General features: G+C 70.3%; 46 protein-coding genes. 30 read left to right on the top strand and 16 right to left on the bottom strand.

Annotation, left to right across the window (positions count from 1 at the left end; genetic code table 11):
• Positions 1 to 858 precede the first annotated feature (858 nt).
• From WN71_RS25915 to WN71_RS25905, 3 genes are all read left to right on the top strand, one after another.
• Complete coding sequence (locus tag WN71_RS25915) at positions 859 to 2976, top strand: glucose PTS transporter subunit IIA (protein WP_046593038.1); 2118 nt, start codon at positions 859 to 861, stop codon at positions 2974 to 2976.
• Positions 2977 to 3082: 106 nt separating this feature from the next.
• The gene (locus tag WN71_RS25910; protein WP_046585705.1) at positions 3083 to 3952 is read left to right on the top strand and encodes a PRD domain-containing protein; all 870 of its coding nucleotides are present in this window, start codon (positions 3083 to 3085) and stop codon (positions 3950 to 3952) included.
• 51 nt (positions 3953 to 4003) lie between these two features.
• Positions 4004 to 4408 carry a hypothetical protein gene (locus WN71_RS25905; RefSeq protein ID WP_143074878.1) on the top strand — a complete coding sequence of 135 codons (405 nt, stop codon included), beginning with the start codon at positions 4004 to 4006 and terminating at the stop codon, positions 4406 to 4408.
• A 35-nt stretch (positions 4409 to 4443) separates the two neighbouring features.
• On the opposite strand, the gene WN71_RS25900 is transcribed toward WN71_RS25905, so the two are convergent.
• The 3 genes from WN71_RS25900 to WN71_RS25890 all read right to left on the bottom strand — a co-directional run bounded on the left by WN71_RS25900 (position 4444) and on the right by WN71_RS25890 (position 6147).
• Positions 4444 to 4851, bottom strand: coding sequence for an FKBP-type peptidyl-prolyl cis-trans isomerase (locus WN71_RS25900; protein WP_046585702.1), 408 nt, complete (start codon positions 4849 to 4851; stop codon positions 4444 to 4446).
• 78 nt (positions 4852 to 4929) lie between these two features.
• Positions 4930 to 5337 (bottom strand): VOC family protein, encoded by a 408-nt coding sequence (locus tag WN71_RS25895; protein WP_046585700.1) that lies wholly within the window; start codon positions 5335 to 5337, stop codon positions 4930 to 4932.
• A gap of 90 nt (positions 5338 to 5427) precedes the next feature.
• Positions 5428 to 6147 (bottom strand): SDR family NAD(P)-dependent oxidoreductase, encoded by a 720-nt coding sequence (locus WN71_RS25890; protein WP_046585698.1) that lies wholly within the window; start codon positions 6145 to 6147, stop codon positions 5428 to 5430.
• 117 nt (positions 6148 to 6264) lie between these two features.
• Between WN71_RS25890 and WN71_RS25885 the strand changes: the two genes are divergently transcribed.
• The 15 genes from WN71_RS25885 (at position 6265) to WN71_RS25815 (ending at position 22051) form a co-directional block, all read left to right on the top strand.
• Positions 6265 to 6936: a GntR family transcriptional regulator gene (locus tag WN71_RS25885; RefSeq protein WP_046585695.1), complete on the top strand. Its 672-nt coding sequence runs from the start codon at positions 6265 to 6267 to the stop codon at positions 6934 to 6936.
• Between the two features lie 183 nt (positions 6937 to 7119).
• Positions 7120 to 7989: a fumarylacetoacetate hydrolase family protein gene (locus tag WN71_RS25880; protein WP_046585694.1), complete on the top strand. Its 870-nt coding sequence runs from the start codon at positions 7120 to 7122 to the stop codon at positions 7987 to 7989.
• A gap of 11 nt (positions 7990 to 8000) precedes the next feature.
• Positions 8001 to 8936: a VOC family protein gene (locus tag WN71_RS25875; RefSeq protein WP_046585692.1), complete on the top strand. Its 936-nt coding sequence runs from the start codon at positions 8001 to 8003 to the stop codon at positions 8934 to 8936.
• Positions 8937 to 9070: 134 nt separating this feature from the next.
• On the top strand, positions 9071 to 10663 hold the full coding sequence (locus WN71_RS25870) for an ABC transporter substrate-binding protein (RefSeq protein ID WP_046585690.1): 1593 nt from the start codon (positions 9071 to 9073) through the stop codon (positions 10661 to 10663).
• A gap of 41 nt (positions 10664 to 10704) precedes the next feature.
• Positions 10705 to 11736: an ABC transporter permease gene (locus WN71_RS25865; RefSeq protein WP_167382958.1), complete on the top strand. Its 1032-nt coding sequence runs from the start codon at positions 10705 to 10707 to the stop codon at positions 11734 to 11736.
• Positions 11733 to 12656 (top strand): ABC transporter permease, encoded by a 924-nt coding sequence (locus tag WN71_RS25860; RefSeq protein WP_079178109.1) that lies wholly within the window; start codon positions 11733 to 11735, stop codon positions 12654 to 12656. Before WN71_RS25865 ends, WN71_RS25860 begins: the two co-directional genes overlap by 4 nt.
• Complete coding sequence (locus WN71_RS25855) at positions 12653 to 13756, top strand: ABC transporter ATP-binding protein (protein ID WP_063777706.1); 1104 nt, start codon at positions 12653 to 12655, stop codon at positions 13754 to 13756. Before WN71_RS25860 ends, WN71_RS25855 begins: the two co-directional genes overlap by 4 nt.
• Positions 13743 to 14720 (top strand): ABC transporter ATP-binding protein, encoded by a 978-nt coding sequence (locus tag WN71_RS25850; protein WP_046585688.1) that lies wholly within the window; start codon positions 13743 to 13745, stop codon positions 14718 to 14720. Before WN71_RS25855 ends, WN71_RS25850 begins: the two co-directional genes overlap by 14 nt.
• A 12-nt stretch (positions 14721 to 14732) precedes the next feature.
• Positions 14733 to 15542 (top strand): crotonase/enoyl-CoA hydratase family protein, encoded by an 810-nt coding sequence (locus WN71_RS25845; protein ID WP_240529762.1) that lies wholly within the window; start codon positions 14733 to 14735, stop codon positions 15540 to 15542.
• On the top strand, positions 15539 to 17491 hold the full coding sequence (locus WN71_RS25840) for an acetoacetate--CoA ligase (protein WP_046585686.1): 1953 nt from the start codon (positions 15539 to 15541) through the stop codon (positions 17489 to 17491). The genes WN71_RS25845 and WN71_RS25840 overlap by 4 nt, the downstream gene beginning before the upstream one ends.
• Positions 17488 to 18432: a 3-hydroxyacyl-CoA dehydrogenase NAD-binding domain-containing protein gene (locus tag WN71_RS25835; RefSeq protein WP_046585683.1), complete on the top strand. Its 945-nt coding sequence runs from the start codon at positions 17488 to 17490 to the stop codon at positions 18430 to 18432. The genes WN71_RS25840 and WN71_RS25835 overlap by 4 nt, the downstream gene beginning before the upstream one ends.
• 58 nt (positions 18433 to 18490) lie before the next feature.
• Positions 18491 to 19363 (top strand): amidohydrolase family protein, encoded by an 873-nt coding sequence (locus WN71_RS25830; protein WP_046585736.1) that lies wholly within the window; start codon positions 18491 to 18493, stop codon positions 19361 to 19363.
• Between the two features lie 28 nt (positions 19364 to 19391).
• Positions 19392 to 19682, top strand: a complete 291-nt coding sequence (locus WN71_RS25825; protein WP_046585681.1) for a putative quinol monooxygenase — start codon at positions 19392 to 19394, stop codon at positions 19680 to 19682.
• Positions 19683 to 19691: 9 nt separating this feature from the next.
• Positions 19692 to 20678: a fumarylacetoacetate hydrolase family protein gene (locus WN71_RS25820; RefSeq protein ID WP_046585679.1), complete on the top strand. Its 987-nt coding sequence runs from the start codon at positions 19692 to 19694 to the stop codon at positions 20676 to 20678.
• Positions 20675 to 22051 carry an aldehyde dehydrogenase family protein gene (locus WN71_RS25815; protein ID WP_046585678.1) on the top strand — a complete coding sequence of 459 codons (1377 nt, stop codon included), beginning with the start codon at positions 20675 to 20677 and terminating at the stop codon, positions 22049 to 22051. Before WN71_RS25820 ends, WN71_RS25815 begins: the two co-directional genes overlap by 4 nt.
• A 48-nt stretch (positions 22052 to 22099) precedes the next feature.
• Here WN71_RS25815 and WN71_RS43495 read toward each other — a convergent pair whose 3' ends face one another.
• Positions 22100 to 22249 (bottom strand): CbrC family protein, encoded by a 150-nt coding sequence (locus WN71_RS43495; protein WP_107469761.1) that lies wholly within the window; start codon positions 22247 to 22249, stop codon positions 22100 to 22102.
• A gap of 143 nt (positions 22250 to 22392) precedes the next feature.
• Here WN71_RS43495 and WN71_RS25810 point away from each other — a divergent pair, with 143 nt between their 5' ends.
• The gene (locus WN71_RS25810; protein ID WP_046585676.1) at positions 22393 to 23631 is read left to right on the top strand and encodes an IS256 family transposase; all 1239 of its coding nucleotides are present in this window, start codon (positions 22393 to 22395) and stop codon (positions 23629 to 23631) included.
• A gap of 2 nt (positions 23632 to 23633) precedes the next feature.
• Here the strand turns inward: WN71_RS25810 and WN71_RS40135 are convergent, their stop codons facing one another.
• From WN71_RS40135 to WN71_RS25790, 4 genes are all read right to left on the bottom strand, one after another.
• Positions 23634 to 24098, bottom strand: a complete 465-nt coding sequence (locus WN71_RS40135) for a CbrC family protein (RefSeq protein WP_167382957.1) — start codon at positions 24096 to 24098, stop codon at positions 23634 to 23636.
• A 121-nt stretch (positions 24099 to 24219) separates the two neighbouring features.
• Positions 24220 to 24825 (bottom strand): TetR/AcrR family transcriptional regulator, encoded by a 606-nt coding sequence (locus WN71_RS25800; RefSeq protein ID WP_046585674.1) that lies wholly within the window; start codon positions 24823 to 24825, stop codon positions 24220 to 24222.
• Between the two features lie 146 nt (positions 24826 to 24971).
• Positions 24972 to 25607: an NADPH-dependent FMN reductase gene (locus tag WN71_RS25795; protein WP_046585672.1), complete on the bottom strand. Its 636-nt coding sequence runs from the start codon at positions 25605 to 25607 to the stop codon at positions 24972 to 24974.
• Between the two features lie 68 nt (positions 25608 to 25675).
• The gene (locus WN71_RS25790) at positions 25676 to 26239 is read right to left on the bottom strand and encodes a flavin reductase family protein (RefSeq protein WP_046585670.1); all 564 of its coding nucleotides are present in this window, start codon (positions 26237 to 26239) and stop codon (positions 25676 to 25678) included.
• Positions 26240 to 26479: 240 nt separating this feature from the next.
• Here WN71_RS25790 and WN71_RS25785 point away from each other — a divergent pair, with 240 nt between their 5' ends.
• The 4 genes from WN71_RS25785 to WN71_RS25770 are packed head-to-tail and all read left to right on the top strand — an operon-like array spanning position 26480 to position 30213.
• The gene (locus WN71_RS25785) at positions 26480 to 27004 is read left to right on the top strand and encodes a hypothetical protein (RefSeq protein WP_046585668.1); all 525 of its coding nucleotides are present in this window, start codon (positions 26480 to 26482) and stop codon (positions 27002 to 27004) included.
• Between the two features lie 21 nt (positions 27005 to 27025).
• Positions 27026 to 28318: an acyl-CoA dehydrogenase family protein gene (locus WN71_RS25780; protein WP_052743048.1), complete on the top strand. Its 1293-nt coding sequence runs from the start codon at positions 27026 to 27028 to the stop codon at positions 28316 to 28318.
• A 45-nt stretch (positions 28319 to 28363) separates the two neighbouring features.
• A complete protein-coding gene (locus WN71_RS25775; protein ID WP_046585666.1) occupies positions 28364 to 29548 on the top strand; it encodes an acyl-CoA dehydrogenase family protein in 1185 nt (394 codons plus the stop codon).
• Between the two features lie 23 nt (positions 29549 to 29571).
• On the top strand, positions 29572 to 30213 hold the full coding sequence (locus tag WN71_RS25770; RefSeq protein WP_052743047.1) for a nuclear transport factor 2 family protein: 642 nt from the start codon (positions 29572 to 29574) through the stop codon (positions 30211 to 30213).
• Between the two features lie 64 nt (positions 30214 to 30277).
• Here WN71_RS25770 and WN71_RS25765 read toward each other — a convergent pair whose 3' ends face one another.
• The 4 genes from WN71_RS25765 to WN71_RS25750 form a co-directional block, all read right to left on the bottom strand.
• Positions 30278 to 30847, bottom strand: a complete 570-nt coding sequence (locus tag WN71_RS25765) for a COG4315 family predicted lipoprotein (RefSeq protein WP_079178106.1) — start codon at positions 30845 to 30847, stop codon at positions 30278 to 30280.
• 62 nt (positions 30848 to 30909) lie between these two features.
• A complete protein-coding gene (locus WN71_RS25760; RefSeq protein ID WP_143074877.1) occupies positions 30910 to 31926 on the bottom strand; it encodes a DUF5050 domain-containing protein in 1017 nt (338 codons plus the stop codon).
• Positions 31923 to 32351 (bottom strand): DoxX family membrane protein, encoded by a 429-nt coding sequence (locus tag WN71_RS25755; protein ID WP_052743045.1) that lies wholly within the window; start codon positions 32349 to 32351, stop codon positions 31923 to 31925. Before WN71_RS25755 ends, WN71_RS25760 begins: the two co-directional genes overlap by 4 nt.
• Before the next feature lie 106 nt (positions 32352 to 32457).
• Positions 32458 to 33378: a virginiamycin B lyase family protein gene (locus WN71_RS25750; protein ID WP_046585661.1), complete on the bottom strand. Its 921-nt coding sequence runs from the start codon at positions 33376 to 33378 to the stop codon at positions 32458 to 32460.
• 197 nt (positions 33379 to 33575) lie between these two features.
• Here WN71_RS25750 and WN71_RS25745 point away from each other — a divergent pair, with 197 nt between their 5' ends.
• From WN71_RS25745 to WN71_RS25730, 4 genes are all read left to right on the top strand, one after another.
• Positions 33576 to 35360 carry a peroxidase family protein gene (locus WN71_RS25745; RefSeq protein ID WP_143074876.1) on the top strand — a complete coding sequence of 595 codons (1785 nt, stop codon included), beginning with the start codon at positions 33576 to 33578 and terminating at the stop codon, positions 35358 to 35360.
• A 47-nt stretch (positions 35361 to 35407) separates the two neighbouring features.
• Entirely contained in the window at positions 35408 to 36133 is a 726-nt protein-coding gene (locus WN71_RS25740; protein ID WP_046585721.1) for a TetR/AcrR family transcriptional regulator, read from the top strand.
• A 144-nt stretch (positions 36134 to 36277) separates the two neighbouring features.
• Positions 36278 to 37531, top strand: a complete 1254-nt coding sequence (locus WN71_RS25735; protein ID WP_046585659.1) for an acyl-CoA dehydrogenase family protein — start codon at positions 36278 to 36280, stop codon at positions 37529 to 37531.
• A gap of 1 nt (position 37532) precedes the next feature.
• The gene (locus WN71_RS25730) at positions 37533 to 38396 is read left to right on the top strand and encodes a nuclear transport factor 2 family protein (RefSeq protein WP_206300142.1); all 864 of its coding nucleotides are present in this window, start codon (positions 37533 to 37535) and stop codon (positions 38394 to 38396) included.
• Between the two features lie 30 nt (positions 38397 to 38426).
• Here the strand turns inward: WN71_RS25730 and WN71_RS25725 are convergent, their stop codons facing one another.
• Together WN71_RS25725 and WN71_RS25720 are read right to left on the bottom strand one after the other, a co-directional pair.
• Entirely contained in the window at positions 38427 to 39161 is a 735-nt protein-coding gene (locus tag WN71_RS25725) for a TetR/AcrR family transcriptional regulator (protein ID WP_046585658.1), read from the bottom strand.
• 53 nt (positions 39162 to 39214) lie between these two features.
• Positions 39215 to 40387 carry an acyl-CoA dehydrogenase family protein gene (locus WN71_RS25720; RefSeq protein ID WP_046585655.1) on the bottom strand — a complete coding sequence of 391 codons (1173 nt, stop codon included), beginning with the start codon at positions 40385 to 40387 and terminating at the stop codon, positions 39215 to 39217.
• Between the two features lie 120 nt (positions 40388 to 40507).
• Between WN71_RS25720 and WN71_RS41070 the strand changes: the two genes are divergently transcribed.
• Entirely contained in the window at positions 40508 to 41368 is an 861-nt protein-coding gene (locus tag WN71_RS41070) for an NAD(P)H-binding protein (protein ID WP_046585652.1), read from the top strand.
• Positions 41369 to 41370: 2 nt separating this feature from the next.
• On the opposite strand, the gene WN71_RS25710 is transcribed toward WN71_RS41070, so the two are convergent.
• Positions 41371 to 42606 carry an ROK family transcriptional regulator gene (locus tag WN71_RS25710; protein ID WP_046585650.1) on the bottom strand — a complete coding sequence of 412 codons (1236 nt, stop codon included), beginning with the start codon at positions 42604 to 42606 and terminating at the stop codon, positions 41371 to 41373.
• Entirely contained in the window at positions 42603 to 43109 is a 507-nt protein-coding gene (locus WN71_RS25705; RefSeq protein ID WP_046585648.1) for a carbohydrate-binding protein, read from the bottom strand. Before WN71_RS25705 ends, WN71_RS25710 begins: the two co-directional genes overlap by 4 nt.
• Positions 43110 to 43441: 332 nt before the next feature.
• Between WN71_RS25705 and panD the strand changes: the two genes are divergently transcribed.
• Positions 43442 to 43867: an aspartate 1-decarboxylase gene (panD, locus tag WN71_RS25700; protein ID WP_046585647.1), complete on the top strand. Its 426-nt coding sequence runs from the start codon at positions 43442 to 43444 to the stop codon at positions 43865 to 43867.
• A 56-nt stretch (positions 43868 to 43923) separates the two neighbouring features.
• On the top strand, positions 43924 to 44271 hold the full coding sequence (locus WN71_RS25695) for a GNAT family N-acetyltransferase (RefSeq protein ID WP_046585645.1): 348 nt from the start codon (positions 43924 to 43926) through the stop codon (positions 44269 to 44271).
• Positions 44272 to 44628 lie beyond the last annotated feature (357 nt).

The following is a 44628-nucleotide window of genomic DNA, read 5'->3' as shown; positions in this document are numbered from 1 at the left end:
GGGCGGGGCGGGGCGGGGGGAGGCGGGGGCGGAGCCGCGGGGCCTCCAGCCGGGCACGGCACGGGAGCAGCCGTCGATGCGCTGCGATCGGGCAGCGGTCGGCGCGGTTGCGGTGCGGTGGGAAGGAGAGGCGGGGCGAAGGCCGGAGCGCGGCGTCAGCTCACGGCGGAACAACCGGTGGTGGTGACACGCACGTAGTCCACGTGGCGGCGCATCACGAGCACGGTCATGGCTTCAGGTAACCACACGGGGACGGTGCGCACCAGCATTTTGCGGGGGCCGGACGGGGTGCCGTACCGCCGAGCGGTCCGGGCGGGGCCGTACGGCGGTGCGGTCCGGGCGAGGGCCGTACGGCGGTGCGGAGGCCGGTAAGGTGGTGCGGTCCGGGCCGGGGCCTTATCGCCCGGTGGATCGGCGCCCGAGCCCCGGTCGGCAGGCCCGTTCCCCCTGAGCGGCCCGCCCCAAACCCGTCCCCCGTCGCGCCGAACCCCCTTGCTGCCCCCGGAAGGCTCGCGTCAAACCTGTGTCTCCGGTCACGCTCGGCCCTCCCGGCCCGGCGAACTTCCCATCACCCGGGCGGTGTTGACCGGCCCGCGATCCGGTCGTCCCAGGGGCCCCGCCGACCCCCTCCCCACGGCCACGCCCCGCTGCTATAGTCAATTCCGATCGATCTCGATCGCAGGATTGTTACTCCCTATGGATCCGATCGTCGCTCCCAGCGGCGTGGCATCCGCTCGAGGGAGGCAAGGCCTGGGTGGCGCCCCGTGCGCTACCTGGGCCTTTTTTCATGCCTCGGTCCTTGCGTGCGAGATCACGGACCGAAGCAAGATCGCAAGAACAGGGATGCAAGGACGCACCATGAGTACATCCAAGCCCCAGACGCTCGCGGAGAAGATCCTCCGCGGTGTCGGCGGACCCGAGAACATCGAGAGCCTCACGCACTGCGCGACCCGACTGCGTTTTCAGCTCCACGACGCCAAGAAGGTCGACCAGCCTGCGCTCGACGCCCTCGACGGGGTCATGGGCACGGTTCCGCAGTCCGGCGACCGCTTCCAGATCGTCATCGGCGGAGCCGTCGCGGGAGTCTACAGCGACATCATGAACCTCCCCGCGATGCGCGGCGCCGCGCCCGCCCCGAAGAGCAACGCCGACGTCAAGGCCGAGGCCCGCTCGAAGGGCCGCGGCCGCTACGCCTGGCTCGACAACTTCTTCGAGTACCTCTCGGACTCGTTCCGCCCGCTCCTCGGTGTGCTGCTCGGCGCCTCGCTGATCATCGCGATCGCCTCCATGCTCGACGCCTTCGGGCTGGTCGACTTCCGCGCCGCGAACAAGTCCGCCAGCTGGGTCTTCGTCGACGCCATGTGGCGCTCGGTGCTGTACTTCCTGCCGATCATGGTCGCGTACAACGCGGCCAAGAAGCTGAAGATCGACCCCTGGGTCGGCGCCACGGTCATGGCCGCGGTGATGACCCCGAACTTCACCGGCATGATCGGGTCCAAGACCCCCGGTGTCACCACCCACGTCAACTCGACGCTGGGCACCACGGAGTCCGTGGCGCACGTCTTCGGGCTGCCGATGCAGCTCAACGACTACGGCGGCCAGGTGTTCGTGCCGCTGCTGATGGTCGCGCTGCTGGCCCTGGTCTACAAGGGCCTGAAGCGGATCTTCCCCGAGAACGTCCAGATGGTCTTCGTGCCGTTCTTCAGCATGCTGATCATGATCCCGCTGACCGCCTTCCTCATCGGCCCCATGGGCGTCTGGGCCGGCAACGGCCTCGGCACGGGTCTGTCCTGGCTGAACGGCCACGCGCCGATCGTCTTCGCGATCGTCATCCCGATGCTGTACCCGTTCCTGGTGCCGCTGGGTCTGCACTGGCCGCTGAACGCCCTGATGCTCGTCAACATCAACACCCTCGGGTACGACTTCATCCAGGGCCCCATGGGCACGTGGAACTTCGCCTGCTTCGGCGCCACCGCCGGTGTCCTGCTGCTCTCGATCCGTCACCGCGAGAAGGACATGCGCCAGACCGCCACGGGCGCCCTGGCCGCCGGTCTGCTGGGTGGTATCTCCGAGCCCTCGCTCTACGGCATCCACCTGCGCTTCAAGCGGATCTACCCCCGCATGCTCGTCGGCTGCCTCGTGGGCGGTGTGATCATCGGCCTGCTGGGTGGCGTGAACACCAACGCGTTCGCCTTCACCTCGCTGCTGACCATCCCGGTCTTCAACCCGATGATCAAGTACATCATCGCGATCACCGCGGCCTTCGTCACCTCGATGGCTCTCGTGTACTTCTCCGACTACCGCACCAAGGACGAGCGCGTCGAGGCCAACGCCGAGCGTGACGCCGCCGAGGCCGCCGCCCGCGGCGAGATCCCGGCCCAGGCCGCCCCGGCCGAGGAGCGCGAGCTCGTCACCGCCGGCGCCCCGGCGACCGCCACCGCCACGGTGACCGCCACGCCCACCGGCTCTGCCGCCACCGCCTCCACCGGCACCGCCGGCGCGACCGGCGCCGCCACCGGCCCGGCCGTCGAACTCACGGCCCCGGTCGCGGGTCATGTGATCGGCCTCGGCGAGGTCGAGGACCCGGTCTTCGCCTCCCGCGCGCTCGGCGAGGGCGTGGGCATCGAGCCGGCCGACGGCCACATCGTCGCCCCCGTCGACGGTGAGCTGGTGACCGTCGCCGAGACCGGCCACGCCTACGGCATCCGCACCGCGGACGGCATCGAGGTCCTCGTGCACATCGGCATCGACACGGTGCAGATGCAGGGCGAAGGGTTCGACGTCCGCGTCGAGCCCGGCCAGAAGATCGCGGCCGGCGACCTCCTCGCCGAGGTCGACCTCGGCGCCGTGCGCGCCGCCGGCCACCCGGCCGTGACCCTGATGACCGTCCTGAACACCGTGGACATCACCTCGGTCGAGCCGCACATCGGCCAGGACGTCCTGGCCGGCGCCCCGGTCGTGACCGTACGACGGTGATCATCCGCACCGGACGCGGCGCGCGCCCGGCTCCCTCCACGGGAGCCGGGCGCGCGCCGCGTCGATCCGCGAGAAGATGGGGAACGGACGGAAAGGAGGGCCTGCGGTGAAGGCTCTGCGTGTCCTCAACAACAACGTGGTCCTCTCGCGCGACGAGAACGGACAGCCGGTCATCCTCACCGGGCGCGGCATCGGCTTCAACTCCCACCAGGGCAAGCCGGTCGACCCCGCGCTGATCGAGCAGGTCTTCGTCCCCGCCGACGAGCGGGACGCCGAGATCGAGCCCGACCTCGGCCGGCTCACCGAGGCCCGCGACCTCATCAGCACCGAGGTCCTGGAGGCCGTCTCGGCCGCCCTCGCCGAGGCCGGCATCGAAGGCCACGCGTCCACCCGGCCGACCCTGGCCATCGCCGTCGCCGACCACATCGCGGGCGCCCTGGACCGGGCCGCCCGTGGCATCGAGATCGAGTACCCGCTGCGTGCCGAGGTGCAGACCCTGTACGCCGCCGAGTACGCCCAGGCGCAGCTGCTGCTGCGGGCGATCAACGAGCGGGTGTCCCCGCGGCTCGACGCCTCCGAGGCGGTCGCGCTCGCCCTGCACCTGGTCAACGCGGGCTTCGTCTCGGGCAACCTGTCCTTCACGTACACGATGACCGGGGTCATCCAGCAGATGCTCTCCGTCGTACGCGAGCGGTACGGCCTGGAGCTCTCCCACGAGTCCGTGAGCGTGGCCCGCTTCATCACGCACGTGCGCTACCTCTTCGTACGGATGCAGCAGCACCGGCAGCTGACGGGCGAGGAGTCCACCATCGGCGAGGGCATCCGCCAGCTCTACCCGGAGGCCACCCACACCGCGCAGCAACTGGCGACGATCGCCGAACTGCGCCTGGGGCAGCGCCTGAGCGAGGACGAGATCTCCTATCTGGCCCTGCACGTGGCCCGGATGACGATGGAGGCCGACGGCGTGGCCGCGTGACCGGCGCATACGCCTTGTAGAGCAGGGACGCGGAGTGCGATCATGCGCCCCGTGACCATCTCTAGATCATCTTTCGGTAGTACGGCTCCGTTCCTGCGCTGGGTGGCCGCGGCGCGCAAGGCCCCGGTCAGCCCGGCGAAGGACGTGGCCGACTTCCACGACGGCGTCGAACTCCGGCTGCGTGCCCTGTTCGTGACGCCGGACAGCAAGGTCAAGGCGAAGTGGGGCGAACTGCGCCTGTCGAACTCCGCGGACGCCACGTGGGAAGCCAAGGTCGGCAACGACACGCTGACGATCCCGCTCGCCACCACCACGATCGCCCCCGCGGACAAGCCCCTCTTCATGGGCGTCGCCCGATTCAATCTCACCCTCGCCGACGGGAAGGTGCAGCCCATGAGCGTCTACGCGGGAGACGCCGGCCTGGTCAACGCCGTGTTCGGAGAGGCGGCCGAGTAGGCCCGACACCACGTCGTCCGGGGGAGCGGCCGGGCTCAGCGGGCCCTGCTCCACCCGGTCGTGCTGGAATACACGTCCAGCAGGTCCACCACGAAGACCAGGGTCGAGCCCGGCGGGATCAGGGGCGAGGGCGACTGATCGCCGTAGCCGAGACGCGGGGGAACGACGATCTCGCGTCGGCCACCGACCCTCATCCCCCGCACCCCCCGGTCCCAGCCCTTGATGACCTTGCCGCTGCCCAGGCCGAACTTGAACGGCTCACCGCGGTCCCAGGAGGCGTCGAACTCCTTGCCGGACGCGAACGTCACCCCGACGTAGTGGACCCTGACCACCATGCCGGGCCTGACCTCGGCCCCGTCCCCGACGACCAGGTCCCGCACGGCCAGCTCGGTGGGAGCGTCCCCCTCGGGAACGTCGACCTCGGGCTTCGTCGGGTCACTCATCGCAGCCTCGTCACTTCTCTTCTCCACCATGGCCCGGCGCCCGGGTGATACCGAGGATGAGGCGTCGGACAGCTCGGCTCAAGTCGACGAGCGACCGACGATCTCGATCAGGTTGTTCTCCGGGTCGGCGACGAACGCGATGGTCATGCCCGGGCGGCTGCCCGCGGACGGTTCTGCCAGTGCGGTGGCGCCCAGGGCGAGGAGGCGGTCGTAGGCGACCGGCACGTCGTCGACCCGCAGGGCGAGATGGCCGAACCCGTGGCTGAGCAGCGATGTGGCGATGTCCCAGCGGGGGTGGGCGGGGCGGCTGCCCACGCGGTGCAGCAATTCGAGGCGGAAACCGTCCGCGTCGATGAGGACGGTGGCCCGCATGGCGATCGCGGGTCGGTCGACGGTGTAGTCGACGCGGGCGTCGAGGGCGGCGGACCACCACTCGGTCATCCCGGCCAGGTCGTCGACCGACAGGCCGACATGGTCCACGGTCATGAGGGTCCTTCCGCTCGCGGTCTCGTACGGCGTCAGTGCGTGCTCAAGGTCTCGTACGGTGTCAGTGCGTGCTCGCGGTCTCGTACGGCGTCAGTGCGTGCTGCGGCCGCCCGACAGGTCGAAGACCGCGCCCGTCGAGAAACTGCACGCCGGGCTGGCCAGCCACGCCACCAGAGCCGCTACTTCCTGGGCGGTGCCGAGGCGCCCCATGGGGATGGCCGCGCGCATGGTGTCCTGGATCTCGGGACTGTTCTCATGGGTCATCCCCGCGTCGATGCCCGCCGGCGTGACGGCGTTGACCAGAACGCCCGACGTGGCGAGGTCCTTGCCCAGCGCCTTGGCCAGCGCGATGACGGCGGCCTTCGAAGCGCTGTACGCGGGGAGCAGCGCGGAGCCCTCCTTCCCCGCGACGGACGCCACGAGGACCACCCGGCCGTAGCCGCGCTCGACCATGCCGGGCAGCAGCGCCTTGCAGACCCGGAAGGTCCCCCCGGCATTGACGTCCATGATCTGGTTCCACGTCGACTCGGGCAGATCGAGCAGGCCCTGCCACGGTCCGCTGATGCCCGCGGCGTGGACGACGACGGACACCGGACCCAGCGCGCGCTCCACTTCGGCGACGGCCGCCGCGAGCGAGGCGGTGGACGTCACGTCCGCGACGACCGGATGGTGCGGGCCCGAGGTGCCCGGGGACAGGTCGAGTACGGCGACCCGGTGGCCGGCGGCCGCCAGCGCATCCGCGCAGGCCCGGCCGATCCCGCTCCCGCCGCCGGTGACGACGGCAACGCCGGTGTCAGTGCTCGCAGTCATGGGGTTCCCCTCTCCTGTGTGTCGCTGTCTATCACAGAAATCGATTTTCCAACAGGAGATCTAATTCGCTGAAGGATTCCGCTTCTTCCCTGGATGGTCCGGCTCTAGACTGCGCGCATGAAACGGCAGAGGGTCGGCTCTTCACTCGTCGAGGACGTCCAGGTGGAACTGCGTGAGGAGATCCTCATGGGGATCCTCGAGCCGGGGGAGCGCCTGCTCGTCCAGCCGCTCTCGAAGCGGTTGAACGTCAGCCTCTCGGTCGTGCGCGAAGTCCTCACGCGCCTGTCGCAGCAGGGCCTGGTGACGGCTGCTCCGCAGCAGGGGTTCGCGGTGATGGGACTGTCCCCGGAGAACCTCGCCGACCTCACGCGGGTGCGCATCGAGGTCGAGACCCTGATGATCCGGCGTGCGGTCGACGAGGGCGACCTCGCCTGGGAGACGTCCGTCGTCGCGGCGCATCACCACCTCGCGCGCACCGCGCCCCTCGCCGACGGTGCCTTGAACCGGGGCTGGCGCTCCGCCCACTCGGCCTTTCACGCCGCGGTCGCCGCGGGTTGCGCCAGCCCGCTGCTGCGTGCCTTCCGGGCGGAGCTGTACGACAGGGCCGAGCTCTACCGCGCCTGGGCCGTACGGGTCAGTGCCGAGCGTGACGCTGCCGCGGAACACCGTCGGATCTGCGAGGCGGCCCTTGACCGGGACGCCGACCAGGCCTGCGAACTCACCGCGCAGCACATCCAGTTGACGACCGATCTGCTCATCGCCTCGATGTCGGCGGCCAACCAGGCCTGACGGGCGGCCTGGCGGGCGGCCTGGCGGGCGCCCGGCCCGGCGGGGCGCCCGGTGCGCGATCCGGGGGATGATCTGACTATGGATTTTCGATTTTCTCTTGCCATATCGATGGTCCGGGTCAAGACTGCCGTGCCAAGGGACCCACCGACGGCGTGGGTGCCAAGCACCTGAAGGGTTGATCACATGCGACTGGCGAACCTGGGCGGCCGGGCCGTGCTGCTCGTCGACGGCGGAGCCGTGGACGTGGAGCGGCTGACCGACGGGGTGTTCGGACCCGGTGCCCGCTCCGTCCTCGACAACTGGGCGGCGTTCTCGGCCGCGGTGGCCGAGGCCGATGTCGAGGGCGCCGAGCGGATCGCGTACGAGCCGGCGGACCTCGGCACGCCGGTGCCCGAGCCCCGGCAGATCTTCGCGGTGGGTCTCAACTACGCGGACCACGCGGCGGAGTCCAACGTCCCCGCGCCCGACCACCCCCTGATCTTCACCAAGTTCCAGAGCTCTCTCGCCGGGCCGGCCGCCACGGTCACGCTGCCCACCGAGAACGTCGACTTCGAGGCCGAACTGGTCGCGGTGATCGGCAAGGAGGCGTACCAGGTCGCCGAGGCGGACGGTTGGTCCTACGTCGCCGGCCTCACGGTGGGCCAGGACCTCTCGGAGCGCGAGGTGCAGATGCGGGGCATGCCGGTTCCGCAGTTCTCGCTGGGCAAGTCCTACCCGGGCTTCTCTCCGGTCGGCCCGGCCGTGGTCACGCTCGACGAGATCGAGAACCCGGACGATCTCGCGATCCGTGGCTGGGTCGGCGACGAGGTGCTCCAGGAGAGCCGCACCAAGCAGCTGATCTTCTCGGTGCCGAGCATCGTCGCCTACCTGTCCGGTGTCTGCACGCTCCACCCCGGCGACCTGATCTTCACCGGCACCCCCGCCGGTGTCGGGAACGGCCGCACGCCCAAGCGCTTCCTGCGCCCCGGGGAGACCCTGCTCACCGAGGTCGAGGGTCTCGGTCGCCTGGAGAACCCGCTCGTGCAGGGCTACGAGTCCACCGCCTCGGCCTGAAGGAGCACCGGATGCCTCTCCACGGAATGGCCTCGCTGACCTTCGGCGTCCCGAACATCGCCGAAGTCACCAGCTACTACGAGGACTTCGGTCTTGACGTCACTCGTACCGACGCCGACGGGACGACACATCTCGCCACGGTCGAGGGCGGCGAACAGCTGCACATCGCGCACGCCGGCCGACGCCGTCTGCTCGCCATGACGGTGGGCGCGGACGACCAGGACGACCTGGACCGCATCGCCTCGCAGCTGGCGCGTCTGGGGCTCGACGTCTCGCGCGGCGACGGCTCCCTCAGCACCCGTGAACCCGGCACCGACGTCCAGGTCTCGGTCGAGATCCGGCCCCGTGTCGTGCAGACGCCCACGGCGCCCGTCGTCCACAACGGGCCCGGACGGCAGGCGCGGCTCAACGAACGGGCCCCCGGCATCGAGCGCACCCACCGGGTTCGTCCCCGCAAGCTCGGCCACGTCGTGCTCGGCTCCACCAACCAGCCGGGCAGCCAGAAGTTCTTCACCGAGGGACTCGGTTTCAAGGTCAGCGACGAGGTCAAGGACCAGGCCGCGTTCATGCGGTGCAGCACCGATCACCACAACGTCCTGGTCCAGGCGGCGCCCGTCACGCTGCTGCACCACACCTCGTGGCAGGTCGACGACGTCGACGAGATCGGCCGCGGTGCCATGTCGATGCTCGAGGAGCACCCCGACCGGCACGTGTGGGGGCTCGGCCGGCATCACATCGGCTCCAACTTCTTCTGGTACCTGAAGGATCCGGCGGGCAACTTCAGCGAGTACTACTCCGACATGGACTGCATCGTCGACGACGAGCTGTGGGAGCCGGGCGTCTGGGACGGCATCAAGTCCCTCTACAACTGGGGCCCGAAGCCGCCCGACTCCTTCCTCGCACCCGAGGACCTCGCCGCGCACATGTCCGGCGCCCACGTCGACTGATCTCGGAACAGCCAGCAACACCCGTCGCCGGCACCGTCGCCGGCCCGGCACATCCAGCTCACCTCTCCCCATCCACCCAACGCACGTGTGTACATCGATCGCGGCGCGGGCGCGCCGTCAAAGGGACGGTCTCAATGAAGAGGTACCACCGCACTGAGCGGTCGCGGCGCGAGTTCCTGGGGGGCGCGCTCGCCGCGACACTGGCCCTGGCGGTCACCGGCTGTGGTTCGTCCGGCGGAACCGAGCAGAAGGGCGGGGCGGCCGGCAACGGCACCGTGGACCGCAATGCCACGGTCAAGATCGCCATCGACAGCCTGTCGACCAACTTCGACCCGATCCAGAACATCGGCAGCGGCGGCAACTACACCCTGCCCCAGGTCTACGACCAGCTCCTCCAGCTCGACGAGAAGCTGAACCCGAAGGCGATGCTCGCCACGAAGTGGCAGTACAACGACGACGGCACCGAGTTGACGATGACGCTGCGCGACGACGCCGTCTTCAACGACGACGGTTCCAAGCTGGACGCCGCCGCCGTGAAGACGAGCGTCGAGCGGGCGAAGAACGACAAGTCCTCCCTGGTCGCGGGGGAGTTGGCGGCACTGAAGGGCGTCGAGGCGGTGGACGCCACGACGGTGAAGTTCACCTTCTCCGCCCCCTCGTACTCCTTCCTCTCCGATCTCGCGGGGGATCCGCGGATCTCCTCCGTCGTGAACCCGAAGCGTGCCACCGACGGCAGCCTCGTCAAGAAGCCGGCGGGTTCGGGCCCGTACACGCTGACCAGCGCGACCCAGTCGAAGATGGTCTTCGACCGGGTGGCGAAGCACTGGGACACGAGCTCCGGCCTCGCCAAGCGCCTCGAGGTGCAGGCCATCATGGACGCCAAGTCCCGACTCAACGCCCTGCGGGGCGGGCAGTTGGACGTCGTCGCGATCGGCCTCGGGCAGGCGACGACCGCGAACGGCCTCGTCAAGAGCGCGGGCCTGCAGACCTTCTACTCGCGCAAGGCCGTGAAGTACCTCCTGGAGGTCAACACCACGGGTGGTTCCCCGCTCGCGAAGCTGGAGGTCCGGCAGGCGATCAGCAAGGCCATCGACCGGACCGCGTACACGAAGACGGTTCTGCAGAGCACCGGCGATCCGTCCGTCCAGGCGTTCTCCCCGTCCAACGCGGGGTACGACTCCGCGCTCGACGCTCCGGCCGAGCTGAAGGCCCAGCCCGCCGAGGCCAAGGCGCTCCTGAAGAAGGCCGGGGTGAGCGGCCTGAAGATCTCGATCCTGGCCCTCGCCGGCTCCACCACCAACGCCGAGGTGCTGCAGCAGCAGCTGGCCGACGTCGGCATCACGGCGAGCATCGAGACCCAGTCCAACTTCGCGGGGCTGATCCAGGGCTGGCAGTCCGGAAAGTACGACACCTACATCGGATCGGTGGACACCTGGGACCCGGCGGCGATGATCCGCTCCGGTCTCACCACCATGCCGCAGAGCGGTGGCGTGCCCGACTACCTCAAGGACGCGGTGGCGAAGGCGGACAGCGCCGCGCTCGGTGACGCGCGCGACCAGGCCTTCCACGAGGTGAACAAGATCCTCACCGAGAAGCCGGTGCACATCCCCCTCGCCGACGCCGACAACGGTCTGATCGCGAGCGGCAAGGTCGTCGGACTCGACACCGTACGGCTGCTGTCGTTCTCGCCCGCGTTCGAGATGCGGCGCATCGGTCTCTCCTCCTGAGACGCCTCGCGACACCAACTCTTAGCGAAATGCGACCTGCTATGGACATTTCCTCAATGGGCCGGAGCGGCCCGCGGGTGGCGGGCGGCGGCATGGCCGGAGCGGCACTGCGGCGGGTGGGCGGCGGTATGGCCGGCGTGGCACTGCGGCGGGTGGGCTCGGCGATCCTCACGCTCCTCGTGGTCGTGATCGTGGTCTTCCTGCTCCAGCAGCTGGTGCCCGGCGATCCCGCGGTGGCCGTCGCCGGAAAGGACGCCTCGGCCGAGCTGCTCGCCCAGATCCGCCACCAACTCGGCCTGGACCAGCCGTTCTTCCTTCAGCTCGTCGACTACGTCTGGCACGCCTTCACCTTCGATCTCGGTACGAGCATCCAGGACAGCCGGCCCGTCACCGAGATGCTGGCGGAGGCGCTGCCGGTCAGCCTGTCGCTCGCGGTGGTGGCCATGGGCTTCACCCTGGTGATCGGTGTCGTCCTCGGTACCCTGGCCGCTCTGCGGCCGGGGTCCTGGCTCGACCGCACGCTCGTCGGCGGCAGCGCCGTGGCACTGGCCGTGCCGCCGTTCGTGATCGGTCTGCTCCTGCAGAACGTCTTCGCCGTGAAGCTCGGCTGGCTGCCGGTCATCGGCTACACGGCCTTCGCCGACAACCCCGTCCAGTGGTTCACCGGCCTGATCCTGCCCGGCCTCACCCTGGCCTCCCTCTCCTCGGCCGAGGTCGCCCGGCAGCTGCGGGGCAACCTGATCGACACGCGGGAGCAGGACTTCATCCGAACCCTGCGGGCCAAGGGGCTGACCTGGCCCAACGTGCTCTTCAAGCACGCGTTCCGCAACGCGGCCGCTCCCATGCTGACCGTGCTCGGGATCCAGCTCGGCCAGGTCATCGGCGGCGCCGTGATCATCGAGCAGGTCTTCGGCCTGCCCGGACTGGGCCAGACCGGCGTCACCGCCATCCTCGCGAAGGACTACCCGGTCGTCCGCGGCGTGGTCCTCGTCTGCGCGGTGCTCGTCATCGCGCTCAACCTGCTCGTGGACCTGATCAACGTGAAGCTGAACCCGAGGACGGACCTGCGATGACTGCCGACACGGTCACCGAACCGGCCCCGCCGGCCGTATCGAGAACGCCACCTCCGCCGCTTCGCCGACGCCTGGCACGGCTGCGCCACAGCCGGGTCGTACGACGGCTCCTCACGGACCGCCCCGCGCTGGTCGCGCTGGTGCTCCTCGCTCTCATCTCCCTGGTCGCGGTGTTCCACTCGCTCCTCGAACCCCACGACCCGCTCCGCCAGGAGCTGTCCCACATCAACGCCGGACCGGGCTCCGAGCACCTGCTGGGCACCGACTACCTGGGCCGGGACGTGCTCAGCCGGCTGATCGAGGGAACCGCGCCCACGCTGTGGACCGCCGTCCTCGGCACGCTGATCGGCATGATCGGTATCCCGCTCGGCCTCCTCGGGGGATACCTGCGCGGCGTGGTGGACGGTGTGCTGGGCCAGGTCTCCGACGGCCTGCTGAGCATTCCGCCGCTCCTCTTCGCCTTCGGCATCATCGGCTTCATGGGCCGCAGCTCGCTGAACACGGCCCTGGCCGTCGGCATCGTGCTGATCCCCCGCTTCTACCGGGTCGCCCAGACCGCCGCCAGGAGCGTGGCGGAGGAGCTGTACATGGAAGCCGCCCGCGCCTCCGGTTGCGGACCGGGCAGGCTGCTGGTCCGGCATGTCGTTCCCAACGCGCTCGGCCCGCTCCTCGTCCAGACCTCGCAGGCGATCGGTGTCGTGGTCTCCGTCCAGGCGGGCCTGAGCGTGCTCGGGCTCGGCACCCCGCCGCCGACACCGACGTGGGGCGGGATGCTCAGCGACGCCTTCGACAACAACGCCGACCAGATCTTCCCGATGCTCCCGTCCGCCGTGCTGATCGTCGTGCTGATCCTGTGCTTCTTCACCCTCGGCGACTCCATCCGGGATGCCTACGGCCGCGCGGAGAGGGGCAAGAAGTGAGCACCACGGAACAGACCGCTCCGCTGCTGGAGGTACGCGGCCTCAGCATCGAGGCGAAGGGCCCCGACGGGCCACTCGTCCTCACCGAGGGCACCGACCTGACGATCCGCCCGGGGCAGACGCTCGGCCTCGTCGGCGAGTCGGGTTCCGGGAAGTCGATGACCGGCCTGGCGATGCTCGGCGTGCTGCCGCCCAGCGTCCGCGTACGGGCAGGGCAGGTACTCCTCGGCGGAACCGACCTCATCGCGCTGCCGGAGAAGGAGCTGCGCGCCGTGCGCGGCGGGCGGATCGGCATGGTGTTCCAGGAGCCGCGCCGCAGCCTCGACCCTTCCTTCACCGTCGGCGACCAGGTCGCGGAGACCATCCGGGCACACCGCGAGGTATCGCGCAAACAGGCACGGAACCTGGCCGTCGAACTCCTCGACCGGGTCCGCATACCCGACCCCGGGACGCGCGCGGGGCAGTACCCGCACCAGTTCAGCGGTGGGATGTGCCAGCGCGTGATGCTCGCCGTCGCCCTCGCCGGCGAACCCGAGGTCCTCATCGCCGACGAACCGACGACCGCGCTCGACGTCACCGTCCAGGCCGCGATGCTGCGTCTGATCAAGGACCTTCAGGAGGAGCTGAATCTCGGCGTTCTGCTGATCACCCACGACATGGGCGTGGTCGCCGAGGTCTGCGACGACGTCGCGGTGATGTACGCCGGGCAGGTCGCGGAGGTCGGCCCCGTACGCGACGTGCTCTCCGCGCCGCGCCACCCGTACAGCGCCGCGCTGCGGGACGCGACGCCCGACGAGTGCAGGCGCGGCGAGCTGCTGCAGGCGATCCCCGGGCAGATCCCGCCTCCGTCGGCCTGGCCGTCCGGGTGCCGGTTCCATCCACGCTGCTCCCTGGCGGTCGACGCCTGCCGCGAGGCGGCGCCCGACGTGCTGCAGCTGGGCCGGACACGGGTGCGCTGCGCACGCGCCACGGAGAACCTCACGGAGAACTCCGCGAACAACTCCACGAACAACCTCACGGAGAACTCCACGAACGACTCCACGGAGAACTCCACGAACAACTCCGCGAAGAACGAGGGAGCCGGCCATGGCGCTCGTTGAACTCGACCGGATCACCAAGGCGTTCGGGCGCGGGCGCCGGCGAGTCCAGGCGCTGCGGGGCATCAGCCTGACCATCGCACGGGGCGAGACCCTGGCCCTGGTCGGCGAGTCCGGCTCGGGCAAGTCGACCCTCGGCCGTATCGCCCTGCGGCTCGTCGAGGCGGACGAGGGGACGGTACGGATCCTCGACCGTCCGGTGCGCGAGCTGTCCGCGAAGGAACTCCGGTCCGCCCGCCGTGACATGCAGATGATTTTCCAGGATCCGTTCGGCTCGCTCGACCCGCGGATGGTCATCGGGGAGCTCGTCGCGGAACCGATGACCGTGCACGGCATCGGCGCCGACCACGACGAGCGGCTCGCTCGGGCCGTCGAGCTCCTGGAACGGGTCGGCCTCGACGCGAGCGCCATGGAGCGGTTCCCCTACGAGTTCTCCGGCGGGCAGTTGCAGCGCGTGGCGATCGCCCGCGCGCTCGCGACCGACCCGAAGTTCCTCGTCTGTGACGAACCCGTCGCCGCGCTCGACGTGTCGGTTCGGGCCCAGGTCCTCAATCTGCTCACCGAGGTGCAGCGGGAGCGCGGCCTCGCCTGCCTGTTCATCACGCACGACCTGTCCCTGGTGCGGGCCGTCGCCGATCGGGTCGCCGTCATCCACCACGGTGCGATCGTCGAGTGCGGCCCGGCGGAGGAGGTGTACGAGCACCCTCGCCACCCGTACACGCAGGCACTGCTCTCGGCCGTGCCCGGCCGCGACCCCGACCGCCGGAGCCTGCTCGCACGGGCGGCGGAGCAACCCGCCCCGCAGACACGCGAGTCGACCGGCTGCACCTTCGCGAACCGGTGCCCGCTGGTCATGGAGCGGTGCTGGACGGACGTACCGACGCCGCACGTCGACGCCGCCGCCTCCCACGAGGTGGAAGTGGCCTGTCACCACCTGGATGTCCATCGCCAACAGGCGCTTCAGTAAGGGGAGTTGAAGGTGAGCACGACCGAACACGGCCTGCCGCCCTCGCTGCGACTGGAGCAGGACGGCGCCATCGCCGTCCTGACCCTCGCGAGAGCGGCGAAGCGCAACGCGCTCGACGACGTCACCGTCGAGGGCCTTGCCGGCTTCTTCCGCCGGCCGCCGGACCGGGTCCGCGCCGTGGTGCTCAACGCGGACGGCGACCACTTCTGCGCGGGCCTCGACCTGGCCGAGCTGGGCGAACGGGACGTCGTCGGGGGCCTGCACCACTCGCGGATGTGGCACGAGGCCTTCGCGCAGCTGGAGTCCGGCAGCGTCCCGGTGGTGTCGGTCCTCAAGGGTGCGGTGATCGGCGGGGGCCTGGAACTGGCCGCGGCCACCCACATACGGGTGGCGGAACCGAGCGCGTTCTTCGCGCTGCCCGAAGGCCGGCGCGGCCTGTTCGTCGGGGGCGGCGGATCGGTCCGCGTGCCCCGGCTCATCGGCGCTCACCGCATGGCCGACATGATGCTCACCGGGCGGGTGCTCTCCGCCGACCAGGGCGCCGCGATCGGACTCGTCCACTACCGGGTCGACGAGGGAGCGGGCCTCGAACGCGCCGTCGAGCTGGCCGGCCGGATCGCCGAGAACTCCGCGCTCACCAACTACGCGGTCCTGCAGGCCCTGCCCCGCATCGCCGAGGCCGCCCCGGACACCGGACTGCTCATGGAGTCGATGATGTCCGCGATCGCCCAGGACAGCGCCGAGGCGAAGGAGCGCATGCGCGCCTTCCTGGCGGGTCGCGCCCCGAAGGTGCATGCCGACCGAGAGGAAGCGTCCCTGTGAGTCCGATCCAGCCCCACCCGAGCGGCGTCGAGCGCGCACGGGTCCAGGGATTCATCAGGTGGCTGAGTGCCGAGCGCGGTGTCGACCTCGCCTCCTGGGCCGAGCTGTACGCCTGGTCCGTACGCGAGGTGGAGTCCTTCTGGGAGTCCGTGTGGGAGTACTTCGAGGTCACGTCCCACACGCCGTACGAACAGGTCCTCGACACCCGCGAGATGCCCGGATCCCGCTGGTTCCCCGGCGCGAGGCTCAACTACGCCGAGCACGCCTTCGGCCGCCCCGAGGACGCGCAGGAGACCGCCGTCCTCGCCTACTCCCAGACTCGCGAACCGCTCGCCCTCACCTTCGGCGAACTGCAGGACCGGGTACGCCGGGTCCGTGCCGGGCTCGAACGTCTCGGTGTCGGCCCCGGCGACCGTGTGGTCGGCTACCTGCCGAACGTGCCCGAGACGCTCGTCGCGTTCCTGGCGACGGCCAGTCTCGGCGCGGTGTGGGCGAGTTGCGCGCCCGAGTTCGGCTCCGTCAGCGTCATCGACCGCTTCGGCCAGGTCGAGCCGAAGGTCCTGCTGGCCGTCGCCGGATACACGTACGGGGACAAGCAGATCGACCGGCGCGGCGAGGTCGCCGAGATCCGGGCCGCGCTGCCCACCCTCGAACACGTCGTGCACGTGCCCTACGGACCGCTCGCTCTGCCCGACGCGACCGCCTGGGACGACCTGTGCGCACCGACCGACCGGACGCTCGCCTTCGAGCCGGTCCCGTTCGACCATCCGCTGTACGTGCTGTTCTCCTCGGGCACGACCGGCAAGCCCAAGGCGATCGTCCACGGGCACGGCGGCATCCTGCTGGAACACCTCAAGAACCACGCCCTGCACTGGGACATGGGGCCGGGCGACCGGCTGCTGTGGTTCACGACGACGGCGTGGATGATGTGGAACACGCTCGTCTCGGCGCTGCTCGTCCGCTCGTCCCTGGTGATGATCGACGGCAACCCGCTCCACCCGGACCTGCGGGAGCAGTGGCGGCTGGCCGCCGAGACCGAGGCGACCCTCGTCGGTGCGAGCCCGGGCTATCTGATGGCCTGCCGCAAGGAGGGGGTGCGGCCCGCCGAGGAGTTCGACCTGTCCCGGGTGCGTCAGCTGGGCGTGGCGGGCAGCCCGTTCCCCGCCGAGGGCTACGACTGGGTGCACGAGCAGTTCGGGGACTCCGTCCTGCTCAACGTCGGCAGCGGTGGCACCGACGTCTGCACCGGGCTGGTGCAGGGCTCGCCGCTGCAGCCGGTCTGGGCGGGGGAGATGTCCGGGCCGAGCCTCGGCGTGGACGTCAAGGCCTTCGACGCCGAGGGGAAGGTGGTCGTCGGGGAGGTGGGCGAGCTCGTCATCACCTCGCCGATGCCGTCCATGCCGGTCGGCTTCTGGGGCGACACGGACGGCGAACGGTTCAGGGCGGCGTACTTCGACGAGTACCCCGGGGTGTTCCGCTTCGGCGACTGGTGCCGGTTCAGCGAGGCCGGCTCGTGCCTCATCACGGGCCGTTCGGACGCCACGCTCAACCGTGGGGGAGTGCGCCTGGGGACCGCCGAGTTCTATCGCGTGCTCCAGGACGCCGACGACATCCTCGACAGCGTGGTCGTCCACCTGGAGGACCGCGAGGGCGGGATGGGCCGGCTGCTGCTGTTCGTGGTGGTGGCGGAGGGCGTCGACCTCGATGACGGCCTGCGGCGCAGGCTCGCTCGTGACATCCGCACCGCCCTCTCGCCGCGCCACGTACCGGACGAGATCGTCGCGGTGCCGTCCGTGCCCTACAGCCGTACGGGCAAGAAGCTGGAGGTCCCTGTCAAGCGCATCCTGCAGGGCGCCGCACCCCACGAGGTGGCCTCGCCCGGCGCGCTCACGGACCCGACGGCGCTGGACGCGTACGCGGCGTTCGCCCGCGACGGGGCGCTCGGATGACCGCGCGCGTGGCGACCGTCGCGGTCGTCGGATGCGGCGTCATCGGAGCCGGCTGGGCGGCGCTCTGCCTGGCCCAGGGGCGTGACGTGCGCGCCTGCGACCCGGCGCCGGGTGCCGAGCGGCGACTGCGTGAGCACGTCGACGGGGCGTGGACCGCACTGACCCGCCTGGGCCTGGCCGAAGGGGCCTCCCGCGACCGGCTGATGTTCGCCGCGTCCGTCGCCGAAGCGGTCGAGGGCGCCGACTTCGTCCAGGAGAGCGGCCCGGAGACGGCCGACCTCAAGCAGGGGCTGATCGCCGAGATCGACGCGCACACGTCCGGCTCGGTCCCGATCGCGAGCAGTTCGTCGGGGCTCATGCCGTCCCGGCTGCAGGAGATGGCGGCGCGGCACCCCGAGCGCGTCCTGGTCGGGCACCCGTTCCATCCGGCGTATCTCATCCCGCTCGTGGAGGTCGTGCCCGGCAGCCGTACGACCGCGAGCGCCGTGGACACGGCCCTCGCCTTCTACTCCTCCCTCGGGAAACGGCCGATCCTGGTCCGCCACGAGGTGCCCGGACACGTCACCAACCGGCTCCAGGCCGCCCTCTGGCAGGAGGCGTACTCCCTGGTGGAGCGCGGCGTGGCGACGGTCGCGGACATCGACGCCGCGATCAGCAGCGGTCCCGGCCTGCGCTGGGCGCTGCTCGGCCCGCTCGCCAACCAGCACCTGTCCGGCGGCGCCGGCGGCCTCGCGCACACGCTTCGCCACCTCGGCCCCCCGGCCCAGGAGTGGATGGACGACCTCGGCCGCGTCCACCTCACCCCCGCCCTCGCCGCGCGGCTCGTCGAGGGCATCGACGGCGAACTCGACGGCACCGACCAGAGCGCCCTCGTCGCCGAGCGCGACGACCTGCTCATCGACCTGATCGCCGCGAAACGCCGACGCACGGCACTGCCGTAGCGATCCGTCGGCAGCGAACCACAGGAGACCTCCCTTGCCCAGCAAGTACGCGACGAAGATCGACGTGGCGGCGCTCACCGCCCTCGACGTCCATGTGCACATCGAGTCCGACGACCACGGCCACTTCTCCCTCGACGAGGAACTCCTCGACGCCTCGGCGAAGTACTTCCGGGCCGGTCAGGACCGCACCCCGAACCTCACCCAGGTCGCCGAGCACTACCGCGCCCGCACCATGGCCGCGGTCGTCTTCACCGTCGACGCCACGACCAACCTCGGCCACCCCGCCCTCTCCAGCGAGGAGATAGCGGTGCAGGCGGCGGCGCACGCGGACGTCCTCATCCCGTTCGGCTCCGTGGACCCGCTCCAGGGCGCGGACGCCGTGCGACGGGCCCGCGTGCTGGTCGAGGAGTACGGCGTGTACGGCTTCAAGTTCCATCCGACGCTTCAGGGCTTCGCCCCCGACGACCCGGCGTTCGCGCCGCTCTGGGACGAGATCGAGTCCCTCGGCGTGATCGCCCTGTTCCACACCGGGCAGACCGGCATCGGCGCCGGACTTCCCGGCGGGCGCGGACTCAAGCTGCGCTACTCGGACCCGATGCTGCTCGACGACGTCGCGGCCGACCACCCCCACCTCAAGATCATCATGGCGCATCCGGCCGTGCCCTGGGTCGACGCGGCGATCTCGATCGCCACGCACAAGTCCAACGTCTACATCGACCTGTCGGGCTGGTCCCCGAAGTACTTCCCGGCCCAGCTGGTCCGGCAGGCCAACACCGTGCTGCGCCACAAGGTCCTGTTCGGCTCGGACTTCCCGGTCCTCACCCCGGACCGCTGGCTGGGCGACTTCGAACGGCTCGACATGAAGGAGGAGGTGCGCCCGCTGATCCTCAAGCAGAACGCGGCCACCGTCCTCGGCCTCACCGCATCCTGACCCACGACCCCTCACAAGGAGAACCACCATGGCCTACGTCGTCACCGCCGTCTGGACCGCCCAGCCCGGCAAGGAGGACATCGTCCGCGACGCCATCGAGAAGCTGACCCCGCCCTCCCGCCAGGAGCCGGGCAACCGCTTCTACCAGGCGTACCAGGACCCGTCCGAGCCGCTGGTCTTCCGGCTGTTCGAGATCTACGACGACGAGGAGGCGTACCAGGCCCATGGCGCGTCCGAGCACTTCACGGAGTACGGCCATGGCCAGGCGATCCCCGTCCTCACGACCCGCGAGCGGGCCTTCTACGAGACGATCGGCTGACCGCAACCGATGAAGCTGGCAGCCTTCCGACTCACCGACGAGCCCGACGGGACACGGCACGTCGGGCTCGTGGCCGACGAGGGACCGGGCTGGACGCTGCGTCCGCTCCCCGGCGTCGACGACCTGACCGCGCTGCTCGCCGCGCCGGCGGCCGAGCGCGCGGCCGTGGCCGCCGGGGCGGCGCGGACCGAGGTCCTGCACCCCTCCGATGTGGTCCTTCTGCCTCCCGTCCACCCGGTGGCGATGCGGGACTTCCTCACCTTCGAGGCCCATGTCGACGGCATGGAGCGGGGCATGGGCAACCCCGGGCCACCGGCCGAGTGGTACGACGCCCCGGTGTTCCTGTTCATGGCACCGCACGCCGTGACCGGACCGTACGACGACGTGCCGATGCCGCCCGACACCGAGCGCCTCGACTTCGAGCTGGAGATCGCCGCGGTGATCTGCCGCGACGCCCGGGACGTCACCCCGGACCAGGCGCGTGACGCGATCGGTGGCTACTGCGTGATGAACGACTGGTCGGCGCGCGATGTGCAGGGCAGGGAGATGAAGCTGAAGCTCGGTCCGTCGAAGGGCAAGGACTTCGCGACCACGATCGGACCGTGGGTGGTGACCCCCGACGAACTCGACGCGCACCGTGACGTCGACGGGTTCCTGGACCTGGCGATGAGCGTGGTCGTGAACGGCGAACCCGTCGGCGCGGACCGCTCCGGTCACATGGGCTGGTCGTTCGAGCAGCTGGTCTCGCACGCCTCACGCGCCTCGTGCGTGCGGGCCGGAGAAGTCCTCGCGTCCGGCACCTGCGCGTCCGGCTCGCTGGCCGAGTCCTGGGGCCGGGCCGGGGCGTTCGTCCCGCCGCCGCTCCAGGTGGGCGACGTCGTCGAGATGACCATCGAGGGGCTCGGCACCCTGCGCAACCGCGTCGCCGCGCCGAACAAGAGCGTCGCCGCGGTGGCGCCGGCCCGGCGTCGCCCCCGTACGGAGGTGTCCTCATGAGCGTCGTCACCACGCACAACCCCGCGACCGGCGAGGAGCTCGTCTCCTACGAGGCGCACGACGCGGCCGACATCGAGCAGGCGCTCGCCGACGTGCACGCGGCATCCCTGGTCTGGCGGGACACCGGGCTGGACGCGCGGCTCCGGCTGCTCCGCCGCGTCGGCACGCTGCTGACGGAGCGCCGTGACCGGTACGCGGCGCTGATCACGCAGGAGATGGGCAAGCCGCTCGCCGAGGCGCTCGCTGAGATCGACAAGTGCGCCTGGAACTGCACGGTCGTGGCCGACCTCGCGCCGCAGTGGCTGGCCGACCACGAGATCGCCTCGGGTGCTTCCCGCTCCTGGCTCTCGTACGAACCGGTCGGGGCCGTCTTCGCGGTCATGCCGTGGAACTTCCCCTTCTGGCAGGTCGTCCGCTTCGCCTGCGCCGCCCTGGCCGCCGGGAACGCGGCTCTGCTCAAGCACAGCCCCGATGTCACCGGGTGCGCCCTCGCGCTCGAGGAACTGTTCGCCGACGCCGAGGCGCCCGAAGGGCTGTTCCGCGCTCTGGTCGTCGAGGCCGGCGACGTGCCCGAGGTCGTGCGCCGCGTCGTCGAGGACCCGCGGATCGCGGCGGTGACCCTCACCGGCAGCGAGCGGGCCGGTGCGTCCCTCGCCGCGGTCGCCGGCCGCGCCCTCAAGAAGTCGGTGCTCGAGCTGGGCGGTTCGGATCCCTTCGTGGTCCTCGCCGACGCCGACGTCGATGCCGCGGCGACCGCCGCGGTCAAGGCACGCTTCACGAACTCGGGACAGAGCTGCGTCTGCGCGAAGCGGTTCATCGTGCACAGGGACGTGGCCGACACGTTCCTCGCCCGATTCCTCGAAGGCGTCGCGAAGCTGCGGGTCGGCGACCCCACCGACGCGGGGACCACCGTCGGCCCGATGGCCCGCTCCGACCTGCGGGACAGCGTCGTCCGCCAGATCGAGCGCAGCGTCGGGCAGGGCGCCCGCCTGCTGGCCGGCGGTCGACTCGTCGACAGGCCGGGCTACTTCCTCCAACCCGCGGTGCTCGACGGGGTGCTGCCGGGGATGGCCGCCTTCGACGAGGAGACCTTCGGCCCCGTGGCCGCGGTGACGCGGGCGCGCGACGACGACCATGCCGTCGAACTGGCCAACGCGACGGAGTTCGGGCTGGGCGCCTCGGTATGGGGAACACACGAGCACGCCCTCGCGGTCGGCCGCCGGATCCGCTCGGGCGCGCTGTTCGTCAACGCGATGGTCGCCTCCGACCCACGCCTCCCCTTCGGCGGCACGGGCCGCAGCGGGTACGGGCGCGAGCTCTCGGCCGAGGGCGTCCGGGAGTTCACCAACGTACGGACGATGGTGGTGGCCTGAGCCTGTTCTGCACGGTGTTCTTGTGCCACGGCACGGAATCAGCTGCTGTCAGCCGATGTCCCACGACGCCAGGCTTGTGGCGCAGTGCAAGCAGCGGAACAGGTAAGCCGTCGGCTCGCCGGCGCGGTCCAGCCGCCGCAAGAACTGCTCGGTATCCGCCGGCGACCAGCCGTAACGTCGGCGATCTTCACGGAGCATGGCGAGGGCCGGTTGCGTCCTGGGAAGTGGTGTACGGGTTCGACCTGATCCGGGGTTTGCTCCGGCGTCGGGATGGTGCCCGCATAGATGAACGGCCACCGGCTGATCTTCGAAGTGACGAAGCCTCGAAGGAGATCAGCACGATGACCGCACCCGACAGTCTGCCCCTGCACGTGCTCGCCGAGGAGAACCTCGCCGCGGCGAGTCCCGATCTGCTGCGCGCGATGGTCAAGACGTTCGCCGACGCCCTCATGTCCGCGGAGGCCGATGCCCTCTGCAACGCCGAATACGGGCAGGTCAGCGACGAACGCGTCAACCACCGCAACGGCTACCGCCCGCGCGAGTGGGATACGAGGGCCGGCACGGTCGAACTTGCCGTCCCCAAGCTGCGCCAGGGCAGCTACTTCCCGCACTGGCTGCTCGAGCGGCGCCGGCGGGCCGAGCAGGCACTCATCAGCGTGGTCGCCACCGCCTATCTGCTCGGTGTCAGCACACGACGGGTCGAGAAGCTCGCCGAGTCCCTCGGCGTCACCCAGCTGTCGAAGTCCCAGGTCAGCGCGATGGCCAAGCACCTGGACGAGCAGGTCACCGCCTTCCGCAACCGCCCTCTGGACGCCGGGCCCTACGCATTCGTCTGGGTCGACGCACTCACCCAGAAGGTCCGCGAGGGCGGCCGCATCATCAACGTCCACGCGCTGATCGCGGTCGGCATCAACGCCGACGGTCACCGCGAGATCCTCGGCCTCGACGTCGCCACGGCCGAGGACGGGGCCGGCTGGCTCGCCTTCCTGCGCTCCCTGACCGCCCGGGGCCTGTCCGGTGTCCAACTGGTCGTCTCCGACGCCCACACCGGCCTCGTCGCCGCGATCGGCGCGGTCCTGCCTGGCGCTTCCTGGCAGCGGTGCCGAACCCATTACGCCCGAAACTTGCTGAGCCAGGTCCCGAAGTCTGCACAGCCCTGGGTGGCCACCTTGTTGCGGACCGTCTTCGAACAGCCCGACACCGACGCCGTCCAAGCCCAGATGCAGCACGTTCTGGACGCTCTGGAAGCCAAGTTCCCCAAGGCGGCAGCCCACTTGGACGCCGCTCAGCACGAGCTGCTCGCCTTCTCTGCGTTCCCTCGCGAGATCTGGCGGCAGATCTGGTCGAACAATCCGCAGGAGAGGCTGAACAAGGAGATCCGTCGCCGCACCGACGTGGTCGGCATCTTCCCCGACCGCACCGCCCTGATCCGCCTGGTCGGCGCCGTGCTGGCCGAGCAGAACGACGAATGGACCGAGGCCCGCCGCTACATGGGCCACGAACTCCTGGCCAAGGCCCGCCTCCACCCGATCGAGTCACAAACCGACGAGAACGACCTGCCCACCGAACTCACCGCATAGCCTCAAAACGAGATCACCGAGTGGCCGTCGATACACCACTCCCGCGGACGTGACCCGAGGGCCTCTGGGTGAGCCTCGAGCTCGCTGTACCCGGCAGGGCCGAGAAAGGCCGCGCCATCGCCACAGTGGTACAGCCAGGCTTCCTGCTGCCAACCCGCGAAGCCGGGAGTGCGTCGGGTGATTTCTTCGACGACCGACCAGGGCACGTCGTCGGGGACGTCAACGGCATCGCTGAACATCGCAGGCAGGTCGGATTCGCCGTCGCCTCCGACCGAGATGCTCAGGGCGCGTGACGCTGCCCCGGAGTGGATGCAGTGCAGGCACAGGGAATCGGGTTGCCGACCGTAGACAGGGCCTTGATAGCAGATCTGTCGAGCCGTGCCACAGACACTGCAGACGTGGTCGATCCGCGACGCGGACCCGGAGGCCAGCGGATCAGGGTGGTATCGAAAGGTCGGCTCGGTCACCGGAACATTGTCCCGACCTGAAACGGGCACCACGGATCGGCCTCCAGCCGCCGCACGCCGTGATGCAGCACCCGCTCACGGGAAGGTCCGAGGCTGAACGTCGAGCTGGGATCTTGTGCCGCTATCGCTCCGAGGGTGTCGCGGCGAGTCGCAGGATCACGTTGTCCAGCAGGCCCGCCACGACGCGGTCGTCGATGAGCTCTCCCCACATCGCGCGATGCAGGAGCAGCGGGAGAGCGATGTCGGAGACGAGGTTGAGATCGGTCATCGGGCCGATCTCACCCCGCGCGATGGCCCGCTTGAACGGGCGTTGCAGCACCTCGCGGTACGCCTCGCGGGTGTCCTGGCGCATGATCGACATGATCGTCTCGTCGCGCTGGGCGCCGTCCACCAGAGCGATGATCAGGCGCCGGTTGGTGCGCAGCATCTCCGCGGCCGACTCCAGGATGAGCCGCAATTCCTCGCGCAGCGAGCCCAGGTCGCCGGGGTCGCCCGGGGTGGCGCCGTCGAAGCTCAGCCGGACGGCGTCGCGCACCAGGTCGGCCTTGGTGGGCCAGCGGTTGTAGAGCGTCTGCTTCGACGTCTGGGCCGCCACCGCGATGGCGTCGATGGTGACGCCTTCGATGCCGCGCTCGGCGACGAGTTCGAGCACCACCCTGCGGATGCTCTCGAGCCGTGCCTCCCCGCGGACACGAGCCGTTCCCGGCGCCTTCTTGGCCACTGCCATCGGGTCTGGTTCCTCTCCACGGATTGCGATGCACATGATCCCACCACCGGGCGGTCCACCGGACCAACAGAGCCGCGGACCGACCGAAGCGGCGGGATCGTCCCAGGTGCGCCCGGCGCACCTGGGACGATCCCGCCGTCCGTCCGTTACGGGGTCGGAGGCTTCGCCCCGGCCGGCGGCCGCGGCGCCCCCGGCGGAATCTCCATCCGCCGCTGGGGCACCTCGGCGCGCAGCGGCGCCAGCGCCCCGGTCCACCGCAGCAGCTCGTCCAGGTGGAACGGCAGCGTCTCCTCCATGATCGGAGTGGGCGAGAACTCGCCGTCCTGGATGTGCTGCATCACGAACGGGATCGCCACGCCGTCCGCGATCGGCATCATCCGCAGCGTCGTCACGATCTGCTTGATGACCTGGACCCCGCGCAGACCCGCCGCGATGCCCCCGTAGCTGACGAAGCCGACCGGCTTGTACGTCCACTCCCAGAACAGGTACGAGATGGCGTTGATCAGGCTCGGCGGCGGGCCGTAGTTGTACTCGGGCGTGACGAACAGGAAGGCGTCCGCCGACTCCACCGCGCGGCTCCAGGCCTGCGTGTGCTCGTTCGTGTACCTGCCCATGCGGGGGTGTCCGGGCTCGTCGAGCAGCGGCAGGTCGAACTCGGCGAGATCGGCGACCTCGACCTCGAAGCCGCCGTGCTTCCTGGCCGCGTCCGCCGCCCAGGTGCCGATCGGCAGCCCGAGCCGTCCGGGGCGGGTGCTACCGATGATGATGAGAAGTTTCGGCATGGTCTTCCTTTGCCATCTGCGGTGATCGGGACAGTCGTGGGTGGTGGGAGGAGGCGTTCGGCGCCGGCTCAGGCCGGCAGTCTCGAGTGCGCCCCGAGGTGGTGCCAGGCGCGGTCGTGGTACACGAGCGGCGCGGCCCCCTCCTGCGGTGCGATCACGCCTCCCAAGGCGTGGCAGGCGATCACGGTCGATCCGCCGACCTTCATCTCGAGGCGTTCGACGACCCGGCTGCGCACCCGCACGGGCGCGTCCACCAGGTAGGGCTCGCCGGTCTCCAGGCGGCTCCAGCTGCCGGGATCGGCGAAGCGGTCGATGCCGCTCGTCGCGAACCGCTGGGCGATCGCGAGCTGGTCGGCACCGAGCAGGTGGATCACCAGGGTGTCGACCTTCCCGAGTACGGGCGCCGCGGAGGACGCCGAGGACAGCGAGAAGACGAAGAGCGGCGGCTCGGCGCTGACGGAGAAGACGGAGGACGCCGTCAGCCCGACGGGGCCGCTCCCGTCGTCGGCCGTGATCACGGCGACACCGGCGGGGTGATTGCGGAAGGCCAGCTTGAACTCCGCAGGGGAGAGCCCGGGCTCGACGTCCTCGGGCTTCACGGGCAGGTCCGGGTGAGTAGGCAACGGCGCCATGCTCAGCTCCCGTCGTGAGGAAGTGTACGAAGTCGTACGGTAGTGAGTCCGTCCAGTCAGGGCAACCCTCTGGAGAGGATGACCGGCTATGAGAAATCCCCAGTTCCCAGCTGTCGAACTGCTCGGCCGGATGCGGTCAAGTCTCCGTGAAGAAGCATTGACAGAACCGTTCCGTACACCAAAACTGACGAACGTTGCGTCGTACGGCCATCACCTCTGGCACCTCCGGAATGAGGACACATGAGTGACCAGCCCGCCGGTACGCCGGCCAACGGGCCCGCATACCGCTTCGACGGCCCCCTCGCCACGATCGAGAGCCCGGAGTTCTTCCGGACCTGGATGGACGACGAGGTCTACTTCGAGCGGCTCGTCCGCTCGGCCGATCCCCTCGACGCCGAGCGCAAGCGCGTCGCCGTCGGCTTCCAGCGCGACCTCGCGCGCCTCGCCGCCACGGGATCCATCGCGGACAGGATCGACGACCTTCTCGCGACGTACCTCGCCGAGGACTACCAGCAGCACGACGACCACCTCGCCGACGGCCGAGGGCCGCTCGCGGACTTCTTCAAGGGCGCCGAGGCCAAGGGCGTCGACCTGTGGCCGCCGATGCCGATCGTCGCCATGGCCGACGGCGAGATCGTCTCCCTGCTGCTGCAGGGCGTCTCCGAGCGCGGCGTGCGCTTCATCCCGACCATGTTCCGGGTCGCCGACGGCGTGCTGACCGAGCACTGGAGCGCCGCGGCCCCGCCCCCGCCGCCGCAGGCCTGACCCCCTCACAAGAAGGTGAACGTGAACGTGACCGAACAGGACACCAGCCCCGCGGAGTCGGTGCTGCAGCGCTTCGTGCCCGAGGCGACCCTCACCCCCGCGGCCCGCCACATGCGCCGCGCCGTCGCCGAGTTCGTACCCGAGATGCGGGCCGACGCGACCACCGCCGAACAGCGGCGCGCTCTCACCGACAAGGTCTCGGGGCACCTGGCCGACCTGGGCGTCTTCGACCTCGGCACCCCGGTCGAGCACGGCGGCCTCGCGGCCGGCGCCCGGGACCTGGCCGAGGTGCTCAGGGAGGTCGCCCGCGGCGACGGCTCGGCGGGCTGGCTGACCGCCACCGCGGCCAACAACCACATGCTCGCCCTCGCCTATCCGCCCGAGGCCGTCAAGGAGATCTTCACCTCGGGAACCGACCCGAAGGGCCCCCGCCTGGTCGGCGCCTCGGTCTTCGCCCGCAAGGTCGGCAAGGCCCGCCGCGCCGACGGCGGTTGGCAGGTCTCGGGCCGGTGGGGCTTCGCCAGCGGCTGCCGCACCGCCGAATGGGCCATGGTCGGCGCCGACTTCACCCACGAGGACGGCCGCCCGGGGCGTGGACTGGCCCTCATCCCGAGGAGCGCGTACGAGATCCTCGACGACTGGCAGGTCTCCGGCATGGCGGCGACCTCCAGCAACACGATCGTCGCGACGGACGACGTCTTCGTCCCCGAACACCACTTCCTCGACCTGGCCCACCTGCCGGCCCGCATGAACGGGCTCCGCGAGCGCTACCAGGGCGTCGCGTTCACCTGGGGCGAGCAGGCCCGCATCGTCGTCATCACCCTGCAGCTGGCCGCCGTGGCCCTCGGCATGGCCGAGGGCGCCCTGGAGACGCTGGTGGCGCAGGCGCCCAGGCGCACCCCCTTCAACCTGCCGTATCCGACGATCGCGGACTCCCCGGGCACGCAGATCGCCACCGGCCGGGTGGCGGCGCGCGTCGACGTGGCGCGGGCCGTCATCGAGCGGATCGCGGACGGCATCGACCGGATCAGCGCCGACGGGCTCGACGTCACCCCGGTGGAGGCGACCCGGCTCCACATGGATCTGGTCCTCGCGATCAGGCTCGCCAGTGACGCGATCGCCGACGCCGAGGAGACGCTGGGCACGTCGTCCGCGGCCCTCTCCAACCCGGTGCAGCGCTATCACCGGGACGTACGGGTCCTCGCCTCGCACGGTGCCATCCGCTTCGACCCCCTGGCCGAGCTCACCGGCAAGGACGCGCTCGGCCGCACCGTCGCCCCGACGTTCGCGGGCGGCCTCCCCGACGTCTCGTAGCCCTCACCGCCGAAGGAAGACCCTCACCGCCGAAGGAACAACCTCATGACGCACCCTTCCCTCTCCGCCCCGCCCGCGGCGGACCTCCTTGCCACTGCGGAGAAACTCGTCCCGATGCTGCGCGAGCAGGCCGCCGAGGCCGAGCGGCTCGGCAGGCTCACGGACACGGCGATCGACGCGTACCGGGAGGCCGGCTTCTTCTCCGCGATGCGCCCGGCGGAGGCCGGCGGCTCCGCGATCGACTTCGCCACCTTCATCGACCTCGTCCGCGTCCTCTCCCGCGGAGACGCCTCCGCCGGGTGGGTCGGCGCCTTCCTCATCTCCCACAACTGGCTGCTGAGCAGGCTCAACTCCGAGGCCCAGGCGGAGATATTCGCCGACGGTGCGCCGGGCCTGGCCGCCGCCACCGCCGCCCCGCCCGGCACGGCCGAGCCGGTCGAGGGCGGCTACCGGGTCACCGGCCGCTGGCGCTTCGCCTCCGCGATCCTGCACGCGAACTGGGCGGTGGTCTCCGCGATGGGCCCGCAGGGCCCGCTCGCGATCGTCGCCCGGACCGACGAGGGCGCCGTCGTCGACACCTGGCGAGTCCCGGGGATGAAGGCGACCGGCTCGAACGACTTCGAACTGCAGGACGCCTTCGTCCCCGCCCACCGAGCCGTCGACTTCCTCCGCTACGCCTCGCGCGACAACGACGGCGCACGGCTCCACCCGTCCTACGAGGCGCTCCAGTACCCGATGTACCGGGTCCTGTCCCTCATCCACGGGGCGGTCGCCGTCGGAACCGCCGAGGCGGCCCTCGAACTGTTCCCGGAGGCCATCGGCAAGCGCGTCCGTCCCGGCGGCGGCCCGGTCCTGGAGGAACCCGAGACCCACGCGGCGTACGGCGAGGCGACCCAGGCCGCCCACATCGGGCGCCTCCTCCTCGACGACGCCGTGACCCGCACCGAACGCCTCTACGCCCGCGACTGCGCCGACCCCACCGCACCGGAACTCGCCCTGCTCAACCTGTCCGTGACCGGCAGCGGTACGGAAGCCTTCCGCGCGGTCGACCTCCTCGTCCAGGCGGCCGGCGCGAGCATCCACCGGGACGGCACCCCGCTCGACCTCATCTGCCGCAACACCCAGGTCATGCGGAACCACATCACCCTCGACCTGCGCCACACCCAGCGCCTGGCGGGCCGCGTCCGCCTCGGTCTCGGCCTGGGCGTGCCCGGCCACGCGCAGTACTGACCCGAAAGGAGCGGGAGCGGCACATGGAGCACACCGAGGACCTGGCCCTGCGCATCGAGCGCCTGGAGGCGGTGGTCGAGGTCCAGAACGTCATGAGCAAGTACGAGTACCTGCACTCGGCGTACATGAACGACCGCATCGTCGAACTCTTCGCCGACCGCGACGACATCGTCATCGACATGCCGTTCGGCCGCTGGTACGGCAAGGACGCGGCACGCCGCTGCTTCGGCGTCGCCTTCGGAGAGGAACTCACCCCGCGTGACCTGCGCGGCGAACTCGTCGACCACACCCTGACGACCCCGGTGATCGAAGTCGCCAAGGACGCGCGCACGGCCAAGGCGGTGTGGAACTCACCGGGTCACGAGGCCCACAGGTTCTTCTGGGTCGACGGGTCCCCGCGCATCGCCTTCTGGTACTGGTGCAAGTACGCGGTCGACTTCATCAGGACCGAGCACGGCTGGCGCATCTGGCACCTGGCGGTCCATCAGACGTTCGCCGCCGACTACGACAAGAGCGTCGTCGCCGGCGAGGCCCCGCCGGAGCCGCCGATGCCCACCGGCTGGGCGGCGCCCGACGAGCCCGCCGCGGACTCCACCGTGTACGACGCCCAGCGCGCGCCGCGCCTGATCCCCGTACCTCCGGAGCCCTACGACACCTTCGAGTAGTCGGAGACCAGGAAAAAGGAGAGCGGACGCCGGTCGGGCGTCCGCTCTCCTCATGTCGGCCGGGCTACTTCACGGCTTCGCCGGAGGCCGTCACCGCCTTCCAGGTGCCACCGAAACTGGACAGGCCGTGACCGCGGGCCGTGCCATCGGACTTGTCGCCGCCGAACGTGTAGAGCGGGTGACCGTCGATGGTCTGCTGGTCGATGCCGTCGTGATGCCACACGGCGACCTTGCCCGTGACGCCGGAGCCGGTCTTCGGGGTGGCGGTGGAGCTGGTCACGGGCGCCCAGAAGCTGGTGCACCCGTCCTTCACGCACCGGGGTTTGCCCGTGGTGTCACCGGTGAGCAGGTACACCGCCCGCCCCTTGTCGTTCACCAGCACCGACTTCTTGCCGCCGCTCGTGAGGGTGACCGTCCCCACCGTGAGCACGGTGGGGACGGGCTTCGCGGCGGCGGTCGGGGAATCCGTGGCGCTCGGCTCCGCGGACGCCGTGGCAGCGGCGGATGCCGTGCTGCCTGAAGACGCCGTGCTGCCGGATGACGCCGTGCCGGTGGCCTGACCGCTGCAGGCGGCGGTGGCGAGCGCGACCGCCGCGGCGATGCACACGGGCCCCGGCAGGCGGCGAGTTCTCATGATCGGTAGTCCTTCCCATCTCGTTCGGGGGCGGCTTTCCCCGGATCCGTGCCGACCGGAGATCACCAGATGGCCAGTCCCGCCGGGGCGTGGGCGCCCGTGATGAACTTCTGGTTCGGGTTGCCTCCGTCCAGGTCCGCCCGGCCGATGGCGTCGTTGTTGTTGGACCAGTAGATGTACTGCTCGTCCACGGCGACGCCACCGGGGAAGCTGACGCCGGTGATGAACTTCTTGTCCGCGCCGGTGCCGTCGACCTTCGCCCGGCCGATCGTCTCGTCCGCCTGGTTGGCCCAGTAGATGTAGTGGTCGTCGACGGCGAGTCCGACCGGGATCGGGGAGAGCACCTTGTCGCTCTGGACGCCGGTGTCGGTGACGAAGTCGGTGTTCACTTCGCTGCCGTCGGTCCTGGCCCGGGCGACCGTGTTGGAGACCGTGGTCCAGTAGACGTAACCGCCTTTCAGCGCAAGGCCGTTCGGGGTGCCCTTCACGTCCTTGCCGGTGGTGATGAACTTCTTCTGCACGCCGGTCCCGTCGAGCTTCGCCCGTGAGATCGTGAAGGTGCCGTTGTTGGCCCAGTACAGGTACGTCCCGTCCGTCGCGATGCCGACGGGGAACGCGGCGCCGGCCGTGATGAACTTCTTGTTCATCTCGCTGCCGTCGACCTTCGCCCGGCCGATCGCGTTGGCGAAGGTGTCGGTCCAGTAGAGGTAGTCGCCGTAGGCCAGCAGGCCGTTGGGGTAGTCGATGCCGGAGAGCAGGCTCTGGCTCGCACCGCTGCCGTCGAGCTTCGCCGCACCGATCGTGTGAGCCGTCGCCTTGAGCGCGGCGTTCTTGTGGATGCCGTTGTTGGCCCAGTAGACGTGTGTCGCCGTGTGCGGAGGCGTCGCGGCAGCACTCGGCGCGGCGGAGGAGGCGGCCTTGTCGCCCTGGCCGCCCTTGTCGCTCTTGCCGTCGTCGGAGCCGCACGCCGCCAGAGGCAGGGCCAGCAGCACGGACGCGCCCGCGAACAGCGCGGACCTGCGACTGAGGGATGGGGTGGGAACACCATTGCGCGAGCCGGTCACATCTGTCTCCTTCACGGTTGCACGCTTTCGGGCAGTCGCTGCGCGGGGTCCGGAACCCGGGAGGCGAACGACGGGGACGTAGGGACGGTGGCGAGGCAGACCAGCAGCCCGGCGGTGAGCAGTACGAGGTTCTTCACCACGAACTCGCCGGTCATGGTCAGCTCCCACAGCTGGTGGTCGACGAATGCCTGGCCGGGCACGAACAGCAGGACGCCGAACGTCCCGGCCATGTGGAGGGTGAACACCGGCGCGGCGTACAGGAGCGCCCTGCCCGTGAGGAACCACAGGCCCAGGGCGATCTCCATGGCGCCCAGAGCAGGCACGAACCAGTCGGGAGTGGGGAACGGGACCGCCTCGCGCACCAGATCGGCGACGGGCGTGTGGCCGGACAGTTTGAGAGCCCCGAACCAGATGTAGACCACGCCGAGCGTGATGCGCACGGCATGTGTGCCCCATGGCCGGCACACGACGGCGAGGCGGAGGAGAGGGCCGGACGGAGACAGGACGCGAGGAAGCGACACGGGAGAACTCCGATCGGGACTGTGATCAGGACTGTTCGGAGCTCCGCACCACCAGCGCGCCGGGACCCTGGGCGCCGGAGATGAACTTGTGGTCGGCGCCGGAGCCGTCGAGCTTCGCCCGGCCGATGGTGCCGTCGCTGCTGGTCCAGTAGATGTACGAGCCGGTGACCGTCACCCCGGGCGGGGTCTTGGCGCCGGTGATGAAGTTCGCGTTCGGGGCGCTGCCGTCGAGCTTCGCGCGGCCGACGGTGCCGCCGCTGCGACTGGTCCAGTAGAGGTACTGGTCGTCGACGGCGAGCCCGGCAGGGGTGTTCACGCCGGACATGAACTTCTGGTTCGCGGCGCTGCCGTCGAGCTTCGCCCGCCCGATCGTGTTGTTGCCGTTGTTGGTCCAGTAGACGTACTGGGCGTCGACCGCCACCTGGTTGGGGAAGTTGCAGCCGGCGATGAACTTGTCGTTCGGGGCGCTGCCGTCGAGCCCCGCCCGCCCGATCGAGTTGCCGCTGCCGTTGGTCCAGTAGAGGTACTGGCCGTCGCTGGCGAGTCCGGCGGGGGAGTTGAGGCCGGAGAGGAACTTCTGGTTCGCGCCGCTGCCGTCGAGCTTGGCCCGCCCGATGGTGTTCTTGTCGCCGTTGCTCCAGTAGATGTAGTCGCCGTTGATCACCACGCCGACCGGGAAGCTGGCACCGGTGATGAACTTCTGGTTCACCTCGGAGCCGTCCAGGTTCGCGGCCCCGATGGTGTTGACGGCTTCGTTCCGGCTGGGCACACCCACCTTGGTGCCGCTGTTGGTCCAGTAGATCCGGTCCGTCGTCGACTTCGCCTTCGAGGAGCTCGTGTCCTTGGAGGAGTTCGAACCGCAGCCGGCGAGTGCTGCGGCGATCAGCGCAGATCCGGCGAGGACCGACCTGCGGGACAGGCGAACTCCGTTGTTCGAGCCGGTCATTGATGTCTCCTTCATGCCCGGCCGGCCGTGGAGCCGGCCGAATTTTTCGTGGACTGTACGGGTCAGGTCAACATCGGTCAAGCAGAGGGTAGACGAGGTCTGAAGCCAGCGGTACTGTACCGTCTAGTTCAGTTACAAAAGGAGCCCGGACGGCTGACCGGACTCGGTGAAAGTGCGAGATCAAGGAGGATCTGGCAGTGGGCGATGAGAAGCGAGGCGACGGGTCGTCGCGACGTGCTCTTCTGATCACGGGAGTCACAGGGGCGGGCCTGGTCGCGGGCTCGATGGCCGTCGCGGGCTGTTCGGCGCACGGGGACAAGAAGGAGGCCACGGACGGGGCCTCGTCGACTGCCCGGAACGCCGCCGCTCACAAGGGGGCGCCGGAGAACCCCAAGAACTTCGGGATCATGTTCCCGAGCCTGCGTGCGAAGCCGTTCGCGGAGCCGAACGACGCCGTCCGCAAGGCCCTGGAGGAAGTGGGCAGGATCGGCGGGATCATGGACGCCAAGGAGGACCTGTCGGCGGGGCCGGAGCGGCTGCTGCTCGACGACAAGGTCAACGGCACCCCGACCAGGTCGGACCAGTACGGATCGAACCCGTACAACCCGACGATGACCCAGGGATCCACGTTCTTCGGCCAGTTCATCGACCACGACGTCACGTTCGACCGGACCACGGTGCTCGGGGCGCCGGCCAATCCCCTGATCTCACCGAACGAGCGGAGCGCGGCCCTCGACCTCGACATCCTCTTCGGGGGCGGCCCCGGCCACACCCCCGATCTGTACGTCGACAACAAGAGCGGCACGGTCGGGCCCAAGCTGAGGATCGGGACCGGCGGCGTGTACGAGAGCATGCCGTACGTCGCCGACGGCAAGGGCACGTACAAGACGGTGACGGCCGACCCGCGCAACAACGAGACGCTCATGCTCGAAGGCCTGGTCGTCGGGTACATGAAGGCCTACAACCGGGTGCTGGACGACCTGAAGAGCCTCGACCTCAGCCACATCCCCACCGCCAAGGACGCCGATCTGTCCAGCGGCCACGAGCGCTATCTCGCGGCCAAGGAAGTGCTGCTGTGGCACTACCACTGGCTGATCGTGAACGAGCACCTGCCCCAGCTCGTCGGCCAGTCGCTCGTCGACGACATCCTCGAGAACGGCAACCGCTACTACAACCCGCCCAAGGGCAACGCCTTCATGCCGATCGAGTTCGGCAGCGGCGCCTACCGGTTCGGGCACAGCCAGGTCGACTCGTCGTACCGCGTGAACTTCACGAGCGGCACCGGTGAGAGCAGCAACCCGCACAAGAAGCCGTTCTACGCGCTGACCTTCGACCACAAGTCGATACCGGCGTCGAAGTACGACGACAACACCAGCTACGACCGCGACGACACGCTCGGCGGATATCCCGCGAAGCGCCGCTACATCGGGTGGCAGACGTACTTCGACTTCGGCGACGGCCAGGTCATGCACAACAGGAAGATCGACACCAAGCTGACGAACATCCTGTTCAAGCTGCCGATCCCGTCGATCGCGCCGGGCACCGAGAAGAGCCCGGTCTCCCTCGCGCAGCGCAACCTGCTGCGCCAGCTGACCTGGGCGACCCCGTCCGGCCAGGACCTCGCCGAGCTGATGAAGGTCGACAGCCTGACCAAGGCCGACCTGGCGGAGATCGGCGGCGTCTACGCGCCGTTCGCGACGAAGACCCCGCTGTGGTACTACGTGCTGGCCGAGGCCAGGACCGTCAACAACGGGCAGAGCCTCGGTCCCGTGGGCGGACGCATCGTGGCCGAGACGCTGATCGGCCTCGTGCGCGCCCAGTCGGGCAGCTATCTGAACAAGTACCCGAAGTTCAAGCCGTTCCTCGGCACCGATCTCAAGCTCGGATCCGACCGGGTGCGCACCATCACGGGCCACCGCGACTACACCCACGCCCATCTGCTCTACTACGCCGGAGTCGTCGAGCCCGGGGTCTACCGCTGAGTCCGGCCCCGTCGGCACGGTGTGCGGCACGGTACAGTTCAATGGTGATGAGTACTCCTACGACGGACAGCAAGGCGGGGGAGCGGCGCAGGCCCGGAGCCCGCGGCAAGCGCAAGCAAGTGATCGACGCCGCCGTCCAGTTGTTCCTGGCGAACGGCTTCGACCAGACCTCGATGGACGCGATCGCGGCCCGTGCGGGCGTCTCCAAGACGACGGTCTACGCCCACTACTCGGACAAGCTCGCTCTCTTCAAGGCGGTGGTCGAGCGCTCGGGCCAGTCGCTCGCCGTGGAGATGGACGAGTCGCGGCTGCGTGGGGAGCAGGATCCGCAGACGCGGCTCAGGGAGATCGTGCTCCTCGTGCTGGAGGCGACGACCTCCGACGAGTTCCGTGCGTTCCTGCGGGTGATGGTCTCGGAGAGCACACGCCATCCCGACCTCGCCGCCGCCGCGGAGGCCGGCGGACTGTTCGACGTCATCGGGCTCGTCGCCTCGACCCTGGAGGACGCGGCGGATCGGCGCGGCTACCGCCTCTCGGATCCCCGCACGTTCGCCACGGTCCTGCTGCGGATGGCCGTGCCGGGTCCGCAGCTCGATTCGGTGCTGTTCGCCGAGTTCCGGCCCGACCGTGCCCTGCTGGAGTCCCACGCCCGCTGGGTCACGGCGATCTTCCTGCGCGGGATCGAGCCCTGGCCGGGGGAGCCCCGCGACGTGACGCCCCCGACCGGCGGCTACGACTACCCGTGGCTGCCCGACGCGGCCGACAAGCGGTAGCCGCCGCCACGTAGAACCAGCCCTTCCGTATGCCGCTCCGCCGGAGCGGCATCTCTAGGAGCATTTACTGACCTGATCGGTGCAGTACAGGCTGTGAGTGTACTGCACCGATCAGTAGCTACAGCGAAACGAGAGGAAGCAACGATGACGGAATCTCCCGCACTCGACACGACCTTCCGGACGGAGGTCGGTTCGGCGATGCGCTCCGCGGCCCTGGAAATGGTGCCGTTGATCCGCAGCGAGGCGGCCGAGATCGAGCGGATCGGCGAGATGACCCCGGCCGTTCTCGATGCCCTGCAGGACGCCGGTGTCTTCACGATGGCCATGCCGCCCGAACTCGGCGGGACGGCGCTGGGCGCGAGTGACGTCGTGGAGGTCGTGAGCGCCTTGGCCAAGGGCGACGGGTCCGTGGCCTGGATGGCCTTCGTGGCCGCCGGGATGCGGATGGTGTCGACGTTCCCGCAGCCGCTGGTCGACGACGTCTTCGCGCTGCGCGACAGCTGGGCAGGCCCGCTCTGCATCGGCGCCTCGGTGTTCTCCACGAGCGTCGGCGACGCCCGCAAGGTGGACGGCGGCTGGATGGTCAGCGGCACGTGGAGGTTCGGCAGCGGCTCCAAGCACACCGCCTGGGCGGCCGTGGGGGTGGAGTTCGAGACCCCGCACGGTCCGGGCCGCGGGATGGCCGTCCTACCGCGCGAGGACTTCCGGATCCTCGACGACTGGAAGGTCATGGGCCTCTCGGGCACCTCCAGCAACGGCATCACCACCGACGGCGAGGTGTTCGTTCCGGATCACCGCATCGTCGACCTGCGCGAGCTCGATCAGATGATGGGCTCGGGCCCCAGCCGGTACACCGGCCTGGCCTACCAGACCGGTATGCGCGGGACGATGATCACGATCAGCGTCTACACCATCTCGATCGCGCTCGGCATGGCCGAGGGGGCGCTGGAGTCCTTCACCGAGCAGGCGCGCACACACCGTCCCTTCAACCTGCCCTATCCGACCGTGGCGGACATGCCGACGGTGCAGGTCGTCGCCGGCAAGGCGCGGGCGATGATCAACATCGCCGGTACGGTCATCCGCTCGCACGCCGCGGAGGTCGACCGCCGGGCGGTGGCGGGCAAGGACTTCTCCCCGGAGGAGGAGTCGGAGATGACCCTGGACCTGGTCTACGCCGCGCGGCTCTGCGAGGAGGCGATCAACAGCCTCCAGGTGGCACTCGGTTCGTCCACGATGCGGCTGTCCAACCCGATCCAGCGCTTCGTGCGCGACATCCGGGTGCTCACCAGCCACGGGGCCATTCGCCTCGACCCGCTGTCGGAGATCAACGGCCGTGCGGCGCTCGGTCTCGAACCGTTCGCGATGTTCGCGGGCGGCCTGGCGAAGGTCGGGGGCTGAGATGGCGACCGTCGTCCACGACCTGCACGCGAACAAGCGACTCGTCCTCGACTACTTCCGTGACGTGGTCGCCGCGTTCGACCCCGAGGCCCTGCCGAAGTACGTCTGCGACGACTTCGTCCTGCACGGCCCCGACGCGCTGGTCGGCATCGACCGGTTCAAGGCGCTGCTGCGACGCGACTTCGCCGGCCACCCACCCCTGGACCCCGAGACGGTCCCGGTGCTGCCGCCGGTCTTCGTGGTCGCCGAGCGCGACCTGGTGACGATCTGCTTCTACATGCCGGCGGTGGAGCCGGAGGAACCGGGCTCCACCTACGACCTCTTCGCGTACAACACCTACCGGGTCGCGGACGGGAAGCTGGCCGAGCGCTGGACCAACGAGCACAAGTACGCGCGGCCCCAACTCCCCGAGTCCCCGGACCTGGGAGCCGACCGGTCGACGGAGCCCCTCCAGGTCGGCCGCACCGACCTGGAGGCGAACAAGAAGCTCGTCAGCGACTTCTACGTCGAAGTGTTCGGCCCCATGAACCCTGAGGCGGTGAAGAAGTTCGTCGCCGACGACTACCTCCAGCACGCCTCCCACATGCCGCAGGGCCGGGCCGGACTGGAGAGGTACGTGGCGGAGCTCGCCCGGCAGGCTCCGCCGCCCCCGGCCGGTACTGCGCCCGCCGGGCCGCCCGCCCCCGCCGTCCTGCACGCCGAGGGCGACATGGTCGTCATAGCCGGGGAACTGCCCCAGCCCCTGCTCGACGGCTCAGGGGGAACCTGGACCTTCTACGCGTACGACGCCTACCGCGTGCGCGACGGGAAACTGGCCGAACACTGGAGCGGCATCGACAAGCACGCCCGCCCGCGGACGCCGTAGGGCCGGCGTCCCGGGCAGTGGTCGAAACGGTCACCCACGGGTGGCCGTTTCGTCGTCCGGGAGCCAGGGGCGGGCGTAGCCGGGAAGGGGCAGGGCCTCGGCGACCGTCTCTCCCGCACGGGGCTCGATGCCGCGCAGGAAGAGGGTGACGATCCAGCGGGCGTGCGCCTCGAGCAGGTCGCGCGCGGGCTTGAACTCGGCGAAGACGAGCGAGTCGAGCTGCGGACCGGCGGCCACCATGCGCAACAGCAGGGCCGCGTGGGCCCGGGAATCGGCGAGCCGGTAGCCGCGCTCGGCGGCCGCCTCGTCGAGGAGCTCGGCGATCAACGCCGGGACGTCGACCGGCTGAGAGGCCCGCATGGCCTCGGCCAGATCCGGGTGGCGGGCGCTCTCGGACACCATGATGCGCAGGAAGGAACGGAAGTCGGGCTGGACCGTGGCCTCCAGCACGCTGAGGATCAGCTGCGTCAGCCGTGTCTCCGCGGAGGCGGCGGGGTGGGTCGCCGCCTCGTCGGGCGCCAGGGCGAGTGTCTTGGCCATCCGCTCGACCACCGCCTTGAACAGCGCCAGCTTGTCGGGGTAGTGGGCGTAGACGGTGGTCTTCGACACTCCGGCCCGAGCGGCGATCGATTCCATCGACGTCTGGTCGTAGCCGTTCTTGAGGAACATCTCCACGGCGGCGTCGATGACTTGCCCGCGTTTGGCGCGTGCGCCCGCGCGCCGGGGCGTGTCGCCGCCGGCCGCGCTCGTTGAAGTACGTGCCACTGTTCTGCCTTCCCCGTCCGACCCGATCCCTCCTGCGTCCGAAGCGTCTCGTGTCACACCAGCAGGCCGGTCTCCTGGCCGAAGAGTGCCGCCCCGTGCCGCGTCCAGGCGCCGTCGTTCAAGGTGGCGTGCTGGGCGATCGTGTAGATGTCGCGCAGGCGGCGCTGCATCGCGGAACTGTTGTAGATGCCGCGGGCACCGTAGGCGCGGAAGCAGGTGTCGACGACGCCGATGCAGGTGTCCACGACCCAGGCGTTGTTGGCCGACGCGACCGCCATGAGCTGCGCGAAGTCACCGTCCTGGCCGTCGGCCCGCTGGAGCGCCGCCTGTCGGCGCACCAGCTCGCGCGCCGCACGAAGACCTGTCTCCGCCTTGCCGATGCGGTGCTGCACCGTCGGGTTGGCGGCCACGGTGGTGCGGGAGAGGGCGCGCCGGCGCTCGGCGGCCGAGTCGGAGAGGTCGTTGAGCGCCCCCTGGGCGACCCCGATCGCGATCGTCGCCAGGTGATGCCCGAACTCGATGAGCGGGTATCGGGAGATGCCCTCGACGCACGGCGCGGCGGTGGCGATGTCGAACGAGTGGTCGTCGGCGACGAAGACCTCGTCGAGCGTGAAGTCCTTGCTCCCCGTGCCGCGCAGACCGAGCGTGTGCCAGGTGTCGAGGAACGACGCCCGGTCCTTGGCGAAGAGCATCGCCCGCAGACGCGGTTGCCCTCCGGGGCCCTCGACCGGCTTGCCGTTCCGGGTCAGGACGCAGTTGGCGAAGAGGTGGTCCCAGTTGTCGCATCCGCTCGCGAAGGACCAGCGTCCACTGACGCGGTAGCCGCCGTCGACGATCTCCGCCGTCCCCTGCGGTCCGAAGGCGCCGCCCACGGTGACGTCGGGTCCCGCCGCGTAGAGGTCGTCGAAGGTCTTCCTGGGCAGCCAGGACAGTACGGCGGGGCTCTGGATCCCTATCGCGGTCGTCCAGGCGACCGAACCGTCGATCGTCGCCAAGGTCTCGATCACGTCGAGCACGTCGGTGACACTCGCCTGGATGCCTCCGTGTCCGGTCGGGAGGATCAGGCGGTACACGCCGAGACCGCGCAGCAGCGCGTGCAGATCCGCGGGCAGTCGCCGCGCGCGCTCGACATCCTCGACACGATCACGGATCTCTTCGGCGATCTTCTGCACCGCCGTGAGCACGGACTCGGACTCCGGCACATCCGCAGGAATGGCTGCATTCATCGGTCTCTCGTCCTCCTGTTGGGATCGAAGCCGTGCGCGACGGGCGCGCAACTCAGAACTGTACTGTACAGTACATGCGAACTGAAGGCAGGAAGACCTGCAACGGATGGAGGAGGGTCCATGAGGCTTCTGATCACCGGCGCGTCCGGGCGGCTCGGCCGGATGGCGGCCGACCACGTGCTGACGCGGATCGCCCCGGAAGACCTGATCCTCGCGACCCGAACCCCCGAGGCGCTGTCCGCGTACGCGCGCCGGGGCGTCGAGGTGCGCGAAGCGGACTTCGAGCGACCGCAGACGCTGAAGGCGGCCTTCGAGGGCGCCTCGCGCGCGCTCCTGATCTCGACGGACGCCCTGGGGCGCCGCGGGGGGCAGCACGGCGCCGCGGTCGACGCCGCGGTGGGGGCCGGTGTCGGCTTCGTGGCCTACACGTCGTTCGTGCTGGCCGGAGCCGAACGGCCGTCGTTCGTCGACGCCGAGCACATCGAGACGGAGGCACACATCCGTGCGAGCGGGCTCGAGTGGTGCTTCCTGCGGAACTTCCCCTACGCCGACAACGAGCTGGGGCCGATGCGGGACGCGCTCGACCGCGGGGAACTCGTGACGAACACGGGAGCGGGCGAGACGGCCTTCGTGGCCCGCGCCGACTGCGCGGCCGCGGCCGCCGCGGTGCTCTGCGGCGAGGGGCACGCGGGCCGGACCTACCACGTCACCGGCCCGCAGCTCATCGACGCGGAGGCGCGCGCGGCGATCTTCTCCGAGGTCGGGGGCAGGCCGGTGACGGTCACCCAGGTCGACGACGAGACTCTGGCCCGGGAGATCTCCCAGGCCGGCGGACCGCCTCTGGAGGTTGCCCGCCAGATCGCCGGAGGTGTCGGACGGGCCACGCGCGACGGGTACTTCGCGGTCCGCACCGACGCGGTCGAGAAGCTGACCGGCCGGCCCGCCCGCTCGCTGCGCACGGTCCTGGAGAGCGCCCTGTGACGTCAGCGACGGTGCCGAGCGTGGTCCCGGGCCTGCCCTGTCGCAACGGCACCGAGTGCGAGGGCATCGTGTAGTTCGCCCGGGACAACACGCAGGTCGCGGGTGTACGAGGGCGGGCAGTGCAGGGCGAGGGCGCTGCTCAGGCCCTCGCCGAACGGCCGGGCGGCGCACCGGAGATCCGCGTCCAGCACGATGGTGTCCGGGTTGAGCAGCGTGACGGTGCCGGCGAGGGACCGGGCGGTCAGACGGCCGAAGTCGTGGAAGAAGCGGACGGCGACCGGATGGCCGTCGGTGACGAGCGCATCGACTTCGGCGGGCTCCAGCCGTCTTCCGTAACGCCGTTCCAGGGCGGTGTGCGGATCGGGTCCGGGCGCCTGTACGGCGAGACAGCCGCGGCTGCCGCACGGGCAGTAGGGCCCGTCCTCGGTGACCTGGACATGGGCCAGTTCACCGGCCGTGCCGGACGCGCCGGTGAACAGCTCCCCGCCCAGGACGAGGCCCGCACCGATGCCGTGACAGACGGACAGGTGGATGGCGACCGCGGCGCCGCGGGCCGCCCCGTAGTGGGCCTCGCCGAGTGCGGCGAGGTTGGCGGCGTTGGCGAAGTGCACCGGGCGGCGGAACAGCCGGGCCAGCCGTGGTCCCGGCTCGTCCCCGTGCCACTGGACCAGAGCGTCACGGAAGGCGGGATCGGGCTGCGGGCCGTACGGCGGGAGCCCCGGGGGCGTCGCCGGCGCCGGGCCCGCGAGCGGCATCAGCCGGTCCCCGTGCGCACTGTCCACCGTGAACGGTACGGCGATCACCACGCGTCGGGCGGCGCGTCCGTGCGCGCGCTCGGCCGCTTCGAGGACGTCGAGGGCCTCTTCCGCCCACTTCTCCCACGGGCCGGGCCAGGGGACGCCGATCGTGTGCTCGGCCACGGAGCCTGCCGAGGTGGCGAGCGTGACGACGGAACGGGTGCGGCGCAGATGGACCAGCGCGACGAGGGGCGCGCTGCGGTTGAGCCGGTAGACCGTGGAGGGGCGGCCCCGTCCGGCACCGGGACGGGGGCGGTGAGCGACGGGAGCGATCTCCCCGCGCTCGACGAGGCCGCCCACCAGGGCCGCGACGACGGTGCGGGAGAGCCCGGTGATCTCCGTGAGTTCGACGCGGCTGAGTTCCTCCGCGCCGTCCAGGGCGTCGAGCAGGGCGCGTTCGAGCACGGCCGTACCGGTGCGCGGTCCCCGGGACGCCGTCATCGTCGCTCCAGTACCGCAGTCGCCAGAGCGGGACGTGCGGAGTTCCGGGTGCGTCCCTGAGCGGCCGCGACGGCTGCGTCGTGATGAGCGCTCGGCTGCTGTGGTGCGACCCAGTTCAGGCGCAGTTGGACCGGGGTCGCGGAGAGGTCGGGAACGAGATTGAGGGAGAGGGTGTGCGCTCCGGCCGTCAGACGGATCCTGGTCCGGGTGTCGGCGAGTCCGTCGGCGGTGGGGGCACCGGCAACGGTCGCCGGCACCGTGCCGTCCACGACGAGTTCGCCGATGGCGCCCAGCGACTGGATGCCGAGCCAGTAGTCGCCCTCGGAGGGCACGGTCAACGTGCCCGACCAACTGGCGACGGTCCCGGCGGGCAGTTCGTTGCCGCCCTCGGTCGTGAAGTCCACGGTGCGGTCGGTCCGGGTCCCGCTGCCGGTGATGCGCAGCAGGCCGGGTTCGCCGTCGTGGCTGAGGGCCGATGCGGGGACGAGACTGCTGCGCGACATCCTTGAGCTCATGCTGCACCTCGACGGCGGTAGGCGTGGGCACGCAAGGAAGGCGGCACACCCTGCGCGTACAAGATGCGAAGCCAACCGGGCGAGTGTCGGTCCCGACGTGTGTCGCAGAAGCTACAAAGAATTAAATTGATCGGTCAATACACCTCGCATCAGGACTTTTTCTGCGCTGACAACGCCAAAAACGACAGTCCTGCGCGCCCACGGCTCCCGGCGACGCACGAGGTTCCCGAGGGTCTTCGAGCCGAAGGCGCGCCCATGTACAGTGTGGGGCGCCTTCGACCTGCACAAGCAGGCGGGGAGCCGTCCTCCAGGAGTCAAAAGTGCTGCGCACCATGTTCAAGTCCAAGATCCACCGAGCCACCGTCACCCAGGCCGACCTGCACTACGTGGGATCGGTGACCATCGACGCGGACCTGCTCGACGCCGCCGACCTGCTGCCCGGTGAGCTCGTCCACATCGTCGACATCGACAACGGCTCGCGCCTGGAGACCTACGTCATCGAGGGCGAGCGCGGCTCCGGTGTCATAGGGATCAACGGGGCGGCCGCCCATCTCGTCCACCCCGGCGATCTGGTGATCATCATCAGCTACGCTCAGGTGACCGACGCCGAGGCGCGGGCGCTGGAGCCGAAGGTGGTGCACGTCGACGGCGACAACCGCATCGTGGCCCTGGGCGCCGACGCGTCCGCACCGGTGCCGGGCTCGGACCAGCGGCGCAGCCCGCAGGCGGTCCCGGCATCGTCCTGACCGGGACGGCCCCCGGTCCCGAGTGACGTCACGTACGACCAGGAACGGGTGATCCCATGAGTGACGACGTCCAGATCCGCGACGACCGTGCGGCCGGCCGCCTGGAGGCGGTCGGCGGCGACGAGGTCGTCGGCCACATCGAGTACTTCGTGCTCGAGGAGCCCGAGCGGGCGCTGGTCCCCGTGCACACCATCGTCGAGCCGGCCCACGAGGGGAAGGGCATCGCGGGCTCGCTCGCGCGTGAGCTGTACGGCATCGCCGCGCGCGAGGGCGTGCCGGTCGTCCCGCTCTGCCCGTACGTCGCCAAGTGGGCCGAACGCCACCCCGACGAGGCCCCCGCGGCCGACCCCGGTCTGCGCCGGGCCGCCCTCGCCTGGCTGTCGGCCCACCCCGAACGCTTCTGACCCCGAAGCGCCCGGTCCGTGTCCCCCCGTCCCGCCCCGTCCGCGCGTTCTGGCCGCCACCCGGCCCGACGCATTGCCGCCCCCGGGTGACTGCCCGCGCGGGGGACGGGTACGCGGGGGAGTAGTCCAAAGCCGACGTCGATCGACTCGCTGGAGGACGGACCATGACCAACCCGTACCCCGACCCGGTGCCGCCGGGTCCGACGCCCGGCCCGGCCCCGGGTCCGCCCGAGCCGGTCCCGGGCCCCGGGCCCGCCCCCGGGCCGCCCGTCCCCGGCCCGGAGCCCACCCCCGGGCCACCCGCACCGGGCCCCGTGCCCACGCCCCCGCCGACGCCCGGCCCACCGGCCCCGGGTC

The organism is Streptomyces mangrovisoli (assembly GCF_000974985.2).
GTDB classification, from domain to species: domain Bacteria; phylum Actinomycetota; class Actinomycetes; order Streptomycetales; family Streptomycetaceae; genus Streptomyces; species Streptomyces mangrovisoli.
Note: the sequence above shows the minus strand (reverse complement) of the source record. Positions and strands in the feature narration are given on the sequence as shown.

What these genes read in the sequence shown, in the direction of transcription:
- WN71_RS25915 (WP_046593038.1), top strand. Translation starts at nt 859, where the DNA reads ATGAGTACATCCAAGCCCCAGACGCTCGCGGAGAAGATCCTCCGCGGT.
- WN71_RS25900 (WP_046585702.1), bottom strand. Translation starts at nt 4,851, where the DNA reads ATGAGTGACCCGACGAAGCCCGAGGTCGACGTTCCCGAGGGGGACGCT.
- WN71_RS25895 (WP_046585700.1), bottom strand. Translation starts at nt 5,337, where the DNA reads ATGACCGTGGACCATGTCGGCCTGTCGGTCGACGACCTGGCCGGGATG.
- WN71_RS25890 (WP_046585698.1), bottom strand. Translation starts at nt 6,147, where the DNA reads ATGACTGCGAGCACTGACACCGGCGTTGCCGTCGTCACCGGCGGCGGG.
- WN71_RS25885 (WP_046585695.1), top strand. Translation starts at nt 6,265, where the DNA reads ATGAAACGGCAGAGGGTCGGCTCTTCACTCGTCGAGGACGTCCAGGTG.
- WN71_RS25880 (WP_046585694.1), top strand. Translation starts at nt 7,120, where the DNA reads ATGCGACTGGCGAACCTGGGCGGCCGGGCCGTGCTGCTCGTCGACGGC.
- WN71_RS25875 (WP_046585692.1), top strand. Translation starts at nt 8,001, where the DNA reads ATGCCTCTCCACGGAATGGCCTCGCTGACCTTCGGCGTCCCGAACATC.
- WN71_RS25870 (WP_046585690.1), top strand. Translation starts at nt 9,071, where the DNA reads ATGAAGAGGTACCACCGCACTGAGCGGTCGCGGCGCGAGTTCCTGGGG.
- WN71_RS25865 (WP_167382958.1), top strand. Translation starts at nt 10,705, where the DNA reads ATGGACATTTCCTCAATGGGCCGGAGCGGCCCGCGGGTGGCGGGCGGC.
- WN71_RS25860 (WP_079178109.1), top strand. Translation starts at nt 11,733, where the DNA reads ATGACTGCCGACACGGTCACCGAACCGGCCCCGCCGGCCGTATCGAGA.
- WN71_RS25850 (WP_046585688.1), top strand. Translation starts at nt 13,743, where the DNA reads ATGGCGCTCGTTGAACTCGACCGGATCACCAAGGCGTTCGGGCGCGGG.
- WN71_RS25835 (WP_046585683.1), top strand. Translation starts at nt 17,488, where the DNA reads ATGACCGCGCGCGTGGCGACCGTCGCGGTCGTCGGATGCGGCGTCATC.
- WN71_RS25825 (WP_046585681.1), top strand. Translation starts at nt 19,392, where the DNA reads ATGGCCTACGTCGTCACCGCCGTCTGGACCGCCCAGCCCGGCAAGGAG.
- WN71_RS25820 (WP_046585679.1), top strand. Translation starts at nt 19,692, where the DNA reads ATGAAGCTGGCAGCCTTCCGACTCACCGACGAGCCCGACGGGACACGG.
- WN71_RS25815 (WP_046585678.1), top strand. Translation starts at nt 20,675, where the DNA reads ATGAGCGTCGTCACCACGCACAACCCCGCGACCGGCGAGGAGCTCGTC.
- WN71_RS43495 (WP_107469761.1), bottom strand. Translation starts at nt 22,249, where the DNA reads ATGCTCCGTGAAGATCGCCGACGTTACGGCTGGTCGCCGGCGGATACC.
- WN71_RS25810 (WP_046585676.1), top strand. Translation starts at nt 22,393, where the DNA reads ATGACCGCACCCGACAGTCTGCCCCTGCACGTGCTCGCCGAGGAGAAC.
- WN71_RS25800 (WP_046585674.1), bottom strand. Translation starts at nt 24,825, where the DNA reads ATGGCAGTGGCCAAGAAGGCGCCGGGAACGGCTCGTGTCCGCGGGGAG.
- WN71_RS25795 (WP_046585672.1), bottom strand. Translation starts at nt 25,607, where the DNA reads ATGCCGAAACTTCTCATCATCATCGGTAGCACCCGCCCCGGACGGCTC.
- WN71_RS25790 (WP_046585670.1), bottom strand. Translation starts at nt 26,239, where the DNA reads ATGGCGCCGTTGCCTACTCACCCGGACCTGCCCGTGAAGCCCGAGGAC.
- WN71_RS25785 (WP_046585668.1), top strand. Translation starts at nt 26,480, where the DNA reads ATGAGTGACCAGCCCGCCGGTACGCCGGCCAACGGGCCCGCATACCGC.
- WN71_RS25775 (WP_046585666.1), top strand. Translation starts at nt 28,364, where the DNA reads ATGACGCACCCTTCCCTCTCCGCCCCGCCCGCGGCGGACCTCCTTGCC.
- WN71_RS25770 (WP_052743047.1), top strand. Translation starts at nt 29,572, where the DNA reads ATGGAGCACACCGAGGACCTGGCCCTGCGCATCGAGCGCCTGGAGGCG.
- WN71_RS25765 (WP_079178106.1), bottom strand. Translation starts at nt 30,847, where the DNA reads ATGAGAACTCGCCGCCTGCCGGGGCCCGTGTGCATCGCCGCGGCGGTC.
- WN71_RS25750 (WP_046585661.1), bottom strand. Translation starts at nt 33,378, where the DNA reads ATGACCGGCTCGAACAACGGAGTTCGCCTGTCCCGCAGGTCGGTCCTC.
- WN71_RS25740 (WP_046585721.1), top strand. Translation starts at nt 35,408, where the DNA reads ATGAGTACTCCTACGACGGACAGCAAGGCGGGGGAGCGGCGCAGGCCC.
- WN71_RS25735 (WP_046585659.1), top strand. Translation starts at nt 36,278, where the DNA reads ATGACGGAATCTCCCGCACTCGACACGACCTTCCGGACGGAGGTCGGT.
- WN71_RS25730 (WP_206300142.1), top strand. Translation starts at nt 37,533, where the DNA reads ATGGCGACCGTCGTCCACGACCTGCACGCGAACAAGCGACTCGTCCTC.
- WN71_RS25720 (WP_046585655.1), bottom strand. Translation starts at nt 40,387, where the DNA reads ATGAATGCAGCCATTCCTGCGGATGTGCCGGAGTCCGAGTCCGTGCTC.
- WN71_RS41070 (WP_046585652.1), top strand. Translation starts at nt 40,508, where the DNA reads ATGAGGCTTCTGATCACCGGCGCGTCCGGGCGGCTCGGCCGGATGGCG.
- WN71_RS25710 (WP_046585650.1), bottom strand. Translation starts at nt 42,606, where the DNA reads ATGACGGCGTCCCGGGGACCGCGCACCGGTACGGCCGTGCTCGAACGC.
- WN71_RS25705 (WP_046585648.1), bottom strand. Translation starts at nt 43,109, where the DNA reads ATGTCGCGCAGCAGTCTCGTCCCCGCATCGGCCCTCAGCCACGACGGC.
- WN71_RS25695 (WP_046585645.1), top strand. Translation starts at nt 43,924, where the DNA reads ATGAGTGACGACGTCCAGATCCGCGACGACCGTGCGGCCGGCCGCCTG.